This window comes from Stenotrophomonas sp. YJH_SMC_64 (assembly GCF_059371375.1).
On record NZ_JCAFUN010000012.1, the window covers coordinates 57,203 to 112,903 of the forward strand.

General features: G+C 66.3%; 53 protein-coding genes and 1 pseudogene (1 of these 54 running past the window's edge). 31 read left to right on the forward strand and 23 right to left on the reverse strand.

All coding sequences use genetic code 11. The features are described from left to right. Window positions 1-563: 563 nt before the first annotated feature. A complete protein-coding gene (locus AC5P9L_RS14115) occupies window positions 564-1,178 on the forward strand; it encodes a DUF938 domain-containing protein (RefSeq protein WP_005407532.1) in 615 nt (204 codons plus the stop codon). Here AC5P9L_RS14115 and AC5P9L_RS14120 read toward each other — a convergent pair whose 3' ends face one another. From AC5P9L_RS14120 to AC5P9L_RS14130, 3 genes are all read right to left on the reverse strand, one after another. Further along, window positions 1,179-2,501 (reverse strand): type II toxin-antitoxin system HipA family toxin, encoded by a 1,323-nt coding sequence (locus tag AC5P9L_RS14120; protein WP_114618723.1) that lies wholly within the window; start codon window positions 2,499-2,501, stop codon window positions 1,179-1,181. It lies immediately after the preceding gene. 3 nt (window positions 2,502-2,504) lie between these two features. Beyond that, window positions 2,505-2,762, reverse strand: a complete 258-nt coding sequence (locus AC5P9L_RS14125) for a helix-turn-helix domain-containing protein (RefSeq protein ID WP_005407534.1) — start codon at window positions 2,760-2,762, stop codon at window positions 2,505-2,507. A 161-nt stretch (window positions 2,763-2,923) separates the two neighbouring features. Continuing rightward, entirely contained in the window at window positions 2,924-6,610 is a 3,687-nt protein-coding gene (locus AC5P9L_RS14130; protein ID WP_262101637.1) for an indolepyruvate ferredoxin oxidoreductase family protein, read from the reverse strand. 171 nt (window positions 6,611-6,781) lie between these two features. On the opposite strand from AC5P9L_RS14130, the gene AC5P9L_RS14135 reads away from it, so the two are divergent. Then, window positions 6,782-7,417 carry a tetratricopeptide repeat protein gene (locus AC5P9L_RS14135; protein WP_005407536.1) on the forward strand — a complete coding sequence of 212 codons (636 nt, stop codon included), beginning with the start codon at window positions 6,782-6,784 and terminating at the stop codon, window positions 7,415-7,417. A gap of 120 nt (window positions 7,418-7,537) precedes the next feature. Here AC5P9L_RS14135 and AC5P9L_RS14140 read toward each other — a convergent pair whose 3' ends face one another. Beyond that, window positions 7,538-9,022, reverse strand: a complete 1,485-nt coding sequence (locus tag AC5P9L_RS14140) for an AAA family ATPase (protein ID WP_005411847.1) — start codon at window positions 9,020-9,022, stop codon at window positions 7,538-7,540. Between the two features lie 123 nt (window positions 9,023-9,145). Here AC5P9L_RS14140 and AC5P9L_RS14145 point away from each other — a divergent pair, with 123 nt between their 5' ends. The 9 genes from AC5P9L_RS14145 to AC5P9L_RS14185 all read left to right on the forward strand — a co-directional run bounded on the left by AC5P9L_RS14145 (window position 9,146) and on the right by AC5P9L_RS14185 (window position 18,115). Next, on the forward strand, window positions 9,146-9,775 hold the full coding sequence (locus tag AC5P9L_RS14145) for a nucleotide-binding protein (RefSeq protein ID WP_005407538.1): 630 nt from the start codon (window positions 9,146-9,148) through the stop codon (window positions 9,773-9,775). Between the two features lie 49 nt (window positions 9,776-9,824). Then, window positions 9,825-10,301 carry a SixA phosphatase family protein gene (locus tag AC5P9L_RS14150; RefSeq protein WP_005407539.1) on the forward strand — a complete coding sequence of 159 codons (477 nt, stop codon included), beginning with the start codon at window positions 9,825-9,827 and terminating at the stop codon, window positions 10,299-10,301. Between the two features lie 4 nt (window positions 10,302-10,305). Continuing rightward, a complete protein-coding gene (locus AC5P9L_RS14155) occupies window positions 10,306-10,923 on the forward strand; it encodes a YceI family protein (RefSeq protein ID WP_005407540.1) in 618 nt (205 codons plus the stop codon). After that, window positions 10,920-12,968, forward strand: coding sequence for a phospholipase D family protein (locus tag AC5P9L_RS14160; protein ID WP_262101638.1), 2,049 nt, complete (start codon window positions 10,920-10,922; stop codon window positions 12,966-12,968). The genes AC5P9L_RS14155 and AC5P9L_RS14160 overlap by 4 nt, the downstream gene beginning before the upstream one ends. 10 nt (window positions 12,969-12,978) lie before the next feature. Beyond that, window positions 12,979-13,413, forward strand: coding sequence for a hotdog fold thioesterase (locus AC5P9L_RS14165; protein WP_005407542.1), 435 nt, complete (start codon window positions 12,979-12,981; stop codon window positions 13,411-13,413). Window positions 13,414-13,533: 120 nt separating this feature from the next. Beyond that, complete coding sequence (locus AC5P9L_RS14170) at window positions 13,534-14,325, forward strand: lysophospholipid acyltransferase family protein (RefSeq protein ID WP_024956258.1); 792 nt, start codon at window positions 13,534-13,536, stop codon at window positions 14,323-14,325. Window positions 14,326-14,377: 52 nt separating this feature from the next. Beyond that, entirely contained in the window at window positions 14,378-15,367 is a 990-nt protein-coding gene (locus AC5P9L_RS14175) for a YheT family hydrolase (protein ID WP_172711854.1), read from the forward strand. Window positions 15,368-15,423: 56 nt separating this feature from the next. Beyond that, complete coding sequence (locus tag AC5P9L_RS14180; protein ID WP_049449730.1) at window positions 15,424-17,493, forward strand: tetratricopeptide repeat protein; 2,070 nt, start codon at window positions 15,424-15,426, stop codon at window positions 17,491-17,493. Between the two features lie 10 nt (window positions 17,494-17,503). Beyond that, entirely contained in the window at window positions 17,504-18,115 is a 612-nt protein-coding gene (locus AC5P9L_RS14185) for a YbhB/YbcL family Raf kinase inhibitor-like protein (RefSeq protein ID WP_005407546.1), read from the forward strand. Window positions 18,116-18,200: 85 nt separating this feature from the next. Here AC5P9L_RS14185 and AC5P9L_RS14190 read toward each other — a convergent pair whose 3' ends face one another. The 3 genes from AC5P9L_RS14190 to AC5P9L_RS14200 form a co-directional block, all read right to left on the reverse strand. Beyond that, entirely contained in the window at window positions 18,201-18,677 is a 477-nt protein-coding gene (locus AC5P9L_RS14190) for an META domain-containing protein (protein ID WP_043034985.1), read from the reverse strand. Window positions 18,678-18,819: 142 nt separating this feature from the next. Then, window positions 18,820-19,647: an META and DUF4377 domain-containing protein gene (locus tag AC5P9L_RS14195; RefSeq protein ID WP_099472830.1), complete on the reverse strand. Its 828-nt coding sequence runs from the start codon at window positions 19,645-19,647 to the stop codon at window positions 18,820-18,822. A 73-nt stretch (window positions 19,648-19,720) separates the two neighbouring features. Further along, window positions 19,721-20,515, reverse strand: a complete 795-nt coding sequence (locus tag AC5P9L_RS14200) for an undecaprenyl-diphosphate phosphatase (RefSeq protein WP_024956253.1) — start codon at window positions 20,513-20,515, stop codon at window positions 19,721-19,723. Between the two features lie 223 nt (window positions 20,516-20,738). On the opposite strand from AC5P9L_RS14200, the gene glnA reads away from it, so the two are divergent. The 12 genes from glnA to AC5P9L_RS14260 all read left to right on the forward strand — a co-directional run bounded on the left by glnA (window position 20,739) and on the right by AC5P9L_RS14260 (window position 33,640). Then, entirely contained in the window at window positions 20,739-22,148 is a 1,410-nt protein-coding gene (gene glnA / locus AC5P9L_RS14205) for a type I glutamate--ammonia ligase (protein ID WP_005407550.1), read from the forward strand. Window positions 22,149-22,471: 323 nt separating this feature from the next. Continuing rightward, the gene (locus tag AC5P9L_RS14210) at window positions 22,472-22,810 is read left to right on the forward strand and encodes a P-II family nitrogen regulator (RefSeq protein WP_004134334.1); all 339 of its coding nucleotides are present in this window, start codon (window positions 22,472-22,474) and stop codon (window positions 22,808-22,810) included. Window positions 22,811-22,831: 21 nt separating this feature from the next. Next, window positions 22,832-24,262 carry an ammonium transporter gene (locus tag AC5P9L_RS14215; RefSeq protein WP_059033130.1) on the forward strand — a complete coding sequence of 477 codons (1,431 nt, stop codon included), beginning with the start codon at window positions 22,832-22,834 and terminating at the stop codon, window positions 24,260-24,262. A gap of 221 nt (window positions 24,263-24,483) precedes the next feature. After that, on the forward strand, window positions 24,484-25,230 hold the full coding sequence (locus tag AC5P9L_RS14220) for an N-acetylmuramoyl-L-alanine amidase (RefSeq protein WP_171968679.1): 747 nt from the start codon (window positions 24,484-24,486) through the stop codon (window positions 25,228-25,230). 125 nt (window positions 25,231-25,355) lie between these two features. Beyond that, a complete protein-coding gene (locus tag AC5P9L_RS14225) occupies window positions 25,356-25,844 on the forward strand; it encodes a cytochrome b (RefSeq protein WP_005407553.1) in 489 nt (162 codons plus the stop codon). Between the two features lie 58 nt (window positions 25,845-25,902). After that, on the forward strand, window positions 25,903-27,069 hold the full coding sequence (gene mltA / locus AC5P9L_RS14230) for a murein transglycosylase A (RefSeq protein ID WP_227415397.1): 1,167 nt from the start codon (window positions 25,903-25,905) through the stop codon (window positions 27,067-27,069). Between the two features lie 109 nt (window positions 27,070-27,178). After that, window positions 27,179-27,493 carry a hypothetical protein gene (locus tag AC5P9L_RS14235; protein ID WP_033834612.1) on the forward strand — a complete coding sequence of 105 codons (315 nt, stop codon included), beginning with the start codon at window positions 27,179-27,181 and terminating at the stop codon, window positions 27,491-27,493. A 107-nt stretch (window positions 27,494-27,600) separates the two neighbouring features. Further along, on the forward strand, window positions 27,601-29,646 hold the full coding sequence (locus tag AC5P9L_RS14240; protein ID WP_227415398.1) for a TonB-dependent receptor: 2,046 nt from the start codon (window positions 27,601-27,603) through the stop codon (window positions 29,644-29,646). A gap of 170 nt (window positions 29,647-29,816) precedes the next feature. Further along, a complete protein-coding gene (locus AC5P9L_RS14245) occupies window positions 29,817-30,878 on the forward strand; it encodes a two-component system sensor histidine kinase NtrB (RefSeq protein ID WP_012478732.1) in 1,062 nt (353 codons plus the stop codon). Beyond that, a complete protein-coding gene (gene ntrC / locus AC5P9L_RS14250; protein WP_049449860.1) occupies window positions 30,871-32,319 on the forward strand; it encodes a nitrogen regulation protein NR(I) in 1,449 nt (482 codons plus the stop codon). The genes AC5P9L_RS14245 and ntrC overlap by 8 nt, the downstream gene beginning before the upstream one ends. A gap of 93 nt (window positions 32,320-32,412) precedes the next feature. Continuing rightward, on the forward strand, window positions 32,413-32,982 hold the full coding sequence (locus AC5P9L_RS14255) for a superoxide dismutase family protein (protein WP_005407586.1): 570 nt from the start codon (window positions 32,413-32,415) through the stop codon (window positions 32,980-32,982). Between the two features lie 31 nt (window positions 32,983-33,013). Continuing rightward, on the forward strand, window positions 33,014-33,640 hold the full coding sequence (locus AC5P9L_RS14260) for a superoxide dismutase family protein (RefSeq protein WP_111197128.1): 627 nt from the start codon (window positions 33,014-33,016) through the stop codon (window positions 33,638-33,640). 100 nt (window positions 33,641-33,740) lie between these two features. Here the strand turns inward: AC5P9L_RS14260 and AC5P9L_RS14265 are convergent, their stop codons facing one another. Further along, window positions 33,741-34,808 carry a TonB family protein gene (locus AC5P9L_RS14265; protein ID WP_099470504.1) on the reverse strand — a complete coding sequence of 356 codons (1,068 nt, stop codon included), beginning with the start codon at window positions 34,806-34,808 and terminating at the stop codon, window positions 33,741-33,743. A gap of 98 nt (window positions 34,809-34,906) precedes the next feature. Continuing rightward, window positions 34,907-35,794, reverse strand: coding sequence for a hypothetical protein (locus tag AC5P9L_RS14270; protein WP_005407588.1), 888 nt, complete (start codon window positions 35,792-35,794; stop codon window positions 34,907-34,909). 93 nt (window positions 35,795-35,887) lie between these two features. On the opposite strand from AC5P9L_RS14270, the gene AC5P9L_RS14275 reads away from it, so the two are divergent. Further along, the gene (locus AC5P9L_RS14275) at window positions 35,888-37,183 is read left to right on the forward strand and encodes an acetyl-CoA C-acetyltransferase (RefSeq protein WP_012478738.1); all 1,296 of its coding nucleotides are present in this window, start codon (window positions 35,888-35,890) and stop codon (window positions 37,181-37,183) included. A 110-nt stretch (window positions 37,184-37,293) separates the two neighbouring features. Here AC5P9L_RS14275 and AC5P9L_RS14280 read toward each other — a convergent pair whose 3' ends face one another. The 3 genes from AC5P9L_RS14280 to AC5P9L_RS14290 all read right to left on the reverse strand — a co-directional run bounded on the left by AC5P9L_RS14280 (window position 37,294) and on the right by AC5P9L_RS14290 (window position 40,487). Continuing rightward, complete coding sequence (locus tag AC5P9L_RS14280) at window positions 37,294-38,589, reverse strand: heme biosynthesis HemY N-terminal domain-containing protein (protein ID WP_076738906.1); 1,296 nt, start codon at window positions 38,587-38,589, stop codon at window positions 37,294-37,296. Window positions 38,590-38,595: 6 nt separating this feature from the next. Continuing rightward, on the reverse strand, window positions 38,596-39,573 hold the full coding sequence (locus tag AC5P9L_RS14285) for a uroporphyrinogen-III C-methyltransferase (protein ID WP_111189282.1): 978 nt from the start codon (window positions 39,571-39,573) through the stop codon (window positions 38,596-38,598). Between the two features lie 104 nt (window positions 39,574-39,677). Further along, window positions 39,678-40,487, reverse strand: coding sequence for a uroporphyrinogen-III synthase (locus AC5P9L_RS14290; RefSeq protein WP_133050869.1), 810 nt, complete (start codon window positions 40,485-40,487; stop codon window positions 39,678-39,680). A gap of 35 nt (window positions 40,488-40,522) precedes the next feature. Between AC5P9L_RS14290 and AC5P9L_RS14295 the strand changes: the two genes are divergently transcribed. From AC5P9L_RS14295 to AC5P9L_RS14315, 5 genes are all read left to right on the forward strand, one after another. After that, on the forward strand, window positions 40,523-40,990 hold the full coding sequence (locus AC5P9L_RS14295) for a YiiD C-terminal domain-containing protein (RefSeq protein WP_111189280.1): 468 nt from the start codon (window positions 40,523-40,525) through the stop codon (window positions 40,988-40,990). 32 nt (window positions 40,991-41,022) lie between these two features. Beyond that, on the forward strand, window positions 41,023-41,448 hold the full coding sequence (locus AC5P9L_RS14300) for a hypothetical protein (RefSeq protein ID WP_005407594.1): 426 nt from the start codon (window positions 41,023-41,025) through the stop codon (window positions 41,446-41,448). Window positions 41,449-41,505: 57 nt separating this feature from the next. Beyond that, window positions 41,506-41,943: a rhodanese-like domain-containing protein gene (locus AC5P9L_RS14305; protein WP_004153552.1), complete on the forward strand. Its 438-nt coding sequence runs from the start codon at window positions 41,506-41,508 to the stop codon at window positions 41,941-41,943. A 99-nt stretch (window positions 41,944-42,042) separates the two neighbouring features. After that, on the forward strand, window positions 42,043-42,561 hold the full coding sequence (secB, locus tag AC5P9L_RS14310) for a protein-export chaperone SecB (RefSeq protein WP_005407596.1): 519 nt from the start codon (window positions 42,043-42,045) through the stop codon (window positions 42,559-42,561). Between the two features lie 20 nt (window positions 42,562-42,581). Then, window positions 42,582-43,607: an NAD(P)H-dependent glycerol-3-phosphate dehydrogenase gene (locus AC5P9L_RS14315; RefSeq protein ID WP_227415401.1), complete on the forward strand. Its 1,026-nt coding sequence runs from the start codon at window positions 42,582-42,584 to the stop codon at window positions 43,605-43,607. Window positions 43,608-43,756: 149 nt separating this feature from the next. On the opposite strand, the gene AC5P9L_RS14320 is transcribed toward AC5P9L_RS14315, so the two are convergent. After that, a complete protein-coding gene (locus tag AC5P9L_RS14320; protein ID WP_495230642.1) occupies window positions 43,757-44,212 on the reverse strand; it encodes a YybH family protein in 456 nt (151 codons plus the stop codon). A 136-nt stretch (window positions 44,213-44,348) separates the two neighbouring features. Here AC5P9L_RS14320 and AC5P9L_RS14325 point away from each other — a divergent pair, with 136 nt between their 5' ends. After that, a complete protein-coding gene (locus tag AC5P9L_RS14325; protein ID WP_100438981.1) occupies window positions 44,349-45,023 on the forward strand; it encodes an Ivy family c-type lysozyme inhibitor in 675 nt (224 codons plus the stop codon). Between the two features lie 60 nt (window positions 45,024-45,083). On the opposite strand, the gene AC5P9L_RS14330 is transcribed toward AC5P9L_RS14325, so the two are convergent. From AC5P9L_RS14330 to AC5P9L_RS14350, 5 genes and pseudogenes are all read right to left on the reverse strand, one after another. Then, window positions 45,084-45,458: a hypothetical protein gene (locus AC5P9L_RS14330; RefSeq protein ID WP_053497779.1), complete on the reverse strand. Its 375-nt coding sequence runs from the start codon at window positions 45,456-45,458 to the stop codon at window positions 45,084-45,086. Window positions 45,459-45,938: 480 nt separating this feature from the next. Continuing rightward, window positions 45,939-46,970 carry an ACR3 family arsenite efflux transporter gene (gene arsB, locus AC5P9L_RS14335; RefSeq protein ID WP_227415402.1) on the reverse strand — a complete coding sequence of 344 codons (1,032 nt, stop codon included), beginning with the start codon at window positions 46,968-46,970 and terminating at the stop codon, window positions 45,939-45,941. 13 nt (window positions 46,971-46,983) lie between these two features. Then, entirely contained in the window at window positions 46,984-47,487 is a 504-nt protein-coding gene (locus AC5P9L_RS14340) for an arsenate reductase ArsC (RefSeq protein WP_043034987.1), read from the reverse strand. Between the two features lie 36 nt (window positions 47,488-47,523). Then, window positions 47,524-47,943, reverse strand: a pseudogene (gene arsN2 / locus AC5P9L_RS14345) (arsenic resistance N-acetyltransferase ArsN2); the annotation flags it as partial. Window position 47,944: 1 nt separating this feature from the next. Then, a complete protein-coding gene (locus AC5P9L_RS14350; protein WP_495230646.1) occupies window positions 47,945-48,274 on the reverse strand; it encodes an ArsR/SmtB family transcription factor in 330 nt (109 codons plus the stop codon). A gap of 17 nt (window positions 48,275-48,291) precedes the next feature. Here AC5P9L_RS14350 and arsH point away from each other — a divergent pair, with 17 nt between their 5' ends. Then, window positions 48,292-49,020 carry an arsenical resistance protein ArsH gene (gene arsH, locus AC5P9L_RS14355; RefSeq protein ID WP_043034948.1) on the forward strand — a complete coding sequence of 243 codons (729 nt, stop codon included), beginning with the start codon at window positions 48,292-48,294 and terminating at the stop codon, window positions 49,018-49,020. 23 nt (window positions 49,021-49,043) lie between these two features. On the opposite strand, the gene AC5P9L_RS14360 is transcribed toward arsH, so the two are convergent. The 5 genes from AC5P9L_RS14360 to AC5P9L_RS14380 all read right to left on the reverse strand — a co-directional run. Next, window positions 49,044-49,730, reverse strand: a complete 687-nt coding sequence (locus AC5P9L_RS14360; RefSeq protein WP_043034949.1) for a L,D-transpeptidase family protein — start codon at window positions 49,728-49,730, stop codon at window positions 49,044-49,046. A gap of 157 nt (window positions 49,731-49,887) precedes the next feature. Next, window positions 49,888-50,160: a hypothetical protein gene (locus tag AC5P9L_RS14365; protein WP_010487149.1), complete on the reverse strand. Its 273-nt coding sequence runs from the start codon at window positions 50,158-50,160 to the stop codon at window positions 49,888-49,890. Window positions 50,161-50,550: 390 nt separating this feature from the next. After that, window positions 50,551-51,825 carry an McrC family protein gene (locus AC5P9L_RS14370; RefSeq protein WP_043034950.1) on the reverse strand — a complete coding sequence of 425 codons (1,275 nt, stop codon included), beginning with the start codon at window positions 51,823-51,825 and terminating at the stop codon, window positions 50,551-50,553. Beyond that, a complete protein-coding gene (locus AC5P9L_RS14375) occupies window positions 51,822-54,368 on the reverse strand; it encodes a DUF8426 domain-containing protein (RefSeq protein ID WP_111189275.1) in 2,547 nt (848 codons plus the stop codon). The genes AC5P9L_RS14370 and AC5P9L_RS14375 overlap by 4 nt, the downstream gene beginning before the upstream one ends. Before the next feature lie 34 nt (window positions 54,369-54,402). Further along, window positions 54,403-55,701, reverse strand: the 3' portion of a protein-coding gene (locus tag AC5P9L_RS14380) for a restriction endonuclease subunit S (RefSeq protein WP_052504362.1). The gene runs 18 nt beyond the window's last position; 1,299 of the gene's 1,317 nt are visible here — the last part of the coding sequence; the start codon falls outside the window, past its right edge; it ends in the stop codon at window positions 54,403-54,405.

Below are 55,701 nucleotides of genomic sequence, written 5' to 3' on the forward strand. Positions count from 1 at the left end.
TGCGCCCTGCACCTGCTCAGAGCAACGGCAACGGCCAAAGCCAGAGCCAGAGCGGCATTCCGTGGGATGGCGGGGCGGTGTGGGTGGGCAGGACACGCCGTAAACCCGTCCCTGGGGGCTCGATGGCGCCATCCATGGCGCCAACGGTCCTGCCCACCCACACCGCCCCACCTCTGACAGCTGGCCGGTGGCTGTTGGTGGGTGCCGACCGTTGGTCGGCACATCTGTCAGATATCGAATGAAATTCGGGGTCAGATCCGTTTTCCTGCGGAAAACGGATCTGACCCCAAGAGTGTTTCCGACAGATCGCGGCCAACTGTCGAAGGCGGGTGGGTCCGGTTGAGGGGGCGTGAGCCGCATGGATGCGGCGACCGAGCTTACATGGACGTACTTGCAGCGTCCCCCTCAATCGGACCCACCCCGCCATCCCACGGAAAGCCCGCTTTTGAATTTGACGTGGCTGTTGCCGTTGCTGTGGCTTGAAGCAGGTGCAGGGCTGCAAGCCCTGCCGAGCAACACCCCCTCGTGCACAATGGGGCCGACCCCGCCCGGACCCCGTCCTGATGTCGAGCAAGCCGTATTCAGAAGCCTGCGAACGCAACCGCGAACCGATCGCGGCCGCGCTCGACCCGTGGATGGGCGACCGCCATCGGGTGCTGGAGATCGGCAGTGGCACCGGCCAGCATGCGGCCTTCTTCGCCGAGCGCTGGCCGTGGCTGCGTTGGCAGCCCAGCGATCACCCGGACCATCTGCCCGGCATCGAGGCCTGGCGCGCCGAGGCGGCGCTGCTGAACCTGCTGCCGCCGGCGGCGCTGCAGGTGGAACTGCCACCGGCGCCCGGGCTCAGCCTGCCACAGGGCAGCACGTTCGATGCGGCGTTCACTGCCAATACCCTGCACATCATGGGCTGGGAGCACGTGCAGGCGTTGTTTGCCGCGCTGCCGCCGCTGCTGCGCCACGGTGCGCTGCTGGCGGTCTACGGCCCGTTCAACTACGGCGGCCGCTACACCAGCGACAGCAACGCGCAGTTCGATGCGTGGCTGAAGGCACGTGACCCGCGCAGCGGCATCCGCGATGTGGAAGCCGTGCAGGCGCTGGCCGAGGACAACGGCTTCACCCGCCTGCGCGACGTGGCGATGCCGGCCAACAACCGCCTCCTGCTGTGGCGGTTGGGGTGATCAAGCCTCGGGGGCCATGCTGGAAAGGCGTGCTGCCGCAGCACGAAGTCCGTTGAAAATCGGTTCGGACACGTTTGAGGGGAAGTCATCCGGGAGCTGACGGGTGACCTGCTGGATGGCGGGCTCGACGGCCGCGATCAATGTCTTGATCCATGGTTCTGCACCATCGGCAACGCCGCAGGCGCGCGCGGTTTCATTCCAGTGCCGCCGTCGCACAAGGTGCAGTTTCCGGTGGCGGTTCTTGCCATGTACGGCCATGGCGAGCTGTGCGTTTCGTGGATCGAGTTGATTGGGTCCCCTGCCGAGGATGGGATATACCGACAGCACGTCGTAGACGGGCGTCAGGCGGAAGCGTCCACCGGCTTCCAGGTGAACACTGAAATTCTTGGCATGGCCGTCGGTTGCGGCCAGCATCCAGAAAAGAATCTGCGTCTTGAAGAAGATCGCGCGATCCTCGGGGTGTTCGGACTGTCGAAGCAGATCCATGATCGGAACGATACCGGGGCCGCCATCGGATTCATACTTTCTGGCAGCCGGCAGACCAAAGACCTGACACATGTCTTCCTGTGGCAGTCGCAGCCACCACCGGCGGTCGGCAGACAGGCGACGGTCAAACCGCTCGACAATGAGAGCACGTTGGTCGTTGAAGCGGCCCATCTGCGTCTCGGCCACGGGGATATCAAAGGCGGAAAGCAGATGCATGCACAGCCATTCATTCTCCACGGACTGATGCATGTCTGCCCGCATGTTGCCAACAATGCCAAGCGGCAGCTTGAAGATGTGAGTGGATGGTGTGTTGCCGGTAGGAATGCACCATTTGCCAGCATGCAGCAGAAGACCGGTCTTTTCCTGCGCACCGGCGATGGAAATGCGGAATGCATCATCACGGCTGGGTGCGCCAGGCAGGTTCCCTGTCGTCACCTGACGCAGGATCGTAGCGACACCTGCTTCGTCCAACACCTCGCACGTGATCTGCTGGATGTCTTCGGGTGGACGCGCTGGCGGCAACAGCTGCACTGCGCCGACACAATCCCGTCCAATGGCTTCAAGAAGATCGAACGTATCGCTGCCGCGCGTGGCGAACCGGTCGCGGATCCGGTTGCGTATGGCGACGTTATCGGGAAGAAGGTTATCGAAGTAGTCGTTGACGACGCTGCCCCGATGGCTCTCGCCATCTGGGAGCAGGGGTAGAGAGAGCGACAACGGTCGGGACTGGGGCGAGCTGATCCACTGGCTGACATACGACAACCGGGATGACCCGTTCCGGACATCATCCCAAAGTGCGACTTCCACACCATTCATCCAGACCTGCAGCGTACCCATGGCTCACCACTCCAATGACGACGTGTTCTCCTGGGGACTTCGTTGCTGGAGGCTGACCTCCAGACCCAGCACCGCCCAGATCCGCATCAGGCGTTCAAAACTTGCCGATGCAGGGTCGCGTTCCAGCGCGCCCACTGCCTGGCGGCTGATCCCGAGTCGCTCCGCCAGCTGAGCCTGGCTCAGGCCCGCCTGGCGCCGGAAAGCACGCATCAGGGGCGCAAGTTGTTGGGCTGTCCTCACTGTGTGCAGCGGCCTGTCCATACCGGCAGTCCTCAAGGAAAGATGACCGTATGCCAACGCGTACGCAAAGGATAGGTTGCTTTACGACAAGCAACCTATCGCTTTCTCGCTGAGGAGGCAACCTATCGATTGCTATATCGCTATGCAACCTATAGGTTGCCTTTCCATGACGCAGCGCCGCGTCAAACCACCTGCACGATGTGCAGTGCCTTCGGGTTCCGCCACTGCGCCAGCAGCGTGGCTTCCCGCGCCTTGGCCTGCGCGAAGTGGGCTTCCTTGACGTGGCCGAAGCCGCGGATGTGCTCGGGGATGCTGGCAATCTCCACCGCCAGCGCCAGGCGGTCGTCATCCAGGCCATCCAGCAGCACCTGCACGGTCGCCTCGTAGTCACCGATCAGCTTGCGCTCCATGCGGCGTTCCTCGGTGCGGCCGAACACGTCGAGTCGGCCGCCACGCAGGAACTTCAGCTTGGCCAGCAGGCCGAAGGCCTTGAACATCCACGGGCCGTATTCCTTCTTCAGCAACCGGCCCTGCTCGTCCTTCTTCGCGAACAGCGGCGGCGCCAGGTGGAAGCGCAGCTGGTAATCGCCCTCGAACTGCTGCTGCAGGCGGCGCTGGAAGTCGCCGCTGGTGTACAGGCGGGCCACTTCGTACTCGTCCTTGTAGGCCATCAGCTTGAACAGGTAGCGGGCTACCGTCTCGGTCAACGCGGTGGAACCGCCGATGCGCTCGGCCTCGGTGGCGCGCACGCGTGCCACCAGATCACGGTAGCGCTTGGCATAGGCAGCGTCCTGGTAATCGACCAGGAAGGCGGCACGGCGCTCGATCATTTCATCCAGCGAGCGCGACAGGCGTGCGTCGTCCAGCGGCAGGAACGCCACGTCGCCGCCGTGCGAGGGCAGGCCACGCAGTTCGCGTTCGTCGCCGGTGTTGCGCGGTGCGGCGGTGGCACCCCATTCGTTGCCCTCCCACTCGCCCGGCGGCAGCGGATGCAGCGGGCCCGGGGTGGATTCGGTATCAGTGTGGCGGTTGCGCACCAGGCCGGCGGCCTGCTGCACGGCCTGCGGGTCGACCACCGCCAGGCGGCCCCAGGCGAAGGCCTGCTGGTTCATCGCCACGGCGGCGCCATTGAGTTCGATGGCGCGCATCAGCGACTCGAACGACAGCGGCACCAGGCCCTGCTGCCAGGCGTAGCCGAGGATGAACAGGTTGGCGGCGATGGCATCGCCCAGCAGCGCGGTGGCCAGCTGGGTGGCATCGAGCAGCAGCGGCTCCTGGCCGCCCAGGGCTACGCGCACACCGGCGATGATGTCGGCGGCGGGGAACTGCATGTCCGGACGGGTGGTGAACGTGCCCGGCATCGCTTCGTAGGTGTTCAGCACCACCTGCGAACGGCCGGCGCGCACCTTCGAAAGCGCCCAGTAGTCGTTGACCACCACCATGTCGCAGCCCAGCACCAGGTCGGCTTCACCGGCGGCGATGCGCACGGCGTGGATGTCATCCGGGCGGCGTGCGATGCGGATATGCGTGGTCACCGCGCCACCCTTCTGCGCCAGGCCGGTCTGGTCGAGCACGGTCGCGCCCTTGCCTTCCAGGTGGCCGGCCATGCCCAGCAGTGCACCGATGGTCACCACGCCGGTACCGCCGACGCCGGTGATCAGGATGTTCCAGGGTTGTTCCAGCGTGCCGCGGATGGTTGGTGCCGGCAGATTGTCCAGCAGCGTGGAGGCATCGCGCTTGCTGCCCTTGCGCGGCTGGCCACCGTGTACGGTGACGAAGCTCGGGCAGAAGCCGTTCACGCACGAATAGTCCTTGTTGCAGTTGGACTGGTCGATCTCGCGCTTGCGCCCGAACTCGGTTTCCTTCGGCAGCACCGACACGCAGAAGCTCTTCTTGCCGCAGTCGCCGCAACCTTCGCAGACCAGCGAATTGATCAGCACCCGCTTCTGCGGATCTTCCAGCTTGCCGCGCTTGCGGCGGCGACGCTTCTCGGTGGCGCAGGTCTGTTCGTAGATCAGGATCGAAACACCCTTCACTTCGCGCAGGCGCTTCTGCACCTCCTCCAGTTCGCTGCGGTCGTGGAACTCCACGTCGCTGGGGAAGTGCTCGCGCTGGCCGGTCCACTTGCCGATGTCGTCCGACAGCACCACGATGGTGTGGATGCCTTCGGCGCGCATCTGCCGTGCGATGTCGGGCACGCTCAGCGGGCCGTCCACCGGCTGGCCGCCGGTCATCGCCACCGCGTCGTTGTAGAGGATCTTGTAGGTGATGTTGACGCCGGCCGCGACCGCCTGGCGGATCGCCAGCGAGCCGCTGTGGAAATAGGTGCCGTCGCCCAGGTTCTGGAACACGTGCGGGGTATCGGTGAACGGCGCCTGCCCGGCCCAGGTCACGCCTTCGCCGCCCATGTGGGTGAAGGTGTCGGTGCTGCGGTCCATCCAGGTCACCATGTAATGGCAACCGATGCCGGCCAGTGCCCGCGAGCCTTCCGGCACCTGGGTGGAGGTGTTGTGCGGGCAACCGGAGCAGTAGTGCGGCACGCGCGGGAAGCTGGCGCGCGGCAACGCAAGCTCGGCTTCCTTCTGCTGCATCCACTGCAGGCGTTGTTCAATGGATTCGTTGTTGAAGAACTTCTGGATGCGGCGGCCGATCACGCCGGCGATGGTGGCCGGGGTCAGTTCGCCGGTGGACGGCAGGATCCATTCGCCACTCTCGTCGTACTTGCCGACGATGGACGGGCGCTGGCCCCAGCTGGCCGGCCAGTTGAAGAACTGTTCCTTCATCTGGCGCTCGATGAAGGCACGCTTCTCCTCCACCACGATGATGTCTTCCAGCCCCTGCGCGAAGCGCGCGATGCCCTGCGGTTCCAGCGGCCAGGTCATGCCGACCTTGTACACGCGGATGCCGATGTCGGCGCACGCGGCTTCGTCCAGGCCCAGGTACTCCAGCGCCTGCAGCACGTCCAGGTAGCTCTTGCCGGTGGTGACGATGCCCAGCCGCGCGCGCGGCGCATCCATCACCACCTTGTCGATGCCGTTGGCGCGGGCAAAGGCCTGCGCGGCCTTCACCGCATAGCGGTGCAGGCGCATTTCCTGGTCCAGCGGCGGGTCCGGCCAGCGGATGTTGAGGCCACCCGACGGCATCTCGAAGTCTTCCGGCAGCACGATGCGGCGCGCCATCGGATCGACCTGCACCGAGGCCGACGATTCCACCGTCTCGGCGATCGTCTTGAAGCCGACCCAGCGGCCGGTATAGCGGCTCATCGCCCAGCCCAGCAGGCCCATGTCGAGGATGTCCTGCACGCCGGCCGGGTTCAGCACCGGCATCATCGCGCTGACGAACTCGTCCTCGCTGCCATGCGGCAGGGTCGAACTGCGGCAGGCATGGTCATCGGCGGCCAGTGCCAGCACGCCACCATAGCGCGAGGTGCCGGCCGCATTGGCATGCTTGAACACGTCGCCGCAGCGGTCCACGCCCGGTCCCTTGCCGTACCACATGCCGAACACGCCCTGCACGTTGGCGCCGGGGAACAGGTTGGTCTGCTGGGTGCCCCATACCATGGTGGCGCCCAGGTCCTCGTTCAGGCCGGGGGTGAACTTCACCTTGGCCGCTTCCAGATGCTTGCGCGCGCGCCACAGTTCCAGGTCGAAGCCACCCAGCGGGCTGCCACGGTAGCCACTGACGAAGCCGGCGCTGTCGATGCCTTCGGCGGCGTCGCGCAGGCGCTGCATCAGCGGCAGCCGCACCAGCGCCTGCACGCCACTCAGGTAGATCCGCCCCTCGTTGCGGGTGTACTTGTGGTCGAGCGTGTAATCACGGTCGAGCAGGTCGGCGGAGGAGGGCGAAGTGAGTTGCGCGGTACTGGTCATGGCTGGCCCGGTAGGATCGGCTGGCACCGGCCGCGTGCAGGCACGCGGCGGGAAAGGCGCGAATTGTAGCAGCGGGGCCGTGGTGGGCCCGGCACTCGCGCCCGCGCCGCCGCTGGGGTTAGGATCGGGGCGAGAGAGGGAGGCTGCGGTTGTGCAGCCTGGGGAGAAGGGATGTCAGTTCCAGGAAAGATCCTGGCCAGCGTGCTGCTGGCCTCGGGAGCGGCCACGGCGTGGGCCGCGCCGGCCATGCCGGCACCACAGGAGTTCTACTTCGACAGCGACCTGGCGGCGGCACCGATGGTGGCGATGCAGGGCGAAGGCGATGAGCTGGTCACCCAGCTGGTGAGGCTGCGCGAGCGCGGCCGGCGCGCGGTGGAAGCCACCGTGCAGCTGGCTTCGGTGGCCAGCACCCAGGGCCGTGCCGAGCTGGCCGACCAGCTGTATGGCGAGGCCCTGAAGGAGGCGCCGGCACAGAGCAGCGCGGGCCGCAGCGTGCGTTGGAACTATGGCTGGGACCTGCTGCGCCAGGGCAAGCCGGAGGCGGCGCTGGAGCAATGGTTGTCGTCGGCCGGCAATGCGCGCAGCAAGCCCAGCTGGGTGCCACCCACGTACGCGCTGGCCCTATGGCGGATGGGGCAGAAGCAGGAGGCCGTGCAGTGGTATGCCGCAGCAGTGCGTACCGAGCCGTCGCAATGGAGCACCAGTGCCAATTACGCGCAGCTGCTGCCGCAGTGGCGCGAGGATGAGCGCGCGTCGTTGGCCGAGGTGCAGCAGGCCTGGGCGGCGGCCCCGCCTGCGTGGCCCTGAGGGAGGGGTTCGGCCGGGTTCACGGCGTCCCCCGCGAATCCACCCCGCCCGGCCAAGCGTGGCTTTTGATGTTCACAGCCAACCAGCCGCCACGAGGGGCTGCGCCGTTCGCTGGAAACCTCAATCGTCCGCGGAAACCGTCCGTCCCGACGCCCATGCCCGCAGTGCCTCGACCTGCTCGGCCATCAGTACCGACAGCGGTCGCGTCGCACGGATCTCGTTCATCAGCAGCTCGGTATCCAGTGGCCGCCCTTCGGCGTGCGCCGCATACAGCCCGGCCACGATCGCCTGCTCGATCTCCGCACCTGAGAAACCATTCGCCGCGGCCGCCAGCGCTGGCAGCGCGAAGTCGTCGGCATTGAGCTGGCGCCGACCCAGATGCAGTCGCAGCAGTTCCACGCGCACCTCCGGCGAAGGCAGGTCAACGAAGAAGATCTCGTCGAAGCGGCCCTTGCGCAGCAGCTCGGCAGGCAGCTCGTGCACCTGGTTGGCAGTGGCCACGATGAACACCGGTGCCTTGCGCTCGGCCATCCAGGTCAGCAGATGGCCCAGCACGCGGCGTGACACGCCACCGTCCTCGCCACCGCTGGCCAGGCCCTTCTCGATTTCATCCATCCACAGCACGCAGGGCGCCAGCTGCTCGGCCGAGGCCAAGGCCTGGCGCAGGTTGGCCTCGGTCTCGCCGTGGTATTTGTTGTACAGCGCGCCCACGTCCAGGCGCAGCAGCGGTACGCCGAAACCGGCGGCGGTGGCCTTGGCCAGCATCGACTTGCCGCAACCCTGCACGCCCAGCAGCAGCATGCCGCGCGGTGGGTCCAGCCCGGCCGGTGCGGAGCCAGCGATGAACGCCACACGCCGCTGGTTGATCCAGCGCTTGAGCCGGTTGGCGCCGGCCACGTCGCCGAACCGCGCGCTGTCATGCTCGAAGAACAGGTGGCCGCTGCGGTTGAGCAGCTCGAACTTCAGCCGTGCCAGCTGCGGCAGGTCGTCGTCGCGCAGCGCGCCGTCGGCGTAGATCAGCTGCCGGGCGATGCGCCGGGCATCGACCAGGCTCAGGCCCTGCAGGTTCTTCAGGATCTTCTTCACCGCCTCGCTGTCGACTTCGACGCGGCGGCCGCCGTGTTCGCGGGCGTAGGCATCGGCCTCCTCGCGCAGCATCTTCAGCAGGGCGTTGGCATCGGGCAGGCGCGGGTTGAAGCGGACCGCCAGCGCTTCCAGCTCGGCCGGCAGTTCGACCTTGGCGCCGATCAGCACCAGCACGTGCGGTTCGCTGTGACGGCGCTGGATCAGGTCGCGCAGGGCGCGCTGGTGGCTGGCATAGCCCAGGTAGGGGTGGAAATCGAGCAGCAGGTAGACCCCGCGCTGCCCGGCCTGGCGGATCATCTGCAGGGCCGCGCTGGCGTCGGGTGGCCCGGCCGGCGGATCTTCGCTGTCCAGGTCGATGCGGCGCAGGCCCTCGGTGATCGACCACCGGTGCAGCGCCCGCCAGACGTGCATCAGCGTCTGCCGGAACAGGTCGACGATGCGACCCTCGTCCTGGGTCTCAATGACGATCAGTGGCGTATTGGCGCGGATCAACGCGCTCAGATCCTGCAGCTCGCTCATGCCGGTTCGATCCTTCGGGGGCGCCACGATAGCAAAGGCGATGGCCGCAGGTTCAGCGCGGTGCTACCTCCCGTCACCACCGCCGGTGTACGCTCGGGGCACGTACCCGGAAGCGAGGCTGGCATGAAGACGATCCTGGTGGCCGGTTCCAAGGGCGGGGTGGGCAAGACCACCGTCGCCACCCACCTGGCCGCGTACGCGGCATTGCAGGGCAGGGCCACGGTGATCGCCGACGCCGACCCTCAGGGCTCCAGCACCCGCTGGGCGCAACGGCGGGCCGGGCTGGAAAGCGCGGTGCTCCCCATTGATGTGTATCGGAAGAAGCAGTGGGCGCAGAAGCTGCCCGATGGCACCGAAACCGTCATCATCGACGCACCGGCGGGCGCATTGGCCGACGATATCCCCCATTTCCTTGACGCTGCCGACGCGGTGGTGGTGCCGGTGCTGCCCTCGGCGCTCGACATCGAAGCCATCGTCGGCTTCCTCAACAGCCTGGCCCAGAACCCGCGGGTGCACAGCCGCAAGCTGCCGGTGGGGCTGGTCCTCAACCGCACCAAGCCCTGGACCCAGACCTCGCAGCAGGCGTTGCAGATGCTGGCCGAATGGCCGTACCCGGTGGTCGCGCAGCTGCGTGACAGCCAGAGCTACGTGGTCATGACCGGCCTCGGCCGCAGCCTGTTCGACTACCGCTCGGCCCAGGTGCGGGAGCATCAGGCCGACTGGGAGCCGCTGCTGTCCTGGCTCAAGCTTTGATGCCTGCGTCACTCTTCCTGCTGCATCCTCTTCTTCATGGAAACCCGCGATGCGTGAACTGATCCTGCTGCGCCATGCCCATGCCGAACCGGCTACCCCCGGCCAGGCCGACCTCGACCGGCCGTTGTCGCCGGTGGGGCTCGCCGAAGCCGAAGCCGCCGGCAAGTGGCTGAAGGAGAACAACCTGCTGCCGGACTGCGTGCTGTGCTCACCGGCGCGGCGTACCCGCGAAACGCTGGAAGCCGTGCTCGGCACCATCGGTTACGTGGAAAAGCGCCTGGAAGACCGCATCTACGAAGCCACCCCCGGCACCCTGGCGGCATTGGTGGACGACCGGCGTGATCTCGACCGGGTGCTGATCGTCGGCCACAACCCGGGCCTGGAGCGGCTGGTGGCGTTGATGACCGAGGGCACCAGCAGCGACTACCGCGGCATGCCGCCGGCCGGCATCGCCGTGCTCGGCTTCCCGCGCGAGGCCTCGATCGAGCCAGGCGTGGCCAGCCTGAACGCATTCTGGTGGCCGTGATCCGATGAGCCTGGCGCGGCGCAGCCGCTATCTGCTGCCCGCGCTGCTGGCACTCGGCCCGGCCTGGGCGGCCGTGCCCACGCCGACCACCCTGCCACCGGTGGTCGCCGAAGCGCACCGGGTAATGCGCCTGGATACCCAGCGTTCGCAGATCGGCTTCGAGGTGCGCACCCGTTTCGGGCAGCGTATCGAAGGCCTGTTCCCACACTTCGAAGGGCGCATCGAGATCCTCTCCGACGGCCGCCACCAGGTGCACCTGAAGATGTTCACGCGCTCGGTCGAGATCCCCGGCAAGGCGCGCTATACCGGGTGGATGCGCGGCGAGGAGTTCTTCGATGCCGGCCGCCATCCGGTGGTCGAGTTCGACTCGCTGCCGTACTGGCCGGAAACCGTGGAGAGCGGTGGCGACATCAACGGCCGGCTGACCCTGCGCGGGATCAGCCACCCCGAGACACTGAAGGTCGAGAAGGCGGAGTGCGCCCGACCCGGCTATGATTGCGACGTCGTCAGCCGCGGTACCGTGCAGCGAGGCCGGTATGGCATGGACAGCTGGCAGCTTGCCTTGAGTGACCGAGTGACTTTCGTATTGCGTGCGCGCCTGAGCGAGGCGCCGAAACCGTGAACCTCCTGCTGCGTGTACTGGCGCTGGCAACCGTGTTGTTGGGCAGCGGTTGTGCATCGCTGTCGAATGCCGAGCGCGACCGCGCCGAGGCAATCGCCGTGCAGGCACGTTCGACCGTGGTCGACTGCCAGCGTGCAGACCGCTGTGCACAGGATTCGCCGCTGCGGGCGCTGGCCGGCCGGGCGTTCACCGAATCCACCCCGGAACGACCGCGCCACTACGCCACCCTGCTCGATGAGGGCGAGGGCGCCCTGGTCGCACGCCTGAACCTGCTGCGCAGCGCCACCCGCAGCATCGACCTGCAGACCTACATCTTCGACAAGGACGACAGCGCCCGTCTGGTCATCGACGAACTGCTGGCCGCATCGCGGCGCGGGGTGAAGGTGCGGCTGCTGATCGACCAGCTCTCGGCAATCTCCGACCTGCAGATCCTCGGCGCCCTGTCCGGCGCCCACCAGAACTTCCAGCTGCGGGTCTACAACCCGACCTTCGGCAAGGCCCGGCTGAACTACTTCGACTATGCCGGCAGCGTGCTGTGCTGCTTCCGCCGGTTCAACCAGCGCATGCACAACAAGCTGCTGGTGATCGACGATGCGATCGGCGTGGTCGGTGGCCGCAACTACCAGGACGACTATTACGACTGGGACCGCGAGTACAACTTCCGCGACCGCGATGTACTGATCGCCGGCCCGGAAGCACGTGCGATGGCGGCCAACTTCGACGCGTTCTGGCGCGCACACCGCAGCGTGCCGGCCGAGCGCCTCAACGACGTGGGCCGCACGTTGCTGCGCGAGGGCGTGCCAACGCTGCCGCCGGCCAGCTTCCGCCGCCCGGAACGGGTACAGCGGGTCAGTGCCGAAGCCAACGACACCGAGTTCGTCACCCGTTCCTTCGTCGATGCCGCGCTACCGGTGGCTTCGGTGCGCTACGTGGCCGATCTGCCACGCAAGCATCGCCGCGAGAAGGCCGATGCACCGCTGGCCGGCCAGCATGTGACCGAGCCCCAGCTGGATGCGCTGATCGCCAGTGCGCAGAAGGAAGTGATCCTGCAGACGCCGTACCTGGTGCTGTCCAAGCCGGCGCAGAAGCTGTTCCGTGAACTGCGCAAGCGCCCGCAGCCACCGCGCGTGGTGGTGTCCAGCAACAGCCTGGCGGCGACCGACAACCCGATCGTGTATGCGTTGTCGTACAAGTACAAGCGGCGCAACATGCGCGAACTGGGCTTCAACATCTTCGAATACAAGCCGTTCCCGCTGGACGCGCCGGTTGACTACCGCAACCTGCTGCCCGACCCGATCGCTGCGCCCGGGGGGAAAGACGAAGGCGGTCGCAATCCGCTGATCGGTGGCAGTGCTGCCGGCAGCAACGCACGCGGTGGCAGCAGCAGTGGTTCGGATGCCGGCAGCAGGCAGGGCCCGTTGAATCGCCACAGCGATGGTGCCTACGACAACGCACGCGCACGCCGTCGCGCCGCCGGCAGCGAGGTGGAAACGCGCCTGCTGCGCACCGAGACGCGGCCGTCGTTCCTGGGCAGCAAGGCGGTCAACAAGCCGTTGCCGGTCACCCGCAAGGGCGCGCGCATGGGCCTGCACGCCAAGTCGCTGGTGGTCGACCGCCGCATCGGCGTGGTCGGCACCCACAACTTCGATCCGCGCAGCGAGAACTACAACACCGAAGGCGCGGTGATCATCGACGACCCGGTTTTTGCCGAGGAACTGGCGCAGAGCATCCTGCGTGACACCCACCCACAGAACTCCTGGACGGTGGCGCCACGGGCCAAGCCACCGGTGCTGTCGGGGCTGAACTACAGCGTCGGCAAGGCCTCCGAAGCGCTGCCCATCCTTGATTTCTGGCCCTGGCGCTACGCCACCGACTATGAGTTCAAGCCCGGCCCGGAGTGCCCGCAGCCGCTGCCGCGGCAGGATCCTGATTTCCATCGCTGCTACGTCGCCGTCGGCGACTTCCCCGAAGTCAACGTCGGCCCGAAGTGGCTGCTGGTGCGCATGCTGACTGCATTCGGCGCCGGTCTCGTTCCCATCCTCTGAAGGTACCCGCATGGCCCAGGTGTTCCGCGAAGCCGTTTCCATCGAGCAGCTCAACGCGCTCAGCCGCAACACGGCGATTGAATCCCTGGGCATCGTCTTCAGTGCCGCCGGCGAGGACTGGCTGCAGGCCACCATGCCGGTGGATGAGCGCACCCGCCAGCCCTACGGCATCCTGCACGGCGGTGCCTCGGTGGTGCTGGCCGAGACCCTGGGCAGCAGCGCCGGCAACCTGTGCGTGGATACCGGCAAGCAGGTCTGCGTGGGCCTGGAAATCAATGCCAACCACGTGCGTGCCGTGCGCTCTGGCACGGTCACCGGCACCGCCCGCGCGCTGCACGTCGGCCGCAGCACCCAGCTGTGGGAGATCCGCATCGAGGACGAGCAGGGCCGCCTGGTATGCATCTCGCGGCTGACCCTGGCGGTGGTGGCTGCCGGTCACGGCTGAGCCCCCCTGGGGCTCGTTGACGGCAGCGGAACCCAGCGTTCCCCGCCGATTGCCCCGGTCGATGGCGGTTATGGCCTAAATCGGCTGGCAGCGATGACGGCCCTCCGGTATCGTGCGCGGATGACTTCCCCCACTCCGGCCCCCCGTGGCGGCGTGGCGCGTGTGTGCCGTTACCTGTACCGCGTACCGCTGCTGTTGGTCCACATCATCGTGTTCCTGCCGCTCATCCTGATCGGCATGCTTCCGCCGTGGGGCGAACTGCGCGTGGGCGAGGCGACCTTCGGCGCCAAGGTGGTCAACTGGTGGCAGGGCGGGCTGATGTGGATCTTCGGCTTCCGCCTGGTGCAGGTCGGCGCGCCGCTGCCCGGTGCCGTGCTGTTCGTGGCCAACCATGTCAGCTGGGTGGATATCTGCATCCTGCACAGCCAGCGCATGATGGGCTTCGTCGCCAAGCGCGAGATCGCCAGCTGGCCGCTGGTGGGTTGGCTGGCCGCGCGCGGCCAGACCATCTTCCACCAGCGTGGCAACACCGAATCGCTCGGTGGCGTGATGCAGGTGATGGCCGACCGCCTGCGCGAGGGCAAGGCCGTGGGCGTGTTCCCGGAAGGGCGGACCCGCGGCGGTCACGAAGTGGGCCCGTTCCACGCCCGCATCTTCCAGGCCGCGGTCGAGACCGGCGTGCCGGTGCAGCCGGTGGCCCTGGTGTACGGGGCGAAGGGCGACGCGCAGACCATCGTCGCGTTCGGTCCGAACGAGAGCTTCTTTGCCAATTTCCTGCGCCTGCTCGGCGAGCCGGCGCGACGTGCGGAAGTGCACTTCCTGGCGCCGATCGGTGCACAGGACCTGGAAGGCCGTCGGCGCATCGCGGAAACCTCGCGCGCGCGCATCGTGGCGGCCATGAGCGCCGGGTGAGGCTGCGGTGGCCCTGATCCCGCCACCTGTCCTGGACGCCGGTACGCCGACGCTGCATGCGGCTGACTATCAGCCGCCGCGCTGGCTGCGCAATCCGCACCTGCAGTCGATGCTCAGCTCCAGCCGCATGCGCCTGCAGCGCGGCCTGCTGCTGCTGGCGGCCACCGGTGCGGTCAGCGAAGAGCTGATCCTCGATGGTGGTGATGGCGTGCGCCTGCAGGGCTGGCACAGCCATGTCGAAGGCCGCGAGCCCAAGGGCATCGCGCTGCTGCTGCATGGCTGGGAAGGCAGTGCCGAATCCAGCTACATGCGCATGGCCGCCGCGCGCATGATCGAGCAGGGCTTCGACGTGGTGCGGCTGAACTTCCGCGACCACGGCAACACCCATCACCTGAACCCCGGCATCTTCCACTCCAATCTCATCGATGAAGTGGTGCACGCCGCGGGCGATATCGCCCAGCGCTGGCCGCAGCTGCCGCTGGTGGCCGCCGGTTATTCGCTGGGTGGCAACTTCGTGCTGCGCCTGGCCCTGCGCGCGCCGGTGGCCGGCGTGCCGCTGCTGCGCGTCGCCTCGGTGTGCCCGGTGCTGGACCCGGCGCTGACGATGGAGAGCATCGAGAACGGCCCGGCGATGTACGACTGGTACTTCCGCCGCAAGTGGGCCGGCTCGCTGCGCCGCAAGCGCGATCTGTTCCCCGAGCTGAGCGACTGCGACGACCGCGTGCTGAAGCTGGACATCCGCGCGCTGACCGCCTGGCTGGTCGAGCGCCACACCAGCTTCGGTTCGCTGCAGGCCTATTTCGACGGCTACTCGATCGCCGGCGACCGCCTGTCGTCCCTGCAGGTACCGGCCGACATCCTGATGGCGCAGGATGACCCGGTGATTCCGTACGCGACCTTCAGCAACTGGCAGCTGCCGGGCCAGGCGCGCCTGGAAACCGCCTGCTGGGGCGGCCACTGCGGGTTCATCGAAAACTGGCGCGGCGACGGCTTCTCCGAGCGCTGGGTCGCCCAGCGCCTGCAGCGGGTCCTGCAGGCCTGAACCGGCGACAGCGCGCAGCCCGCTACAATGCGGCTTTGCACTTGAACCGGACTGCCATGCAAGACCAGATCATCCAAGCATTGCGCCAGAACCAGGCCGACCAGGCCGTGCAGCTGGCCCAGGCGTGGACCCGTGACGAACCCGGCCAGGCCAACGCCCACCGCTGGCTGGCGCTTGCGCTGCAGCAGCAGGGCAACGCCGAGGAGGCGATGGAGGCCCTGCAGCAGGCGCTGCGGCTGGCCCCGGACGACGCCCAGCTGCACCTGCAGCATGCCGGCCTGCTGCTGGCACTGCGCCAGTTCGAGGGTGCCGACGAAGCACTGGTGCGCACCACCGGCCTCGATCCGAACTCGTTCTCCGCCTATCTGATGCAGGCGCACCTGGCGATCGGCCGCAATGACTTCGACGAAGCGCAGCGCATCTCCACCCTGGCCGCGCGCGTGGAGCCGGACCATCCGGAACTGCTGACCATCGACGGCATGGTTGCACTGCGCCGCGGTGACGCCGACCGCGCACTGGCGCTGCTGTCGGCTGCCAGCAAGGCACTGCCGGACGATACCCGCGTGCTGTACGCGCTGGGCTTTGCCTACCTGGGCAAGGACATGCTGGCGTTTGCAGAGCAGTCGTTCCGCCGCGTGCTGGAACTCAATCCGTCGCTGTCCTCGCTGCATGGGCTGGTGGTGCAGCTGGCACTGCGCCAGGGCAACGTACCGGCCGCCGCCGAAGCGATGCAGGTGGCCCTGCAGCAGCCGGAGATGGACGTACCGTCGATGCGCCGCCTGGCGGGTGAACTGTCGCTGCGCAATGGCCAGCCGCTGCAGGCCCTGGACTACCTGCTGCCGCTGCTGGAGACGCAGCCGGAAGACCGCCAGGTGCTGCAGCTGCTGCTGATGTCATGGCAGCGCCTGGGGCGCGAGGATGAAGCACGTGCGCGCCTGGATGCGGTACTGGATACCGATGACCAGCTGCACGATGTGTGGCTGGCACGCCTGGCCATCGAGCAGGTGGGCAGTGAAAGCGCCGTGACCGCGGTCGAGCGCTGGATGGCGGCGATGCCCGCGCATCTGCCGGCCCTGGAGGCGCGCCTGCGCCTGCATGACATGGTCGGCGAACATGCTCAGGCCGAAGCGATCGCCGAACGCATCGTCAGCCTGGAACCGGGCCGCGTCAGCGGCGAGACCCGGCTGGTCGAAGGCCTGCTGCAGCGCGATCCCGCCGCCGCCGTGGCCCGCGTGCAGGCGCTGATCGAGCTGGCGCCGGAAGAGCATCGCGCCGACCTGCGGACGTGGATGGGCGAGATCCAGGACCGCGCCGGGCAGCCGCAGGACGCCCTGCGCACCTGGCTGTCGCTGCAGGCTGACCAGGCGCCGCAGCGCTTGCCACTGCCGCCACAGGCCAAGTCCCCGCCGAGCTGGCCGGACAAGGGCAGCATTGACGGCGATGCCAGCTCCGCGCCGATCTTCCTCTGGGGCCCGCCGGGTTCGGGCGTTGAGCGGGTAGCGACCGGCCTGGCTGCTGCCAGCCCGGTGCTGCGCAGCGACCGCTACACCAACACGCCGCCCGATGATGCGTTCCAGAACTACAACACGCTGCAGGACCTGGCCTCAGGCGTGCTGACGCCGGAGCGGCTGGTGCAGCGCTGGCGTGAACAGCTGCCGGCACGTGGCCTGCAGAGCGACACCGTGATCGACTGGCTGCTGTGGTGGGACAACGCCCTGCTGTGGGCGCTGCGCCCGCAGCTGCCGCAGGGCCGCCTGGTGCTGGTGCTGCGCGACCCGCGCGACATGCTGCTGGACTGGGTGGCCTACGGTGCCGCCGCGCCGCTGGCGATGACGTCGCTGGCCGAAGCCAGTGAATGGCTGACCCGCGCGCTGACCCAGATCGCCACGCTGCATGAGGACGACCTGTACCCGCACGTGCTGCTGCGCATCGACCAGATCGGCAACGATCCGCAGGCGATGGCCGAACTGCTGGGCCGCCTGTTCGAGCGGCCGATGCCGCCGGCGGCACAGCTGGGAGCCCCGCGCCTGCCGGCCGGCCACTGGCGCAACTACCGCGACGTGATGAGCGCCGCCTTCGCCCAGCTCACCCCGGTTGCGGTGCGCCTGGGTTACCCCGAAGAGTGAGGAGAGTCCGATGCAGTTGACCAGCCACAGCCTGACCAACGGCGCACCGATCGATCGTGAGTTCGCCGCGGGCGACGCCAACGGTTTCGCCCCGGACCGCAACCCGCACCTGGCCTGGAGCGGGGCGCCGGCCGGCACCCGTTCGTTCCTGCTGGTATGCGTGGACCCGGACGTACCGACCGTGCCGGAGACGGTTGGCCGCAGCGACATGAGCGTGCCGCGCGACCAACCGCGCTGCGATTTCGTGCACTGGGTGATGGCCGATATCCCGGCCACGGTGCAGGAGATCGCCGCTGGCAGCTGCAGCGACGGCTTCGTGGTGAAGGGCAAGCCCGCACCCGCCGGCCCGGCCGGCAGCCGCCAGGGCCTGAACGACTTCACCGGCTGGTTCGCGGGCAACCCGGACATGGCCGGTGATTACCTGGGCTATGACGGCCCGTATCCGCCGTTCAACGACGAGCGCATGCACCGCTATTTCTTCCGGGTATTCGCGCTGGACGTGGCGTCGCTGGACCTGCCGCAGCGCTTCACCGCCGCCGACGCGTACCGCGCCATGCACGGCCACGTGCTGGCCGAAGCCGCACTGCACGGCACCTACACGTTGAACCCGGCGCTGGGCTGAGCAGCACACAGGGTAGAGCCGGCCGCGGGCCGGCTGCTGCACGCAACGGCGGCAACACAGGGAAGATGCCGGCCAGCGGCCGGCCCTACCTTCCATCCGCTTGCAGCGCCGCCGGTTCGAACACTGCGGTGTCGCCCCTCGCGTTGCGCAGCACCAGCGCGCCGCGGTCGTCAAGCGCAAGCGTCGGTGCCGAGCCTTCGCCGTGCATCAGCTTTCCGGCGAGCTTCTGCTGCGTGGGCAGTCTCTGATCGACGCATAGCGCTGTGGTCTGCACGCTGTTGCGCAGGATCAGCAGGTTGCCCTGCAGCCGGTACTCGTTGCTGACGTGGTTGCACAGGTTCAACTCGCTCATGAAACCGGACTGGAAGCGCAGTGTGTAGGGCGCGCGACCGCGGACGAACAACGCGTCGATGCGCTTTCCTTGCGCGTTGGTGGCACGCACCAGTTGCCACAGGTGCGCTTCAAGCTGATCGGTGCTGGGCGTGCTGGGCGTGCTGGCAGCGGCCACATTCGCGGACATGGCCAGCAGCGCAGCAATGATGAGGACGGGGACGTGCTTCATGCCGATCTCCCGATGCATCCGGGTAGTGCCGGCCGCTGGCCGGCAGCATCCGTGTGTTGGCAGTGCCGCGCAGGGCAGCCGGCCAGCGGCCGGCCCTACCGACCATGAAGAAGGGCGGCCTCTCGGCCGCCCTTCCATCGTTTTATTTCTTCTCGATGGCCGACTCGACCACCATGTCCAGCACGTACGCCTGCGACGGCGCATCGGCCGGCGGGTTCTTCACCTCGTAGCGCTTCACGCGCACCACGTTGCGCACGCCGTCTTCGTGGGTGTAACCCTCGATGTTGCCGTAGAAGTTCTCGAACTTGCCCGGCTCGCCCTGCTTCAGGCCCTTGTCGTCGAACTTCACTTCGCGTACCTGCAGGCACTGGTAGTCCGGGATCAGCGGGTGCGAGCACTTCTCGGTCTTCGCAGCCACTTCCAGGAACACGGTTTCGCCTGCGCCGCCGTAGCGGGTTTCAGCGGTCGGTTCCGGGTTGAACACCAGCACCTCGCCCTTGGCGGTGGTCAGGGTCAGCTTGCCATCGGCATCCTGCTCGGCCTTCAGCTCGCCCTGCAGGCGGCTCGACACAGCCTCGTCCAGCGCCATCAGCGCCTTGTCGTTGCAGGCCATCATGGTCGAGGCCATCGCACTGACCGTCAGCTTGCCGTCGGCCAAGGTGTAGCCGCCACCCATGTGGTTGCAGGCGTTGCTGACCGACAGGCGGCCATCAGCGAAGTCCAGGGTGACCGGCTTGTCCTCGCGGGCGAACAGCGCGTCGATGCGCTTGCCGTCGGCGTCGGTGGCCTGCTGCAGCAGCCAGTGCTGGCTCTGCAGGCGCTGCGCATCCAGGTGCGCCAGCGTCTGCTGGTCTGCTGCCTTGGCCGCGGCCGGGGCCACGTCGTCGCCGCCGGTGCCGGCCGGTGCCGGGGTCTGGCTGCAGGCGGCCATCAGGGCCAGCGGGAGGAGCAGGGTGAGCTTGCGGTTCATGGTGATTCTCCTTGGGGAACCGTGGGGGAAACGGGGTAGGGCCGGCAACGGGGTTGCCATGCCCCGGTGCTGTTCAGCTGCCGGACGGCAGCCACAGCAGCAGCGCCGCGCCCAGCGCGATGCGGTAGATGGCGAAGGCGGTGAACCTGTGCGACTTGATGTAGCCCATCAGCCACTTCACTACGACGAAGCCGGTGACGGCCGCGGCAAGGAAGGCCACGCCCACGTCGGTCCAGTTCTCGCTGCCCAGCTGCCCAGCCTTGGCCATTTCCAGGAAGGTGTAGGCGCTGGCGGCGAACATGGTGGGAATGCCGACCAGGAACACGAACTCGGCGGCGGCCGCGCGGCGGCTCAGGCCCAGCAGCATGGCCAGGAAGATGGCCGAGGCCGAGCGCGAGGTGCCGGGGAACACGCCGGCCACGACCTGCGCCAGGCCGACGCCGATCGCCACCGTCCAGGTCACCTGGTCGCGGTCGGGCAGGCGCGCGGTGTAGGCCTCCACCAGCAGCATCCAGACGCCACCGATGATCAGCGCCCAGGCCACCGGGCTGACCGTTTCCGGCAGCGACCAGCCGGCCTTGCGTACCACCAGGCCGACCACCGCGGTGACCAGGAACGCCGCGCCCAGCTTGAACACGTACTCGCGGTTCCCGCGCTGGTTGAAGCCGGTGGCCAGCTGCAGCAGGCGCTGGCGGAACACCAGTACCACGGCCACGATGGCGCCGGCCTGGATGACGATGTTGAAGAAGTCCGAACGGGCACCCAGCCAGTGCTGGGCGATGAGCAGGTGGCCGGTGCTGGAGATCGGCAGGAACTCGGTCAAGCCTTCGAGGATGCCCAGCAGCAGGGCGGAGAGCAGGTCGGACATGGACGGTGCGTGCACGCGCGGCGGAAGGAAGAAGGGCGAGAGGATAGACGATCCGCGCTGCACCAAACGGGTGCGTCTGGTGGTTGGTGCACTCGTTTGGTGCGCCGCGTTCTGCACCCGCACGGGGCGGCCTTCATGAAATCAATGACTTGCGGCATCTGAAAAGTTGGCACGGTCGTTGCTCTACCTCAGCAGGCATTCATCCCCATCCGAGGTCGTACCGATGTCCGTGGAAAACGTTGAGAAGCTGATCAAGGACAACCAGATCGAATTCGTCGATCTGCGCTTTGTCGACATGCGTGGTGTCGAGCAGCACGTGACCTTCCCGGTCAGCATCGTCGAACCGTCGCTGTTCGAAGAAGGCAAGATGTTCGATGGCAGCTCGATCGCCGGCTGGAAGGGCATCAACGAGTCGGACATGGTGCTGCTGCCGGATACCGCCAGCGCCTACGTCGACCCGTTCTACGCCGATCCGACCATCGTGATCAGCTGCGACATCCTCGACCCGGCCACCATGCAGCCGTATGGCCGTTGCCCGCGCGGCATCGCCAAGCGCGCCGAGGCCTACCTGAAGTCCTCCGGCATCGCCGAAACCGCGTTCTTCGGCCCGGAGCCGGAATTCTTCATCTTCGACTCGGTCCGTTTCGCCAATGAAATGGGCAACACTTTCTTCAAGGTCGATTCCGAAGAAGCCGCCTGGAACAGCGGCGCCAAGTACGACGGCGCCAACAGCGGTTACCGTCCGGGCGTGAAGGGCGGCTATTTCCCGGTTCCGCCGACCGACACCCTGCACGACCTGCGCGCCGAGATGTGCAAGACCCTGGAACAGGTCGGCATCGAAGTGGAAGTGCAGCACCACGAAGTGGCCACCGCCGGCCAGTGCGAGATCGGCACCAAGTTCAGCACCCTGGTGCAGAAGGCCGACGAACTGCTGCGCATGAAGTACGTGATCAAGAACGTCGCGCACCGCAACGGCAAGACCGTCACCTTCATGCCCAAGCCGATCGTCGGCGACAACGGCAGCGGCATGCACGTGCACCAGTCGCTGTCCAAGGGCGGCACCAACCTGTTTTCCGGTGACGGCTACGGCGGCCTGAGCCAGCTGGCGCTGTGGTACATCGGCGGCATCTTCAAGCACGCCAAGGCCATCAATGCCTTCGCCAACTCGGGCACCAACAGCTACAAGCGCCTGGTGCCGGGCTTCGAAGCGCCGGTGATGCTGGCCTACTCGGCCCGCAACCGTTCGGCCTCGTGCCGCATTCCGTGGGTGTCCAACCCGAAGGCGCGCCGCATTGAAATGCGCTTCCCGGATCCGATCCAGTCGGGCTACCTGACCTTCACCGCGCTGATGATGGCCGGCCTGGACGGCATCAAGAACCAGATCGACCCGGGAGCACCGAGCGACAAGGACCTGTATGACCTGCCGCCGGAAGAAGAGAAGCTGATCCCGCAGGTCTGCTCCTCGCTGGACCAGGCGCTGGAAGCGCTGGACAAGGACCGCGAGTTCCTGAAGGCCGGTGGCGTGATGAGCGATGACTTCATCGACGGCTACATCGCGCTGAAGATGCAGGAAGTGACCAAGTTCCGCGCGGCCACCCACCCGCTGGAATACCAGCTGTACTACGCCAGCTGACCGGATGCGATGGCGGTGGGCTTCCCCCTCCCACCCGCCGCCATCGCTTCCGTTTTCGCGGCTGGGGAGCCGCGGTCAGATCGGGGTCGGATCCCGTTCGTTTGCGAATGGGCTCTGACCCCTGATCCAGGGGCAAGAGAGAGACCGGATACGCGACCAGGGCCGCCCTCCCTCCCGCGTCGGTCGTGCAAGGAGAGAGGCACGGCCGTCCCGGCCCTGTACGTGTCCGGTGCAACAGCCACGGTCATCATCCTGATGACCCGTGGTTGCCTGATGCCAACGCGCGCTGGCGTGCTGGCCCCATCCACCATCGGGACATGCGCATGAAACTGATCTCCGCCATCATCCGGCCGTTCAAGCTCGACGAGGTCCGCGAGGCCTTGTCCGACGCAGGCGTGTCGGGCATTACCGTGACCGAAGTGAAAGGCTTCGGCCGCCAGAAGGGCCACACCGAGCTGTATCGCGGCGCCGAGTACGTCGTCGATTTCCTGCCCAAGATCAAGATCGAAACCGTAGTCACCGACGAGCGTGCCGATGCGGTGATCGAAGCGATCCAATCGTCGGCAGGCACCGGCAAGATCGGTGACGGCAAGATCTTCGTCACCGCCGTCGAACAGGTCATCCGCATCCGCACCGGCGAAATCGGTGCCGACGCGCTGTAACCCCCTTCCGGAGACTCCCCCATGAAGATGCGCCTTCTCACCGGGTGGCAAGCCCGGTTCCATATCGTGTGCCTGTTGATGCTGCTGAGTGCGCTGGCTGCGGGTGCCTGGCCGGGCAATGCCCACGCCCAGGCGCAGGTGTCGCCACTGCCGAGCGAAAGCGTGGCCGTTGAACCGCTGCAGGACCCTGCAGCGGCAGCCGCGGCGCCGGCCGTGGCCGAAGCGGCCGCCGCCTATGATCATGGCGACGTGGCCTGGATGCTCACCTCCACCCTGCTGGTGCTGCTGATGGTCGTGCCGGGCCTGGCCCTGTTCTACGGCGGCCTGGTGCGTTCGAAGAACGTGCTGTCGGTACTCAGCCAGATTCTGGTGGTGTTCTCGCTGGTGCTGCTGCTGTGGGTGGCCTATGGCTACAGCGCGGTGTTCAGCGCCGGCAATCCGTTCTTCGGCTCGTTCACCGAATTCGCCTTCCTCAAGGGCTTCACCCCGGAGTCGGTGGGCAACACGCCGATCAAGGGCCTGCCGGACTACCTGTTCGTCGCCTTCCAGTCGACCTTCGCCGGCATCACCACCGCACTGATCGTCGGCGCGTTCGCCGAGCGCATCAAGTTCCGCGCGGTGCTGCTGTTCTCGGCGCTGTGGTTCACCCTCAGCTACATCCCGATGGCACATATCGTCTGGGGCGGCGGCTACCTGGGTGAACTGGGTGCGATCGACTTCGCCGGCGGCACCGTGGTCCACATCAATGCGGGCGTGGCCGGCCTGGTCGGCGCGTGGTTCGTCGGCAAGCGCCTGGGCTACGGCCAGACCGCGCTGAAGCCGCACAACGTACCGTTTACCTACATCGGCGCGATGCTGCTGTGGGTGGGCTGGTTCGGCTTCAATGCCGGTTCCGCTGCCGCCGCCGATACCGTGGCCTCGCTGGCCTTCCTCAACACCGTGCTGGCCACCGCCGCCGCCGTGCTCGGCTGGACGCTGGTGGAAGCAATCAGCAAGGGCAAGCCATCGGCACTGGGCGCTGCTTCGGGTGCGGTGGCCGGCCTGGTCGGCATCACCCCGGCCTGCGGTACCGTCGGTCCGCTCGGCGCGATCGTGATCGGTTTCGTGGCCGGCGTGGTCTGCGTCTGGGGCGTCACGGGCCTCAAGCGCCTGCTGAAAGTGGACGACACCGCCGACGTGTTCGGTGTGCATGGTGTCGGCGGCATCGTCGGCGCAATCCTTACCGGCGTGTTCAGTGCACAGTCGCTGGGTGGTACCAAAGCGGATCTGGATATCGCGCACCAGGTCTGGGTGCAGGTGGTCAGCGTCGGCCTCACCGTGGTGTGGTCGGCGGTGGTGACCACGCTGATCCTGCTGGTGGTGCGCAGTGTGGTCGGCCTGCGCGTGACCGAGGAAGCAGAGCGCACCGGCCTGGATGTGACTTCGCACGGCGAATCCGCCTACGACGCCTGAAGTAGCGGTGCATGGACGGGGTGGGTGCCGACCGTTGGTCGGCACTTCCACTGTCCTCGTTCTGGTAGGTGCCAAGCTTGCTTGGCACGGGGTCTGGGTCTGCTCTGGTGGGTGCCGACCGTTGGTCGGCACAGCCGGAGTGGCGCATCCACGCCTGGCGTGGACCAACCGAATCTTCCTTGTGACATGCATCATCGCGCCTGATCGCGCACAATCAGGCCATGCACCCGATCCGCACTGTCCTGATGCTCTCGGCCTGCCTGCTGCTGGCTGCCTGTGCCTCCGCGCCGCAGGAAACCCGCAACCCGCTCGCCACCTGGGTGCCATCACCCAACCAGAACGCGCGCACGCCGGTCATCATCGTCATCCACCACACCGAGCAGAAGTCGGCGCAGCAGAGCCTGCATACGCTGCGCACTGCCAACAGCGGTGGACCGGTCAGTGCACATTACCTGGTCGGTGCCGATGGCCATCGTTACCAGCTGGTCGCCGATGAGCGCCGCGCCTGGCACGCCGGCGCCGGGCGCTGGGGCACCATCACCGATCTCAACTCGGCTTCCATCGGTATCGAGCTCGACAACGATGGCCGCAGCCCGTTCAGTGCGGCGCAGATCGAATCGCTGATCGTGCTGCTGCGCGATCTCACCACCCGCCTGAACATCCCGCCGCGTCAGGTGATCGCCCATGCCGACCTGGCGCCGACGCGCAAGCAGGATCCGAGCCGCTTCTTCCCTTGGCAGCAGCTGGCCGAGGCCGGCTTCGGGGTGTGGCCGCGCGCCGCCGACGGCGCGGCACCGGAAGGCTTCGACGCGTGGAATGCGCTGGCCCGCTTCGGCTATCCACTGGACAACCGCGAAGCCACCGTCGCCGCCTTCCACCGCCGCTTCCGTGGCCGCGACGACCTGCCGATGACGCTGGACGCAGAGGACGCCCGCATCCTGCATTCGCTTCTGCTGCAGACGCCGTGATCGCCGGCAGGGCGTGACCTGCGTTGGGAATTGCAGCGGTGCGGCCTGCATTTGCAAGGTGTCTGATTCAGTACGCGTCGGCAAACGTCTAAGGTCGCTGCGCTTGATTGCCGGAGCGACACGCCATGCCTTATTCCAGAACACAGGTGCTGCTGCACTGGTTTTCTGCCGCCATCATCCTGTGGGCTACGTTCAGTGGCTTCTACGTGGCATTCGCCGATGCCCCGGCCGGCCTCAAGCAGGGCATCGGCTTCATCAATGTCTCGCTCACCACGGTGCTGATTCCGTTCTTCGTGCTGCGCCTGTGCCTGGCGATCGCCGGCAGCCGTCGCCACAATCCTGGCGAGGCGGTGGCACGAATCGCGCACTGGGCCCTCTACGCGGTAACCACCGTCGTGTTGGTAACCGGTGTGCTGATGATGGAACGGGACATCGACGTGTTCCATCTTGTCGTGATCCCCGCGCCGCTCTCCGAACCCGTGGCCACCGCTGCATTCAACGCCACCCACAAATACGCCTGCATGGTGCTGGCGGGCCTGGTTGCACTGCACGTGGCGGCCGTCGCCCGGCATCACCTGGCGGGCAATCCGGTGCTGGGCCGGATGCGTTGGTGATGAACGCGGACTCCTGGCATGGCTTGCTCGCCAGCGGCCGGCCCGCCACCATGGCGGCATGATCGATTCCGCTACCTTCTTTAAGCGCAAGCACTGGACCCTGTTGGCAGCGGCGGTGCTCGCCGGTTGCGCCACCACCGCTCCCCGCACGGGTTCCGAAGCGCCCACGCCGACCTCACCGCCGGCGGCCACCTACGCCAGGGTCGACTGGAAAGCCCTGCCAGCGGTCTCAAACAGCGATCTGCAGGCCGGCTTCGTTGCCTGGCGCAGCAGCTGCACCCGCCTGAAGAACGATGCGGTCTGGGCAAAACCCTGCACCACCGCCGCCGCGGTATCAGACAAGGACCCGGCCGCGATCCGCCAGTTCCTGCAGCGCGACCTTGATGTCTATGCGCTGCGTGCCGGTGGCCACCAGGCCGACGGACTGATTACCGGCTACTACGAGCCGATCTATGCCGGCAGCCTGACCCGCACCGCCACGGCGACCGTACCGGTCTACGGCACGCCGGATGATCTGGTGGTGGTGCAGCTGGAGAGCCTCTACCCGGAACTGAAGGGCAAGCGCCTGCGCGGTCGCGTCGAAGGCAAGGTGCTCAAGCCCTATGACGACGCCGGCACCATCGCGTCCAAGGGCGCCAACGCCCCGGTGCTGGCGTGGCTGACCGACCCGATGGACCTGCAGCTGCTGCAGATCCAGGGGTCCGGCCGCGTGCGCCTGGCCGATGGCAAGCAGGTGCGGCTGGCCTATGCGGAACAGAATGGCCACCCCTACCGCGCCATCGGGCGCTGGCTGGTGGACCAGGGCCAGCTGAAGAAGGAAGACGTCACCATGGACGCCATCCGCGCCTGGGCACGGGCCAATCCCGCGCGCGTGCCGGAACTGCTGCGCAGCAACCCCAGCTACGTGTTCTTCGTGCGCAACCCGGACAGCCCGGAAGGCCCGCGTGGTTCGCTGAACGTGCCGCTTACCGCCGGCTACAGCGTGGCGGTGGACCGCAGCGTGGTGCCGCTGGGCAGCCTGCTGTGGCTCTCCACCACGCGCCCGGACGGCACCCCGGTGGTGCGCCCGGTGGCCGCGCAGGACACCGGCGGCGCCATCGCCGGTGAGGTGCGCGCCGACCTGTACTGGGGCAGCGGGGATGCCGCCGGCAAGCTGGCCGGCGACATGAAGCAGAAGGGCAATATCTGGATGCTGTGGCCGAAGGGCGTGCCCCTGCCGAATTGAAGCAGCAGGGGTCGGATCCCTTTCCAAAGGAAAGGGCTCTGACCCCCGGATGCCTGATAATGGCGCTATTCCGAACTTTCCGGCCGCGCCTGCGGCCAGGACCCCTGCAATGACCTACGCAAAGCACAACGCAAAACCCGGCGCGAAATCCGCCGCAAAGAAGTACTACAAGCACTGGGCCGAATCGGGCCTGGGCAAGGGCAACGTGCTGATGGAAGCCCGTGGCGAGAAGATCGTGCGCCAGGTGGAAATCTACGGCACCAGGATGGTCTGGGCCGACGAGCAGGCCCACAGCGACGACCGCTTCCTGCTGGCCGACCAGCCAGTGTCGTTCCTGGATTTCGACGAGGACGACGAAATCTCCGCGCGTGAATTCGAAGCCGCCTGGAAGAAGGCACGGGAAGCCACCGGCTACCCGGTGTAATCCAAGCCCCCGGCACCCGCCCTTGTAGCGCCGAGCCTTGCTCGACGCTGCAAAAGCGGGCATGTGAAATGTTATATGATTACGTTTCACCGCAGCCGCCCCTTCCCATGAAGACTCCCACCCTTGTGGCCGCCCTGGCGGCCGCGCCGCTCGCCCCTGAAGCTTTCGCACAGTCCGCCGATGCCGCGCTCACCCTCGGCAAGGTGCAGGTGCACCAGCATGGCGAAGGCCAGCTCAGCGCGCACCAGGTGCTGACTTCGGTGGACGTGCTCGGCGCGGACCAGATCGAAGACCGCAACGTCTCGCACAGCTGGGAGCTGCTGGGGCAGATGCCCGGCATCCAGCTCACCGAAACGCGGCAGGGTGCCGAATCGGGCAAGGTCAGCTTCCGCGCCTTCAACGGCGAGGGCTACCTCAATGCCATCAAGACGCTGATCGATGGCATCCCCAGCAACGTCAACAGCGGCAACCAGCGCTTCATCGACATGCTGTTTCCGCTGGACATCAGCTACATCGAAGTAGTGCGCGGTACCAACGATCCGCGCTATGGCCTGCACAACATCGGCGGCAACGTGAACTTCGGTACGCGCCAGGGTGGCAGCTACACCGATGCGCGCCTGGCCTACGGCAGCTACAACACCCGTGATGCACAGCTGGCGGTTGGCCGCGAAGCCAATGGCTTCGCGCAGAACTATTTCGTCGGCACCCAGGCCAGCGATGGTTATCGCGACCACGACACCTCCAGGAAGTACTCGCTGGGTGGCAAGTGGTTCTTCGGCACGCTGGACGAAGGGCTGCGCGTGGGCCTGACCGCGCGCGCCTACCACCATGAGGCCGACGAACCGGGCTTCATGACCGCCGAGGAACTGCGCACGCACCGCCGTGGCAGCGAGCTGCGCAACGGCAACGACGGTGATGACCGCGACATGCGCCAGCTTGCCGCGCACCTGGATATGAAGCTGTCCGACGCACTCACCTTCGGCACGCGGCTGTACTACAACCGCTACGAAGACGACCGCCGCGTGACCTTCAGCAACCTGCCCACCGGCAACCTGCCGCGCCAGCGCCGCGTGTGGGACGAGCGGCAGCATGGCCTGCTCAGCACGCTGACCTGGCAGGCCAGCCCCGCGCTTACTGTCGAGGGCGGCCTGAACTACGAGCAGCAGGACAACGGCTACATCCGCGAGCGCTACGCCTACGCCGAACCCACCGATTTCAGCCAGCCGCCGGCGCGGGTGCAGAACAACGATCGCCACAGCTTCGACAACTGGGGTGCCTACGTGCAGGCCGTCTACCAGCCGGTCGAGGCCTGGAAGATCGTGCCGGCCTACCGCGTGGACCGTTTCAGTGGCCGCACGCACCTGATGAACGGCATCACCGCTCGGCTGCAGGATTACGGCAGCATCGGTCAGCCCAAGCTGAGCATCATCCACAGCCTGGGCCAGACCACCCACGTCTACGCGAACTGGGGCCGCACCTTCCAGGTACTGACCGGGTCCACCGCGCCGGCCTACCTCACCCCCGGGCAGGCACCGATGCAGCCGTCCACCAACACCGGCATGGAGCTGGGCCTGAAGTTCCAGCCGTTCCAGGGCGCCCAGGCGCGCCTGGCGGTGTGGCAGCAGGACGCGGAAAACGAGGTATCCAACATGCCGGCCACTGGCACCACGGTCACCCTGGGCAAGACCCGCCGACGAGGCGTGGATGCGCAGTTGAGCCTGCAACTGGGCGACGACTGGACGGTATGGGCTTCGCACGCCTACCAGGAAGCGAAGATCACCCGCGACGACCGCGATGCCGGCATTTCCCTGCAGGGCCGCGAAGTGGCTGCCACCCCGCGCCATATCAGCAATCTGGGTGTGGATTACCGCGCCACGGATGCGCTGCGGCTGGGCCTGCAGGCGCGTGCACAGGGCGATTACTACCTGGAAGAACGCAACGTGGCCGGCAAGTTCGGTGGCTTCGCCGTGCTCGACCTCAGTGCGGCCTATCAGCTCACCCCGCGTTTCAGCGTGGACCTGCAGCTGAAGAACGTCACCGGCCGCCAGTACGCCTACGCCTGGTACGACAGCTTCTTCTGGGACAGCGCCCGCCCGATGTTCTCGCCGGCCCCGGGCCGCAGCGTGTTCGTCGGCCTGAACATGAAGCTGTAACCGGCCACGCATCTGGTAGTGGTCGAGCTTGCTCGACCTGCGGCAGGGGTCAGAGCCCTTTCCTCACGGAAAGGGATCCGACCCCGGACCCCGCAGCGCAAGGGGTCAGATCCCTTTCCCCGAGGAAAGGGCTCTGACCCCGAACCCCCGTTTTGCACTACATTGGTGCAATGTCCGACCCCGCACCCCCGCCGTCCCTCGATGCCCTGGGCACGCCGCTGGCCTGGGCCGGGGCCGATGGCTGCATTGCCGGCTGCAATCCGGCCTTCGCCCGCTGGCTGGGCGTCAGCGTCCGGCGCCTGCTGGGTCGGCCATTGGTCGCCTTGGAAGTGCAGGGCGAGGCGTTGGCCCATTTCCTGGCCCGCGACGAGCGCGACAGCCTGCGCCTGAACCGGCTGGCGCTGGCGGTGCCCGGCGAGGCGCCGCGCTTCGCCGAGGGCTGGATGAGCCGCCGCGACGATGGCGGCTGGCTGCTGGAGGCGCATCCGGTCGATGAGTTCCCAGGACTCGATCCCACCCAGGCGCTGCCCAGCGCGCTCAGCGCGGCGCTGAAGGGGCTGGCCCACGAACTGCGTAATCCGCTGGCCGGGTTGAAGGGCGCGGCGCAGCTGCTGGCGCGGCGTGCCGCTCAGCGCGACGCCGGCGAACGTGAGCTGATCGAACTGATCGGTTCGGAGATCGAGCGCCTCAACGGCCTGCTCGACCAGCTGCTGTCGCCGGCCCCGGCGGCGCCCCACGCCGAACTGAACATCCATGCCGCGCTGGAGCGCGTGCTGCGCCTGGCCGAGAGCGAAGCCGGCTGGGCGGTGCGCCTGCAGCGCGACTACGACCCCAGCATTCCCGAATTCCATGGTGACGCCGACCGCCTCACCCAGGCGGTCTGGAACCTGGTGCGCAACGCGATCCAGGCCGGCGCCGGCAACATCACCCTGCGTACCCGCGTGGAGCATGGCGTGCGCATTGCCGAGCAGCTGCACACGCTGGCGTTGCGCCTGGAAATCGCCGACGACGGCCGTGGCGTTCCCGAGGAACTGGCTGAACACCTGTTCCTGCCCTTGGTCAGTGGCCGTGCCGAAGGCACTGGCCTGGGCCTGGCGCTGGCCCAGCAGGTGGCGCGCGAGCATCGCGGCACGCTGACCTACCGCTCGCGCCCGGGCCATACCGTGTTCACTCTGCTGCTGCCGATCGTCAGCGGCGCTGCCCCGGCCGAGGAGGCCCCGCGCGATGTCTGAGTCCTCTTCGTCCCCGCAGTGCATCTGGGTGGTCGATGACGATCGGGCCGTGCGCTTCGTGCTGTGCACCGCGCTACGCGAGGCGGGCTACCAGGTCCTCGATTTCGACAGCGCCGCACCCGCCCTGCAGGCGTTGAGCGAAGGCCCGCCACCGGCGCTGCTGTTCACCGATGTGCGCATGCCCGGCGACGATGGCCTGGTGCTGCTGGACAAGCTCAAGGCCGCGCTGCCGCAGCTGCCGGTGGTGGTGATGTCGGCCTATACCGATGTAGCCAGCACGGCCGGCGCGTTCCGCGGTGGCGCGCATGAATTCCTGTCCAAGCCGTTCGATCTGGACGATGCGGTGGCACTGGCGCAACGGGTGCTGCCGGCCGTCGCACCGGCATTGGCAGCGGCCACACCTGCGGCCGAAGCGCATAGCGACCAACCGCCGCAACTGGTGGGCGATACCCCGCCGATGCGCGCGCTGTTCCGCGCCATCGGTCGCTTGGCGCAGGCACCGCTGGCGGTGCTGATCACCGGCGAGACCGGCACCGGCAAGGAGCTGGTGGCCAATGCGCTGCATCGCGAATCACCGCGCGCGCAGGGGCCCTTCGTCGCGCTCAATACCGCTGCAATCCCGTCCGAGCTGCTGGAAAGCGAGTTGTTCGGTCACGAAGCCGGCGCCTTCACCGGCGCGCAGCGCCGCCATATCGGCCGCTTCGAGCAGGCCGATGGCGGCACACTGTTCCTGGATGAGATCGGCGACATGCCGCTGCCGTTGCAGACCCGGCTGCTGCGCGTGCTGGCGCAGGGCGAGTTCTTCCGCGTCGGTGGCCGTGAACTGATCCGCGTCGACGTGCGCGTGGTCGCCGCCACCCACCAGGACCTGGAAGGGCTGGTTGCACAAGGAAAGTTCCGCGCCGACCTGCTGCACCGCCTCGACGTGGTGCGCCTGCAGCTGCCACCGCTGCGCGAGCGCCGCGAGGACATCGCACAGCTGGCCAGTACGTTCCTGGCCGCCGCCGCGCGCAAGCTGGATACGCCGCCGAAGCGCCTGACCGCGGCCGCACTGCAGGCGTTGCGCGAACACGACTGGCCGGGCAACGTGCGCGAACTGGAAAACGTGTGCTGGCGGATGGCGGCGTTGGCGGCCGCCGACACCATCGGCGTGGCCGACGTCGATACCGCGCTCAACCGTACGCGCGGTCGTCGCAGCAGCACCACCATCGCCGATCCGGGGCAGTGGGAAGCGCTGCTGGCCGAATGGGCACGCCGTCAGCTGGCCGAAGGCGTAGAAGGGCTGCACGCGCAGGTGCGCGAGCGGGTCGACCATGCCCTGCTGGAGGCCGCGCTGCAGATCACCCACGGCCGCCGTGCCGAAGCCGCGGCCCGCCTGGGCCTTGGCCGCAATACCCTTACCCGCAAGCTGGGCGCCGGACGCCGCCGCGGGGGCCATTGAACGGCCCCTGCACGCGATCCTCGCGCCCGCTTGCCGAACTGTTGATCGTTCATGGACGATGCAACGCTTAGTGTCATCTGCAAGGAGTCCTTGATGCGTCTGTCCTTTGCCATCCTGCCGTTGTCCGCCGCCGTGCTGCTGTCTGCCTGCGGCAGCGCGCCGAAAAAGACCGAACCTACTCCGCCGCCGCCGACCGTGGTCAGCGCAGCGAAGCAGGGCGAGGCCAATCTTGCGCCGGCCTCGGCCAGCATTGTCAGTGGCCGCATCGCACTGATGGTGGAGCCCGGCGGTATCCACATCACCGGCCTGATCGGTGGCCTGCAGCCGATGCAGCAGGCCGGCTTCCACATCCACGAGCGCGGCGACTGCAGTGCGGTGGATGCCAGCAGTGCCGGCAATCACTTCAATCCCGGTGGCGCTGCGCATGGCCGCGCCGGCACCGGCAAGCACCACCTGGGCGACATGGACAATCTGCGTGCCGACGCCCAGGGCCGCGCCAACGTCGATATCCACCTCAAGGGCGTTACCCTTGGCGGAGGCGCCGCCACCGATATCGCCGGACGTGCACTGGTCGTGCATGCCAACGCCGACGACTATCGCAGCCAGCCCGCCGGCAATGCCGGCGTCCGCATCGCCTGTGGCGTGATCCGGGTTGTCCGCTGATCACTGCAGGCATCATCCAGGGAGAGATTCCATGCGTTTGATCCACACGTCGCTGTTCGCAGCCATTGCTGCACTGGGCCTGGCGGCCTGCAGCCAGCAGCCGGCCGCGCCGCAGGCTGAAACCCCGCCGGCCGCACCGGCCGACGGCGCCACCACCGAACCGGCCGCAACGCCGGCGCCGGCCGCTGCAGCGGCCACCGATGCCACCGCCACCGCCGAACTGGCACCGACCCAGGGTAACGAGACCAAGGGCAGCGTCACCTTCAAGGTGGTTGACGGCAAGGTCCACGTGACCGGCCAGATCAGCGGCCTGAAGCCGGGCAGCGAGCACGGCTTCCACATCCACGAGAAGGGCGACTGCAGCGCCCCGGACGGCATGAGCGCCGGTGGCCACTTCAACCCGGGCAAGCAGGATCACGGCAATGTCGCCACCGATCCGCACCACGGCGGCGACATGCCCAACATCAAGGCCGACGACAAGGGCGTGGCCACCATCGACGGCCCGGTGTCGAGCAACGTCAACATCGGCAAGGGTGATGACTTCGACATCATCGGCCGTGGCCTGATCGTCCACGCCGATGCGGATGACTACAAGACCCAGCCGACCGGCAATGCCGGCGCGCGCCTGGCGTGTGCGGTGATCCAGAAGGCGCAGTAAGCGCGCTCCTGCTGGAAATGGAAAACGCCGGCGCAAGCCGGCGCTTTTCTTGCATCCCTTCCTGTAGAGCCGAGCCGATGCTCGGCTCCCTTTGCTGCGGTCAGGGGGATCGCAGCAATGTGTCGCGTCGCCGCCGCAGTTCAGCGCATTCGGCAGGGCCGCTTTCACACAGGATCGAGATATCGGTCTGCATGTGGGCCTTGCCCGTCTTGGCATCGATCACTTCGCGCTTGAAGGTGCGCACCACGGCCGGTGCCGTGCGGTGGGGCGGCACCATCACCAGCCAGTGGGTCATGGTCACCGGCTTCAACCGTCCCTCGGTCATCTCGATTTCCCGCATGATCGCGCCAAGACTGGTGTTGTAGAGCGTCATCCCCGGCTGACTCGACTGATCCGGCGCAAGATCTACACCCTTCATCTTCGGCAGCGCTTCGACGAAGCCGGCGACGGTGCCGAATTCCAGCAGGGCATCATTTGCAATCACCACATCATCTGGCTCCGGCTCTGATGCCTCCGTGGCCGCTGGCTGGCGCCGCGGTTCGAAGTTGAATGACTGGGTGAAGCTGATCCAGGGGTGCTTCACGGGCGCGTCCGGCGGGCAGGTCAGCCGCCAGTTCCGTGCGGCGTTGAGCAGCGTGTCATCAATGCGTGCATCCCCGCTGCTCCGGCCGATCTTCACCTCCGTTTTTGCCGGATCGCCGGCCACCGGGCGCAACCAGACTTCCGCCGAGCCGCGCAAACCGCTGGACCGCACTGCGCTGGAGAACCTGGGTTCGTTGTCCGCCCAGCTCAGGCGGTCCAGCCGGCAAGCCGGTTCCGGAACAGGCACGACCGGTTGCGCGATGCCGCCCGGGCCCGTGCACTGATACTTCCAGCTGAGGGCCGCCTGCCGGGCTGCATCATCCAGCACCCGGTTGCGGGAGCCGTTCAGCACGCGCGCATCGTGGGCGCGGCCCTGCGCATCGACGTTGACCTGCACCTTGACCGTGTTGCTGAAGCTGATATGGCTGTCATAGACCTCGGGCTCCGCCACGGCAGCAGCGAAGGCCGGCGCAACTGTGCAGGTGGGTGTCGCGGCAACCGGTACCGCTGCCTGGGCCATGATCGGAAGGCCACAGACGGCTGCGGCAAGCAGGGTCAGCCCTGCGCATTGAAGTCTACACAGCATGCAGTTCGTCCTTGATCGCGCATGAGTATCCATGCACTAGCCCGCAATGGTGGCACATCGCGCCGCCGAACCGGTTGGCGGCGCGTGGTGCGGCTTGATCAGCGCGCCAGCAGTTCGCGCGCGTCCTGGCCGGCCTCGCAGTGCACGAACAGTACCGGCACGCCATGTGCTTCCAGCACCGCGGCCATCTGCCGCTGGCGCATCAGGAACTGCTCGTAGATGCCCTTCAGGCGGTCGCAATCGTTCTTGCCGTGATCGTAGTGCGCGCACCAGCCGGCCGGATCGAACAGCGCCATGCGTGCTTCGCCATGCGTGTAACGCAGCAGCGGCTCGGGCGCGGCGTTGAGCCATTCGTCTTCACCGGGGGCCATGATCGCGGTCTCGATCAGCGGCCACAGTGCGGCCAGGCCCTGGTTGTCGTACTGCATCGACATCATCGCGGCCAGATCATTCACGGTGAAATAGCGCGCGTGCTCGATGCGGGCACCGAAGGTGTTCTGCGCCATCAACGCGGTGTCGGCATGGGCCATGCCGTTGGCCAGCAGCGTGTCTTCCAGCGCCTCGGCCACCGCATTGGTCGTCGCCACGTCGCTGCCGGTCAGCAGGAACGGCACCACGCGCAGGCCGCCGCCCACCAGGCTGGCGTCGGCCTGGAACGGCAGCGGCACGTCGCCCTGGGCGTCGGTACCAAAGGCCAGCAGGCGCGGGCCCTGGTTGCGGCCCGGGGCACGCATCTGCAGTTCTTCCAGGCGGCGGTGGATCGGCCAGCCCGGGCGCAGCACTTCGGCCGGGTCGAAATGGGCGGCGGCGAACACCAGGTCCAGCTCGGCCACCTGCGGCACCAGCTTGGACAGGTCGCGGCCGACGCGATCGGCCAGTTCACCGGCCTGTTCGGCGCTGAGTACCGCCTGGCGGGGGATTTCACCGCCGGCCAGTTCCAGGGCCAGCACGCCAAGGGCATTCATCGCGGGGTCGGGTTTGCTCATGGTTCCACGGTTGGCCCATCACAGGGCGGCAGCTACACTTGGCTCCATTATGCCTGCTCCGCCGTGCAGGCCATGTTGCAGACACCCTCATCCATGCCAGGTATCTCCATGCCCAACGCTCGTCCCGTCGCCATCCTCGGTGGCGTCCGCATTCCGTTCTGCCGCCAGAACACCGCGTATTCGGATGTCGGCAACCTCGGCATGTCGGTCCGTACGCTGGGCGCGCTGGTCGAACGGTTCGGCCTGCACGGCCAGCAGCTGGGTGAAGTGGCGATGGGTGCGGTGATCAAGCACTCCAGCGACTGGAACCTGGGCCGTGAAGCCACGCTGTCGTCCGGCCTGTCGCCGCTGACCCCGGGCATCACACTGCAGCGCGCCTGTGGCACCTCGCTGGACAGCATCATCACCGTCGCCAACAAGATCGCGCTGGGCCAGATCGAATCGGGCATCGGCGGCGGTTCGGACACCACCTCCGACGTGCCGATCGTCTACGGCAAGAAGCTGCGCGCGCGCCTGCTGGCCGCCAACCGTGCCAAGAGCACTGGCGACAAGATCCGCGCGCTCACTTCCGGCTTCAAGTTCTCCGAGCTCAAGCCCGAGTTCCCGGGCGTGGCCGAGCCGCGCACCGGCAAGAGCATGGGCGACCACTGCGAGGACATGGCCAAGGAATGGAACATCTCGCGCGACTCGCAGGACGAGTGGGCGGTGTCCTCGCACAAGAAGCTGGCCGCTGCCTATGAGCGCGGTTTCTTCAACGATCTGATCGCACCGTTCCGTGGCGTCGAGCGCGACAACATCCTGCGTCCGGATACCTCGCTGGAAAAGCTGGCCACGCTGAAGCCGGCCTTCGACAAGGTCTCCGGCCGTGGCACCCTGACCGCCGCCAACTCCACGCCGTTGACCGATGGCGCCGCCGCGGTGCTGCTGGCCAGTGAAGAGTGGGCGCGTGCGCACGGCCATGAGCCGCAGGCGTACCTGCGCGATGCGCACGTCTCTGCGGTGGACTTCGTGCATGGCGAAGGCCTGCTGATGGCACCGACCGTGGCCGTGCCGGAGATGCTCAAGCGCAATGGCCTGACCCTGCAGGACTTCGACATCTACGAGATCCACGAGGCCTTCGCTGCACAGGTGCTGTGCACCCTGCGTGCGTGGGAGAGCGAGGATTACTGCCGCAACCGCCTGGGCCTGGATGCACCGATGGGCCGTATCGACCCGGACAAGATCAACCTGCTGGGCTCGTCGCTGGCCACCGGCCATCCGTTCGCCGCCACCGGTGCACGTGTGATTGCTACCGCAGCCAAGCAGCTGGCCGAACGCGGCGGTGGCCGCGCGCTGGTGTCGATCTGCACCGCCGGCGGCATGGGCGTGGTGGCGATCGTCGAACGCTGAGCATCACGGTAGTGCCGGCCGCTGGCCGGCAGCGCTGGTACGAAAACGCCGCCCAATGGGCGGCGTTTTTTTTGTTGCTCCGGTGGGTGCCGACCGTTGGTCGGCACGCCTCACGGCAACCGCGGGTTGCCGAACTCGTCGCGCTCTTCGTTGGCGTCATACACCGGCGGCTGCACCGTGATCGGCTGCTCTTCCACCGTGGCACGTAGCGGCGCCTCGCTGCCGCGCACAAGCGCCACGCTGTCCTCGCCGCGCTGCAGTCGCAGCGCATTGGCCAGGCACTGCGCGGCCAGCGCGTGCTCGCCACGCTGCGCGAACAGTTCACCCAGCGCTTCCCACGCCGGGGCACCGGCGCCGGCGGCGATGGCCTCGTGCAGGAACGTATCGGCGGCATCCCACTGCTGCTGGGCCAGGGCCACGCGGCCCTGCGCCAGATGCAGTGCGGCCGAGCCATCATGCACATTGCGCCAGCGCGCCAGGTTGGCCTGGCGGGTGGCCAGGCGCTCGGCCGGCAGGCGGCCGTACAGCGCCACCAGTTCGTCGTCCCAGCGCTGGTCCAGCGCCTGTTCCAGCGCCAGCAGCGCCGGCTCATCCCAGTTCAGGGCCACCGCACGGCTGGCATAGGCGCCCACCACGTCCGGGGTCGGCCGCAGCGCCTTCGGCGTGGCTTCCCACTGTGCGGCCAATGCGTTGACGTCGGTCGCTTCCAGCAGCGCCTGTGCGGCCAGGCGGGCTTCCAGTTCGCTGTTCGATTCGGCCGGCAGCACCTTGCTCTGGCGCAGCGCACCCAGCTGGCCATAGGCCTCGTGTGCGCGGCCGGCACGCGCCAGCGCTTCGGTACGCAGCCACAGGCCGCGCGGCGGCAGCGGCTGGATCGCCGCCACGTCCAATGCGTTGATCGCATCGACCGGCAGATCGCGCGCCAGCAGCTGTTCGGCGCGCAGCAGCGCCTGCAGGGTGGCATCGCTCTCGCCAAGACGCTGCAACAGCGCTTCACCGGCGGGGCCGTCAGCACGTGCCTGTGCGCTGCGCACGGCATTGGCCAGCGCCACCGCGCTCACTTCCGGGTCCTTGGCAGCGCCATCCAGCAGCTTCTCGGCACGCTGCCACTGGCCGTGCTCGTAGGCCTGCAGGCCGTCGATCAGGCGCACCCGGCCCTGCTTGCGGCGGTAGCGGCCCCAGGCGCGGAACGGTGCGGCAATCAGGCTCCACAGCAGCCACAGCACCAGCACTGCGATCACCGACAGCAGCGCCACCTTCGGCAGGTTGCTGTGGTAGTCGTAACCGCCGTAGCGCAGGGTCACTTCACCGAAACGGTTGAGGTCATCGGCGCCGAGCCATTGCGCGGCCACCACGCCGATGGCCACCGCCAGCAACAGCACAACCAGGGATTGCAGGGGTTTCATGCGGGACTACCTCCGGTCGGTCTGGGTGCGCAGTTGCTGCAGGGTGCTGCCAAGCACGGTGTTGCTGGCCTGCAGCGGAAGCTCGCGCAAGGCCTTCAGTTCAGCACGTTGCGCGCGCAGGGCCGGTGAATCCGGCCAGCGCCGCTGTGCCCAGTGCTCCACGCGTTCCAGTGCGGTATCTCGGCCCGTGCGGTCGCCGCGTTCGATCGCGGCGCGCGCCAGGGTCAGTTCCAGCTGCAGGGCGTCGTCGGCATTGCGACGTTCGGCGGCGGTCAGCGGGCCATTCTGGCGGCTCGGGGTGATGTCCACGAACGGGGCCAGCGTCGATTGCCACCACGGTTTTGCGGTGTCGGTCGCAGCGTTGCCAGTCACTTGCGACGGCAGCCCCTGCAGTGCCCTGGCCAAGGCATCCAGCCGCTGCAGCGACTGCACGCGCGGGCCGGCGCCCAGCGCATCGAGTGCATCGCGCTCCTGCACCAATGCCTGGCGCAGGTTCAGGCCATCGCTGTCGGGCAGATCGGCCAGCGCGGTGGCGGCCTGTGCATACAGGCGGCGCGCGCCTTCCACATCGTCGGCATAATTCAGCCGCTGCGCCGCCTGGGTCAGCAGCAGTTCGGCCTCATCGCGCTGTACCGCCTGGCGGCCCTGGTTGGCGCTGTCGGCCAGCTTGGCCAGGTTCTCTTCCAGCAGCGCACTGCGCTGCGAAAGGCCCAGCATCTCGTCGCGCAGCACGCGGTTGGTGGTCGCCGCATCCTGCAGCCGCTGGCTGGTCGCGCGCTGGTCGCGGCGCAGTGCATCCAGCGTCGCCTCCAGGCCCTGCAGCTGCACGGCCATGGTCTGTGCCTTCGCTTCCTGTTCGTGCTGTTGCTGCTGCCAGACGTACCAGCCGGCATAGCCGCCCACGCCAAGCACGACCACCCCGGCCAGCGGCAGCAGCCAGCGCACGGGTCGACGGGGCGGGGAAACGGGCGGAGTCTCGTTCATGGGGCTTCCTTGTCGGCAACGTCGCCGGTCAGGATCCGGCAGGCCGCGTTGTGCACAGCATCACTGTTGCCGACCACAGCGGCAAGCGTGACCCACGTCCCTGTTCAGGTCGCTGCCGGGACGGTGAGCGTGGCGTGTGCAGCGGCCACCAGCTGCGCCGTGGTGGGCCCGGCCGCGCGCACCACGCGCTGCAGCCCCAGTGCATGCGCCTGATCGCCCAGCCGTTCGCTGGCCACGACGACGGTGGCCTGGGCCTGCAGGCGTTGCTGCAATGCCGGCGGAAGCTGCTGCCAGAAATGCAGCAACGCCTCACCACTGCTCACCGCCAGCACCCACGGCTGCGCTGAATGCGCCAATCGAGCCAGCGTGCGGGGCGACAGGCGCAGCAGGCGGCGCTGATAGACATCGGCACGTTCGATCGTGGCGCCTGCGGCCTGCAGGTGTGCAGTAATCAGCCCGCGTCCGCCGGGCGCGGTGACCAGGCCGATGCGCAGGCCCCGCGCCTCGGCCAGCACCGGCAGCGCCAGCAGGCCCTCGCTGTCCATCCGCTGCGGTGCATGCACCTCGCCGACGCCCTGCGCCCGCAGCGCGCGCGCGGTGCCTTCGCCCACGGTCAGCCACGGGCTGCGTTGCACCTCGGCCAGTGGCAGCAGGGTGGCGGCCGCGGTCACGGCGGCCGGGCTGGTGAACACCACCCGATCGCAGTTCAGCGCGCGTTGCAGCTGGCGCACCACTGGCGTGCCCTGCAGGCGTTGCAAGCGCCAGGGCGGCAGGGCCACGACATGCCCGCCCAGCCCAGCGACGGCGCGGCGCAGCGCCGCATTCTGGCCTCGTGGGCGCAGCGAAATGAAGGTCCAGCCCGCCTCGGAACCGGCAGCGCCAGTGGGTATCGTATGGTCGGCCATTGCCTGCATTATGCGGGCCCTTCGTTGTCGTGGTCGCTGCTCCGATGTCCGTTGATGCCCTGACTTCCTCGTTGGCCGCCCTGCAGGATGTGCTGGACTGCATGCCGGCGGTCCGCGCCATGCAGATCCAGCTCGACGGCTATGCCGACGGCGTGCTGCGCATCACCGCGCCGCTGGCCGCCAACGTCAACGACAAGGGCAACGCCTTCGGTGGCAGCCTGGCCTCGGTGCTGACCCTGTCGGGCTGGGCACTGGTCAGCCTGCGCCTGCGCCTGGCCGGCCACGATGCCGAGGTCTACGTGGCCGACAGTAACCTGCGCTACCTGGCCCCGGTCTACGAAGACCTGCATGCCCATGCCGAAGCGGCCGAAGCCAGCGGCTGGGATGCCTTCCTGAATACCTTCCGCCAGCGCCGCAAGGCCCGCATCAGCATCATCGCCACCCAGCCCGGCACCGATGGCAAGCCGGCCGCCGAGTTCAGCGGTCGCTTTGTTGCCTTCGCCAAAGGGTAGGATGGCAGGCTGACGTTCTGGGGAAACCACCGATGCGCCGCCTCATCCAGTTCCTGATGTGTTCCCTGCTGCTGGTCAGCGCCGTGGCTTCGGCCGACGACCTGAGCCGCAAGCAGCGCAAGCTGCTGGAAGAGACCCAGATCGCCTACGGCGCCACCATCCGCTGGGGCAGCATGGACGATGCCATCGGCTATCTGGACCCCAAGCTGCGCAAGGAGAAGCCGCCCACCGAGTTCGAGCTCAACCGCTACGCGCAGCTGCGCGTGTCGTCCTACCGCGAGCGCAGCAGCGCGGCGCTGGAAGGCGGCCTGGTCGAGCGCCGGGTCGAAATCGGGGTGATCAACCAGAACACGCAGGCCGAACGCACCGTGATGGTGGTCGAGCGCTGGCGCTGGGATCCGGAGGCCAAGCGCTGGTGGCAGACCGCCGGCCTGCCGGACCTGTGGAAGGGGCAGTGACGGGCCGCGTCCGGCTTGTGCGACAATCGGCGCCCGCTTAATCGACCCGTGACCTGAGTGAATTACGAAGAGTTGCTGGCCTTTGCAGGCCGAAACCCGATGCTGTCCGCGGCCCTGGTCGGCCTGACCGTGGCCATCATCGTCACCGAGATCCGCCGCCTGTTCCGGGGCTTCAAGGGCATCAAGCCCGCCGAACTGACCCAGCTGATGAACGCGGGCGGCACGGTGGTGGTCGACCTGTCGGCCAGCGGTGACTTCGAGAAGGGCCACATTGCCGGCAGCCGCAACGCCCAGGCCAGTGCCTTCGGCCCGGACAACAAGCTGGTGGCCAACGCCAAGCAGTCGCCGGTGGTGCTGGTGTGCCGCAGCGGCAACGCCTCGGAAACCGCCGCCAAGGCGCTGAAGAAGGCCGGCTTCGAGAAGGTCTACGTGCTCGACGGCGGCATTCCCGCCTGGCAGCAGGCCGAGCTGCCGCTGGTCAAGGGCCGCAACTGATTGCCGCAGGTGGCGGATCCGGCCTTGTATGGGCCTGATCCCGCCCCCATCGCAGTAATTCGACCATCGTTTTCATTGCATTCATTGGAGTTACTGGAAATGTCCGAAGAGATCACCAACGGCGCTGCTGCGCCGGTCGATGCCGCCACCGGCCCCGCTTTCACCGTCGAGAAGATCTACGTCAAGGACGTCTCCTTCGAGTCGCCGAACGCCCCGACCATCTTCAATGACCAGGTGCAGCCGGAGCTGCAGCTGAACCTGAACCAGCAGGTGCAGCGCCTGGGTGAGAACGCCTTCGAAGTCGTGCTGGCCGTGACCCTGACCTGCCAGGCCGGTGAGCGCACCGCCTACGTGGCCGAAGTGAAGCAGGCCGGCGTGTTCGGCCTGGTCGGCCTGGACCCGCAGTCGATCGACGTGCTGCTCGGCACCCAGTGCCCGAACATCCTGTTCCCGTACGTGCGCCAGCTGATCAGCGACCTGATCCAGGCCGGCGGCTTCCCGCCGTTCTTCCTGCAGCCGATCAACTTCGAAGGCCTGTACGCAGAAACCCTGCGCCAGCGCCAGGAGCAGGGCGACGCACCGTCGCTGGCTGACTCCGAGCCGGCTGGCAACGCCTGATTCCTGCCGCGACGTCACGGATGAGCACTACCGCTGACAAGATCGCCGTGCTTGGCGCCGGTTCCTGGGGAACCGCGCTGGCCAGCCTGCTCGCACGGCACGGTCATCCGACCGTGCTGTGGGGGCGCGATGCTGCCGTGGTCGAAGCCATCGACCAGCGCCACGAGAACCCGCGTTACCTGCCGGGCATCCCGCTGCCGGACAGCCTGCGTGCCACCACCGATCTGGCGTCGGCGGTGGAGGGCGCGGCCTGGGTCCTGGTGGTGACCCCCTCGCATGCCTTCGGCGAAACCGTGCGTGCGCTGGCGCCGCTGCGTCCTGCCGGTGCCGGCGTGGCCTGGGCCACCAAGGGCTTCGAACCCGGTTCGGGCCGCTTCCTGCATGAAGTGGCGCGCGAAGTGCTGGGTGAGGACGTGCCGCTGGCCGTTGTCACCGGGCCGTCGTTCGCCAAGGAAGTGACCCAGGGCCTGCCGACCGCGATCACCGTGCACGGCGACGTGCCCGAGTTCGCGCAGACGGTGGCCGAGGCGATGCATGGCCCGGCGTTCCGCGCCTACACCGGCGACGACATGGTCGGTGCCGAGCTGGGCGGTGCGATGAAGAACGTGCTGGCCGTGGCCACCGGCGTGGCCGATGGCATGCAGCTGGGCCTCAACGCCCGTGCCGGCCTGATCACCCGTGGCCTCAACGAGATGCTGCGCCTGGCCGCTGCCATCGGTGCCAAGCCGGAAACGCTGATGGGCCTGGCGGGCCTGGGCGATCTGGTGCTGACCTGTACCGGCGACCTGTCGCGCAACCGCCGCCTGGGCCTGGCCCTGGGCCGTGGCCAGACGCTGCAGGATGCCGTGCGCGAAATCGGCCAGGTGGTCGAATCGGTGCAGACCGCCGACGAAGTGATGCGACAGGCGCGCCGCCATGGCATCGACCTGCCGATCTCCGACCGCGTGCGTGCCGTGCTGCATGGCGAGCAGACGCCGGAAGAAGGCCTGCGCGCATTGCTGGCGCGGGAACAGAAACCGGAATACCCGGACACGCTGTTCAAGTGAATCGAAAAACCCCGGCTACGTGCCGGGGTTTTTTCATCAGGGAGTACACGCGGGTGCCGGACGGGAGACAGGCTTTGGTGGGTGCCAAGCTTGCTTGGCATCACGCGCGCTGCATATCCACGCATGGCGTGGATCTACTGCAACGCCGATCACCGCGCCCGCGGCGGCGCGCTGGTGTTGTCCATGTCCGAAAAGATCAGCCACGGCCCATCCCCCACGCGCTTCAACGTGAGCGTGAACTTGCCGGTATCGCCCACGTTGTTGCCGTAGCTGTACGCACCAATGATGTAGCCCGTATTCCCCTCCACCGCATACGCCAAGGCACGCAGCCGCAACGGACTGCTGCCCTGGCCGGCATACGCGGCCTCGATCGCACTGCGGCCGCGCACCGGCGGCTGGTTGCTCTGCAGCACAAAGCCATCCTCGGCGAACAGCGCACCCAATGCCTTGGCATCACCCGTGCGCCACGCCTGCTCGTAGTCGCGCAGTACACGGTCCAGCGGTGCGGGCAGCGCGATATCGGGAAGCGGCTGTGCGGGCTTCGCGCCTTCGGCATCGTGGGCAATTGCCGACGATGCCATCAGCAGGGCACTGCAGAAGATCATGGCGAGTCGTGTGCGGCGCATGCGTCCAGGCCCTGGCGATGATGGGAAGGCTTCAGACGCATCCTAGCGCGCCGCTGGTTAGAATCACGCGGCCGCCGATTTGGTGGATGCAGCGCAGATCAGACAAGGACACGGAATGAAGATGCGAATCACAGGGATGGCGATGATGGCCGCGCTGCTGGCAGCCTGCGGACAGGCACCGGAAAAGACTGGCGAGACTGCACCTGCTGTGGCGCCAGCGCCGACCACCGAAGCACCGGCCGCCGTAGCGACGGTGGTCGAGAAGGAACCGTCCGCCGAAGACGGTGTGGACCCCTCGGTGTGGGACAACGAAGGCGAACCGGAAGACCCGAGCGCCGGCGGGGAACTCACCTGCGCGGACAACCCGCTGGCGACGCATTTCTTCACCCTGGTGGGCGGCAATACCGTGGACGACTGCGGCCGCAAGGATCCGAAGGTGCTGGCCGCGTTCAACGCCCTGATGAAGAACACGGCCGCAGCCGAATCCGCTGACAAGGAGATTCCATCGCTGCGCGAACGCCTGTTGAGCGGGCCCAGCGGTCCTGGCGAACTGGTAGTCCTGCAGGGTGAGCCGTGGTGGTTCTACACCGCCTGCCAGGCCCACGACTGCCCCGGCACGGCGTTGGCGATGCTGTATTCGCCCGATCAGTCGAAGATGGTTGGCCGTCTTACCGCGCGCTGCCGTGTATGGTGGCTGGGCGAGCCGACGGCGGAACAACGTGCGCAGATCGAACAGCGCCAGCCACTGCAGGATGCCGCGTTGAAGGAAGACAGCGCACTCTGCGAGTGATGTGGCGCGCGCCGCAGCGCCGGGCCGTGCCCGGCGTTGCAGTGAGCGTTGTTCCCCGTATCACCCTTCCGGCCGCATGCGTGCGCTGACCTGTGCTGTCAGCGACAGACTGGCCATCATCAGGCCCTCCATCACGCGGTCGCCCACGTACTCCTCGTCGGGACCGTTCTGGCGCACGCGCTCGGCAGCCAGCAGCATTTCCAGCGCCACGCGCAGGCCGGTCAATGCGCAATCCGCGTCGGCCAGCGCCATGCGGCGGCCCGGCATCTGATGACGTTCGGGCCAGGGTTGGCCGTCGGCGGCGGCGCCCTTGCCGATGCGGTCGAGGGTGGCGATGAAACCGAGAGGATCCTGCTGGTGCGGTGCTTCCGAAGGCGCGTCCGCGTTGGCGGGCACGTATTGCGTGCGTAGTCGGGAGGATTCGGGTGTGCTCATGGCAATGCTCCGTGCAGGACAGACGGCAGCCGCCACGCAAAGGTGGCGGGCGGAGACGTGGCTCGAAAACCGGGCGCTTGTTGAAACCGGCAGGCACAGGGCCTCCACGCTCCGCCCGCCATAGCCGGCAGACGGATTGCCCGCCGGCGCCACGAGGGGTGACGCCGACGGGCAAGCGTTGTTAAACAAGCGCACGGGTTTTCGAAGCCCGGCCATCCTTTTTCGATGGCACGTCATCTGTACGCGTGCTGCTGCGCGGTGCCAATCAGAACAGTTGCATTCAACGCTTGATCAAAGACGCTTTTGGCATTTTTGCACGCTGTTAAGCTGTCGCAGACGCAGGCGCCGCAACGGCCGTAGCGGCATGGGGAATATGCGACATGGGTCGAAGTTGATGACGTGGCGTACGGGCACCCCACCAAGTCGATGACGACAGTGCGGGGCGAAGAACGCAATTCGACTCCCACACACTTTGATCTGTCAGTGCTCTTCGCGTCTCTCGTACCAGGCTTGTGTACGGTTCACGATCCGCACCACGGACAGCATGACCGGTACCTCGATCAGCACACCCACCACGGTGGCCAGCGCCGCTCCCGAGTGCACGCCGAACAGTCCCACCGCTGTGGCCACAGCCAGTTCGAAGAAGTTGCTCGCACCAATCAGCGCTGACGGGCCGGCCACGCAATGCGCCACGCCCAGACGGCGGTTCAGAAGGTAGGCCAGGCCCGAAGTGAAATAGACCTGGATCAGGATCGGCACCGCAATCATCGCGATCACCAGCGGTTGCTTCACGATCTGCTGGCCCTGGAACCCGAACAGCAGCACCAGCGTCAGCAGCAGCGCGGACAGGGACAGCGGGCCCAGCCGTCGAAGCGCGCGCTGCAGGCCCGCCTCGCCGCTGCGCGAAAGCATCCAGCGCCGCAGCAACGCGGCCACCAGCACGGGCACCACGATGTAGAGGCCAACCGACAACAGCAGCGTGTCCCAGGGCACAGTGATCGCCGACAGGCCGAGCAGCAGCGCAACCACCGGCGCATACGCGACCACCATGATCGCGTCGTTCAAGGCCACCTGGCTCAGGGTGAAGTTGGCATCACCGCGGCACAGGTTGCTCCACACGAACACCATGGCGGTGCAGGGCGCGGCCGCCAGCAGGATCAAACCGGCGATGTAGCTGTCGATCTGTGCTGCGGGCAGCCAGTCCGCGAAGGCATGGCGCAGGAACAGCCAGCCCAGCAGCGCCATCGAGAACGGCTTCACGGCCCAGTTGATGAACAGTGTCACGCCGATGCCCTTCCAGTGCTGCTGCAACTGGCGCATCGCAGTGAAGTCGACCTTCAGCAGCATCGGGATGATCATCAGCCAGATCAGCACCGCAACCGGCAGGTTGACTTTGGCCACTTCGGCGGAGGCCAGCACCGCGAAGGCATCGGGCAGGACGTGGCCCAGCAGCGTGCCCATCGCAATGCACAGCACAACCCACAGCGTCAGGTGTCGCTCGAACAGGCTCATGGCAGTGGCACCGTCATTGTGCGCCGTCGGTCGGCAGCAGCTGGCCGATCCGGTCCAGCGCGTGCTGCAGCGCTTCGCGTTCGGACCACACCGATTCGGGCAGTGCGAGCAGCGCACGCAGGCGCGTTTTCACGATGGCATGGGCCAGTGCGAAGGCCGCGGCCTTGTCGGCATCGCTGCCTGCCACGGCGGCCGGATCAGGCAGGCCCCAGTGGCTGCGGATGAAGTCACCGAACACCACAGGGCAGGCTTCGGCAGCGGCCGCGTCACACACGGTGATCACCAGATCCATCGGGGCTGCATCCACGAACTCATCCCACGACTTGCTGCGCAGCCCTTCAACGGGCATTCCTTCGGCCTGCAACTGGGCGAGCGCGAAGGGATTGATCTGGCCAGTGGGCTGGCTGCCCGCACTGAATGCGCTGAAGTGATCGCCGCCCCAGGCGCGCAGGGTGGCTTCAGCCAGCACGCTGCGCGCGCTGTTGCCGGTGCAGAGGAACAAGACATTGCGGGTCATGTGGCTTCCGTGGTCAGTGAGTGGCTTGGACATGCACAGCGCGCTGGCCGGGCAGAGACTAGTGAACTCGGCAGAGCTGCGGATCGCCTCCGCTATCTGCGCGCGATCGCATCCGGCATAGCCGTGCCGCGCGAACCATGGGCCTGCCGACGTCGTCAGCAGCACCAGTTCCCAGACCTGCATGCGGCGGGCCATGTCCTCGGCCGCTGACAGCAACGCGCGCCCAAGGCCGGTATTGCGTTGGTCGTCGGACACCACCAGCGAGCGAAGCAGGGCCGACGCGCCGAAGATCTGCAATCCAACGGCACCCACGGGAACGCCGTCGAGGTCTGCGACGAGAAACGCCACCTCGCTGCTTTCCAGATCGGCCACGGGCAACTGCGCCTGCTGCAGAAGGTCACGGATGGAGCACAGGTCGTCGCGCGTGCCTGCACGAATCACCGGGTCGGGTTTCATCTCAGCACCTGCATGCCGGTTCGCTCACCGCGCACCGCTCATCCGGGGAGCCCGCGCAGCAGTTGTGCGTCAGGTACTGGATCAAGCCGTTCATCGCATCGAAGTTGGCGCGGTAGCAGACGTGGCGGCCTTGGCTTTCGCTCTCCACCAGCCCGGCCTGCACCAGCTCCTTCAGGTGGAAGCTGAGCGTGGCTGGGGGTACCTGCAGGGCCGTGGCGATGTCGCCCGCCATGAGCCCTGCCCGGCCCGCCTCCACCAGCAGTCGGAAGGCAGCCAGGCGGGTGGCATGGCCGAGGGCGGTCAGGGCGGTGATTGCATTAGATGTTTCCATATTTCTAGAATAGTCGAATGAATGAGCCAATCACAAGCCTGGACCTGCCCAACCTGCTGGAATCGTCATTGCCCCAGCCCAATCATCACCAGCTCGCCGCGGCAGATCTGGGGCCGCCACGCATTCTCCTGCTCTACGGCTCGCTGCGGCCCCAGTCGTTCAGCCGCAAGCTTGCGCTGGAAGCCGAGCGGCTGCTGCGCCACCTGGGGTGCGAAACCCGGGTGTTCGATCCGCATGCGCTGCCGATGCTGGACAGCGTGGACAGGAATCACCCCGAAGTGCAGCGACTGCGCGAATGGTCACAGTGGTCGGAAGGGCAGGTCTGGGTCAGCCCCGAGCGGCATGGCACGGTCACCGGCGTGTTCAAGAACCAGATCGACTGGTTGCCGCTGGAAGATGGCAGCGTGCGGCCCACGCAGGGCAGGACGCTGGCGGTGATGCAGGTGAGTGGCGGCTCGCAGTCGTTCAACACCGTCAACACGTTGCGCGTGCTCGGCCGCTGGATGCGCATGCTGACCATCCCCAACCAGTCATCGGTGGCCAAGGCCTGGCAGGAATTCGATGACGATGGGCGCATGAAGCCCTCGCCGTACTACGACCGCGTGGTGGATGTGATGGAGGAGCTTGTGAAGTTCACGCTGCTGACGCGAGGGCGGTCGGACTACCTGGTGGACCGCTACAGCGAGCGGAAGGGCGACGCGCATGCCGCGGTAATGGCGCGGGCCGCAGGGGCTGCGGCTTCCTGAATTCCAATCTGCCGACGAGCGTATTACTTGCTTGCGCGCCGCGCGCCCTTCTCGTCTTCGTCCTTCGCATCCCCGCGGCTCTGCGCGAACTCCGGGAAGGTCTTCGCGATCGAATCCTTGTCCGGCAGGATGTAGAACACGCCGCCCTTCTCGAACATGGGCTGCACGATCTGCCCGTAGAACGCGGGCGAGACATTGATGCAACCGTGGGTGACGCGGTTGTCGTCCGGCGTGGGCGATGCCAGTCGTTCGGCACGCTTTTCCTTCGGGCTGCCCGGCGGCAGCGGGTGCATTGAAACCGCGGAATCGTAATCCACCCACAGCACGCGCCCGGCATCGTCGGAGGGGCCGTAGCCACCGATGAAGCGGCCGGCCGGCGTGGTGCGGTCGTGGCCGGGAATCGCGCTCAGTGCCAGCTTGGCGACGCCGGGTGCGGAATGATCGCCGATAGCCGAACCGAACAGCGCCGGTGCCGCGCCACGCAGCTTGCCGTCACCGCTGAAGATCAGAACCTGCGCCGCCGCCTTGTCCATGACTGCGAACGGATAGCCCTGGTTGTCCTTGCTGGCGACGACCCAGCCGGCCAGCTCGATCACCGTTTCGGACACGCTCTGGTCAGCCGGAAGTTCATCAACGGCGGCTACCGGTGATGCAGGTGCGTCCTTGTCCCTGGCGTTGGCTACGCCGCTGCACGCAACGACCAGTGCCATGGCCAGTGCGGCATGGAGGGCGCGGCGTGCAGGGGAGGAGTAGGTACGAATGAGACGGCTCCTTGCAATGCAGTCTTGGGTGGAAGGACGCCAGTGGCCGGCGAAGGCCACTGGTTCCCGATACAGAGATGGATCAATTCAAGCAGTGAGGGAGCGATTACCCGCGCGGCTTGCGGCCGGCCGGTGCCCTTTCAAGCTGCTGCACGCGGCCTTCGATCTGGTCCAGACGCTGGTTGGCCTGCTGTGCGGACTGGTTGGCGGATTCCGCACTCTGCGCAGCACCCTGCACCTTGACGTCGAGCTGATCGAGACGCGAGTTGATGGTTGCAAACTCGTTCTTGTAAGAGGCGCAGGCGCCAAGGCTGACGGTGGCGATGAGCGCTACAGCAAGTGCGCGGGCCGTCTTCATGTGTTGCGGGTTCAGGTTCATTGCACTCCCTCCTTCGTCTGGGGAAGCTGGAATATAGCGGCGTTTGTTCCCGTCGCTACCAAGCGCTTTCAGCTGGAATTTGAATACGTGGATGGGCTGTGAAATCTCTCCATCAATAAACCTTAACAAGCGGGATAAGGCGGGCTGATCTGCGGCGGCGAAGTGCCTTGCGCCTGCTCAAGATCGCCAATTCATCAGTATGAAGTGGGCGTCACAATGCGTAGCTTTGGCACGCCTGCAAGCCGGGAATGGATATTTGCGCAAGGTGAGGCGCTGGATGGAGCTTGGACCTCATCCGTCCATTCTCGGCCAAAACGAAGGTGAGGTAGTCCCCTGTGGCCCCAGTAATTTGAGAGGCAACCCACTGTTGGGACGCGTCAAAGTACCGAGCTAGTTCAGCGACAACCTGCAAACCGGAACTGGCTGCTCACGCTCCAGATCAAACGGCACGACGAGAAGTTGCAGTTGTTCGTTGAAGTGGAACGGTGGTAGCGACACATTGAATCGCGAAGTCTTGGGATAAAAAAGGTACATGATGCCCGTGCCATCCAGGTACTTCTGGCCATAGGCATACAGCTGGTAGAAATCCGCTTGGGACAGGCCGTACTTCTGTTCGCCGTTGTCCAGAGCAGCATCGAGCAACTTCCATTTGGCGTCTGCGACCACGCGCCGGCCATCGTGCTCAATCAAGAAGTCGGGACGCAGCTGGAACCAGTGTTGATCGCGGTGTTTGGCTAAGTAGTGGCGTGCTGCCTGCGGTGTGAATTTGGTCCCTGTCGGTAGCCATTGGCGCAGTCCCTGTCCGACGAACTGCTCATACACCTTTTCCATCGGGAACAGCAGACTTTGGCCGTTGCTGGTGCCGACCACCGTCAAGGGCATCTGCCCGTGCAGGATCAGCGAGCACCAACCCCGCACAGGTGCGTAGTGCGCCATCAGGCGATCATCTCGCCATTGCTGGAAGTCAGCAGCCGCGTTGTTGCTGACGGGGATCTCATGCAGATGGTGGGCAAGCTCGTTTGCCAAGCGCCAATTGCCTGGTTCACGGGTGTGCTTGCGAACCACCTCCAGTGCCGAGCGGATGAGTCGGTTCTCGGCGCGATCAGCGTCGAACACGTCATGCTCCACTTGGAAGACGTGGGCTCGCCCCGCAGGCTGGCGAACTTGCCGGGCCATCAACAGCCGACCACTCAGATAGCGCAGCTCTTCCTGCACCGGGTGGTAGTCAAAGCGTAGGCCGCGCTTGACCAGATAGTCCACGCGCTGTAAGAACTCCCGCGCCACCCATTCGGTCAGCGGGGCATCAAAGGTACGTAGTGCCGTAGGGCTGGACTGGCGCGGCGTCAGGTTCAGGCAGCGCGCCAGCATCTTCTGCAGCAGATTACGCCCGGCTTCGATGTTCTCACTCTGCTCCATGGCTTTGGGCAGGATCTCGATGCGAGTGCCACAGGGTGATTCCAGCACACCGACATAGCTGTCCAAGCGCAGTTCGCGCCGGTCTTCCAGCTCAACCAGCCGGGCGACGCTGCCAGAGCCCCGCAAGCGTGAGCTCTCGGCCAGTAACCAGTCAAACGCAGTCTGTGAAATCTGCGCCAGCATCTCCGACGCGGGCACATTGGCCGTGGTCAGGCGCGCATGCTCTCGGACGGTGATCAGCACGCTCACTGGTTTGCTTCGGTCAGCTTATAGATGCTCAGGTAGCTTTCGGGGTCTTCGAAAGCCCCAGCATTGATCTGCCAATGACCGCCATTGGCGAATCCAGCTTTGCCAAACAAGGCGAGCTCATCGTAGGTGGGCTGGCTGAGGAACTGGTGCGCTTTGGCCTTGCGCGGATCATTCAGTACCAGTGCGATCCTTTCCCAATCGTCGAAGAAGTACTCCTGCAACAGTGGCAGAATTTGCCTCCGGAATACGCCCTTCAGCTCTTCCAACGACTGGATGCCAATGAAATAGGCGTGGCCCAGCAGATGGTCACGACCCAGCAGCACCTCGATACGATTGTTCATGACGATAAGCAGTTGCTGCAGGTCGATACCGGCCACATTGCCTAGCAAGTCGGGCCTGGGCGGCATCTCTTCGAACACAAAGCGGCGGCGCAGGGCCACATCCAACCCGGCCAACGAGCGGTCGGCGGTATTCATGGTGCCGATCAGGTACACATTGTCCGGCACGCTGAACTTGTCCTGCGAGTAGGGCAAGGTTGCTTCGAGTGCTTCCGGTTTACCGGCTCGCTTGGATTCCTCGATCAAGGTGATGAGCTCGCCGAAGATCCGGGAAATGTTTCCGCGGTTGATCTCGTCGATGACCAATACCCGCGGCGCCTTGTCCTGCGTCTCCTCAGCGGGTGCAAGCAGTTTGGCTAGCTTGTCCATATTTATCGAACCGGGGCGCAACTCGTAAATGGTCATCTGACTGAAGCGGTTCTCCATCAACTCGGCGTATGGCAGGCCGGTGTCATACACGCGCAACCAGTTGACCTTGCGGCCCTGCGAGTAGCTGTCGTTTTCACGCGGGACGTGCAGGTACTCGCTGGTGACCTCGCCAATAGCGCGGAAACGCAGGTTTCCCTGGGTGACCACAAACAGGTCGCCGGCTTTGACCTGGCGGATGAAGATATTGAGCGCCGTGACTGGGTAATCGGAAGCGTCCCGCTCTGGGGTGGCCTTCTGGTACCTGTGGGCGATGTCGTTGCGCGTCTTGACGCCGCTGTAGTCTGCATCGGTGCCGAAGCCAATCAGGGCCAAACCTTGCTTGATGCAGTCCTCGTAGACACCCTCCTCGATGCCGGCCTCGCCCAGGGAGATCTTCCAGATCCGGCGGCCCTTCAGGTCGATTGGCTTGCCGGTCGATTGAACCACCCGGCGGCGGGCTGCATTGCACAGCTGCTTGAACACGCCATCCTCGGTCGCATACTCGATCTGGTGGGTGGCTTCGTTGGTACCTGCGCGAATTCCTTCCACAAAGTCTTCGTAGCTGAAGCTTTGATGGAAGGTAACGAACTTGATCTGCTCGGCCGCAACGTATGCATCAAACTTCTGCTTCATCTCCTCACGGCTGCCAGTGAAGCTGGGCTCAATGATTGCCAACGCTTTGTCGACGGTAGCAAAGGTCTTGCCGGTGCCCGGCGGTCCAAAGAGGATCTGGTTCAGAGGCTGAGTAGTCACGTTGGGCCCTGAAGTCGGCAAAGCGGAGATTAGGGGAGGGAGCTGCTTGGACTCGTACCAGTTGCAGAGTTCGACGAGCTCATCCATTGAGGACACCCGCACCGTGTAGGCCTGCTGGCCGGCAGCCAGACGCGGCGCATGGCTGCTCAGATGGTGATTTCGGCTCTTCTCCGCCGGGTAATCGCCTATCCGCTCTTCCTGGATCTGCGCAGGTCGCGCATCGACGAAGATCTGCAGGGCGACTTTCTTGGCAGGATTAGCGCCGGGATCAAAAGCCAATTGCCGGTCTGCCTGCGTCCTAAAGGCAGCAATGTGCGAAGTGCCGCTGTAGCTGTCCGGATAGCGCTCGTCCAGGTAGTCCATAGCGACCTGCGCGTCGAATGGCGCACTTTGGCTATTCTCCCAAGCGCCGTGGGAGAGCTCCGCAAACGGTTGGCTTGAGTGCTTTCGCACAGCATCCAGCACCGCTAGGTAAGCCGGAAGCGTGCGTTCCGGGCGGGGAACACCGATGGTCAGCAGCCACGGACGAGTCTGCCTGTCGATAGGAAAGTACAAGTCTGGCGCTACGTAGAACAAGGTTTGCGTCAGCTTGGTGAAACCCGTGCTGGGAATCTTCAGTGCTCGCGCAAATGTGTCTGCGTCTAGGCCGGCCCTGGCCTCCTTGAACAGCGTCCATAGCGTGGGAATCATCCAATCTTCCCGCTTGCGCTGATACGGGAACAACCAGACTTTCATAGCATTGGCACTGGGCACGCCATCGAAATCGGTCGGTGCTGCTACGTTCAGCCCCGCGACCTCAATCAATCGAGCAAACAATTGCTTACGCCTTTCGACCCCGTACTTCATGAACATGCAGAAGAAAGTGAACGGATCGATGGACTGCAGTGGTATCGTCTTTGCGTTCTCATCCCTGTCCTCAAGGCCGGCATCGATGCCGACCTCTTTGAGAACCTGGATCAACTCGGGCTGTCGGGTTTCAAAACCGCTCAGCCAGTCGGCCACTGCCCGGAAGACGGGAATCCATGTGAAATTGGCGGAACTCATCGGCTGCGTTCCTTCCCTACCGAAGGGTGGATGATCATTTGCGCCGCTGCTTCATCGCCTTTTGCGCGCTAGCCTTGGCGGCCTGGAGGCGCTCAAGCAGCGCACTAGCAGGTTCATCTTGCGGATCCTGTGGCACCAGTTCGCCGCGGAAGGCCTTGGTCAGTAGCGCGGAAGTGAGCTTGCTCACCCGGGAGCGGGCGGCTTCGTACTGGACGTGCACCTTATCGGCTTGGGCTAACAGTGCTTCGGCGCGGCGGATGATCTCAGCTTGCTCATCAAGTGGAGGAATCAAGATTGGGAATTCTTTCACCTTTGTAAGATTGAGATTGGGTTGATTTCCGCCCTCTGCCAACTCACGCATTGCGTAGTAGTTCGCTTCTAGAACAAACCGAACATATCGTCGATCTGCTCTTCCTTCATCGACCTGTACTGCGGCACAGGCCTGATTGATGGTCGCTGGAATCGCAAGTTCGGTAACTTGGCCACGTGTCTTTCCTTCTCCATACATAGCAACTAGAAGCGTCCCGGCTGGATACACCTTCAAACGGTGTGCCTTAATGGCATCTGCAGTCACAAACTCTTCCGCGCTGATCACAAATCGTTCCGAAGTCGCGGCACTCGTGATCCAGGGTGTTCCTTGCTCAGCGTAAAATGACTTGTTGGCTCGCAGCGGCGTGGAGCCAGTGCCGACTTGCGCGACAAACTGAAGATCAGTCTCGCGCCACTCCGCTTTCTTCCCGTCACGCCACTCCTTCGTCAGTTCGCCGCTGGTGGCTGCGGTCAGCACTGATTGGCGAAACCGCTTGAGGAGCACAGGCACGCAATCAAGTCGTCCGCGCGCCGCATCTACGTGGGCCAGCAGGGCGTCGAGCTTGTCGGCGATACGGGTTTGTTCAGACAGTGGCGCTAGTACGAATGGTGCGGCCTTGCCGGTGTCGGTGCCGAGGCGTGGCATGTTCAACCCATGGCTCACCTCTGTGACGTAACTGAGGAAGCGCGGATGCTTGAGCCAATAGAAAACGTAGCGACTGTCCGTGACTTCAGTCGGTGTGATCGGAACGATCTCGGTGGTGCAGTACCCATCGGCATCGGCTACGACTACTTTGTTCAAGTACGGACGTAGCTTGCCGTAGAGAACGTCGCCGTTGTAAAAGCGATTCTTTGTGCTTTTCGATTTGCGCTCGCCGAAGCTTGCCCGACTGATGATCTTCGAAGTGTCTTTCTCGATGTCTTCCAACTCAAGAATCCACGCGTCGTCCGCGATGGCGTCAGGCTCCACCTTTTCGGCCTTGCCGTAATCAATCACCGCGCCGAGAGTGGTCTCAGTCCAGCT

Coding starts and splice junctions, on each gene's coding strand:
- AC5P9L_RS14145 (WP_005407538.1), top strand. CDS start 9,146: ATGAAGACGATCCTGGTGGCCGGTTCCAAGGGCGGGGTGGGCAAGACC.
- AC5P9L_RS14265 (WP_099470504.1), bottom strand. CDS start 34,808: ATGCTGTGTAGACTTCAATGCGCAGGGCTGACCCTGCTTGCCGCAGCC.
- AC5P9L_RS14285 (WP_111189282.1), bottom strand. CDS start 39,573: ATGAACGAGACTCCGCCCGTTTCCCCGCCCCGTCGACCCGTGCGCTGG.
- AC5P9L_RS14330 (WP_053497779.1), bottom strand. CDS start 45,458: ATGAGCACACCCGAATCCTCCCGACTACGCACGCAATACGTGCCCGCC.
- AC5P9L_RS14260 (WP_111197128.1), top strand. CDS start 33,014: ATGCGTTTGATCCACACGTCGCTGTTCGCAGCCATTGCTGCACTGGGC.
- AC5P9L_RS14290 (WP_133050869.1), bottom strand. CDS start 40,487: ATGCAGGCAATGGCCGACCATACGATACCCACTGGCGCTGCCGGTTCC.
- AC5P9L_RS14210 (WP_004134334.1), top strand. CDS start 22,472: ATGAAACTGATCTCCGCCATCATCCGGCCGTTCAAGCTCGACGAGGTC.
- AC5P9L_RS14275 (WP_012478738.1), top strand. CDS start 35,888: ATGCCAGGTATCTCCATGCCCAACGCTCGTCCCGTCGCCATCCTCGGT.
- AC5P9L_RS14150 (WP_005407539.1), top strand. CDS start 9,825: ATGCGTGAACTGATCCTGCTGCGCCATGCCCATGCCGAACCGGCTACC.
- secB (WP_005407596.1), top strand. CDS start 42,043: ATGTCCGAAGAGATCACCAACGGCGCTGCTGCGCCGGTCGATGCCGCC.
- AC5P9L_RS14200 (WP_024956253.1), bottom strand. CDS start 20,515: ATGTCCGACCTGCTCTCCGCCCTGCTGCTGGGCATCCTCGAAGGCTTG.
- AC5P9L_RS14155 (WP_005407540.1), top strand. CDS start 10,306: ATGAGCCTGGCGCGGCGCAGCCGCTATCTGCTGCCCGCGCTGCTGGCA.
- AC5P9L_RS14130 (WP_262101637.1), bottom strand. CDS start 6,610: ATGACCAGTACCGCGCAACTCACTTCGCCCTCCTCCGCCGACCTGCTC.
- AC5P9L_RS14350 (WP_495230646.1), bottom strand. CDS start 48,274: ATGGAAACATCTAATGCAATCACCGCCCTGACCGCCCTCGGCCATGCC.
- AC5P9L_RS14195 (WP_099472830.1), bottom strand. CDS start 19,647: ATGAACCGCAAGCTCACCCTGCTCCTCCCGCTGGCCCTGATGGCCGCC.
- AC5P9L_RS14255 (WP_005407586.1), top strand. CDS start 32,413: ATGCGTCTGTCCTTTGCCATCCTGCCGTTGTCCGCCGCCGTGCTGCTG.
- AC5P9L_RS14280 (WP_076738906.1), bottom strand. CDS start 38,589: ATGAAACCCCTGCAATCCCTGGTTGTGCTGTTGCTGGCGGTGGCCATC.
- AC5P9L_RS14270 (WP_005407588.1), bottom strand. CDS start 35,794: ATGAGCAAACCCGACCCCGCGATGAATGCCCTTGGCGTGCTGGCCCTG.
- mltA (WP_227415397.1), top strand. CDS start 25,903: ATGATCGATTCCGCTACCTTCTTTAAGCGCAAGCACTGGACCCTGTTG.
- AC5P9L_RS14365 (WP_010487149.1), bottom strand. CDS start 50,160: ATGAACCTGAACCCGCAACACATGAAGACGGCCCGCGCACTTGCTGTA.
- AC5P9L_RS14325 (WP_100438981.1), top strand. CDS start 44,349: ATGAAGATGCGAATCACAGGGATGGCGATGATGGCCGCGCTGCTGGCA.
- AC5P9L_RS14320 (WP_495230642.1), bottom strand. CDS start 44,212: ATGATCTTCTGCAGTGCCCTGCTGATGGCATCGTCGGCAATTGCCCAC.
- AC5P9L_RS14135 (WP_005407536.1), top strand. CDS start 6,782: ATGTCAGTTCCAGGAAAGATCCTGGCCAGCGTGCTGCTGGCCTCGGGA.
- AC5P9L_RS14240 (WP_227415398.1), top strand. CDS start 27,601: ATGAAGACTCCCACCCTTGTGGCCGCCCTGGCGGCCGCGCCGCTCGCC.
- AC5P9L_RS14235 (WP_033834612.1), top strand. CDS start 27,179: ATGACCTACGCAAAGCACAACGCAAAACCCGGCGCGAAATCCGCCGCA.
- AC5P9L_RS14295 (WP_111189280.1), top strand. CDS start 40,523: ATGTCCGTTGATGCCCTGACTTCCTCGTTGGCCGCCCTGCAGGATGTG.
- AC5P9L_RS14225 (WP_005407553.1), top strand. CDS start 25,356: ATGCCTTATTCCAGAACACAGGTGCTGCTGCACTGGTTTTCTGCCGCC.
- AC5P9L_RS14115 (WP_005407532.1), top strand. CDS start 564: ATGTCGAGCAAGCCGTATTCAGAAGCCTGCGAACGCAACCGCGAACCG.
- AC5P9L_RS14190 (WP_043034985.1), bottom strand. CDS start 18,677: ATGAAGCACGTCCCCGTCCTCATCATTGCTGCGCTGCTGGCCATGTCC.
- AC5P9L_RS14340 (WP_043034987.1), bottom strand. CDS start 47,487: ATGACCCGCAATGTCTTGTTCCTCTGCACCGGCAACAGCGCGCGCAGC.
- arsH (WP_043034948.1), top strand. CDS start 48,292: ATGAATGAGCCAATCACAAGCCTGGACCTGCCCAACCTGCTGGAATCG.
- AC5P9L_RS14375 (WP_111189275.1), bottom strand. CDS start 54,368: ATGAGTTCCGCCAATTTCACATGGATTCCCGTCTTCCGGGCAGTGGCC.
- AC5P9L_RS14170 (WP_024956258.1), top strand. CDS start 13,534: ATGACTTCCCCCACTCCGGCCCCCCGTGGCGGCGTGGCGCGTGTGTGC.
- AC5P9L_RS14180 (WP_049449730.1), top strand. CDS start 15,424: ATGCAAGACCAGATCATCCAAGCATTGCGCCAGAACCAGGCCGACCAG.
- AC5P9L_RS14360 (WP_043034949.1), bottom strand. CDS start 49,730: ATGGCACTGGTCGTTGCGTGCAGCGGCGTAGCCAACGCCAGGGACAAG.
- arsB (WP_227415402.1), bottom strand. CDS start 46,970: ATGAGCCTGTTCGAGCGACACCTGACGCTGTGGGTTGTGCTGTGCATT.
- AC5P9L_RS14300 (WP_005407594.1), top strand. CDS start 41,023: ATGCGCCGCCTCATCCAGTTCCTGATGTGTTCCCTGCTGCTGGTCAGC.
- ntrC (WP_049449860.1), top strand. CDS start 30,871: ATGTCTGAGTCCTCTTCGTCCCCGCAGTGCATCTGGGTGGTCGATGAC.
- glnA (WP_005407550.1), top strand. CDS start 20,739: ATGTCCGTGGAAAACGTTGAGAAGCTGATCAAGGACAACCAGATCGAA.
- AC5P9L_RS14165 (WP_005407542.1), top strand. CDS start 12,979: ATGGCCCAGGTGTTCCGCGAAGCCGTTTCCATCGAGCAGCTCAACGCG.
- AC5P9L_RS14185 (WP_005407546.1), top strand. CDS start 17,504: ATGCAGTTGACCAGCCACAGCCTGACCAACGGCGCACCGATCGATCGT.
- AC5P9L_RS14245 (WP_012478732.1), top strand. CDS start 29,817: ATGTCCGACCCCGCACCCCCGCCGTCCCTCGATGCCCTGGGCACGCCG.
- AC5P9L_RS14125 (WP_005407534.1), bottom strand. CDS start 2,762: ATGGACAGGCCGCTGCACACAGTGAGGACAGCCCAACAACTTGCGCCC.
- AC5P9L_RS14220 (WP_171968679.1), top strand. CDS start 24,484: ATGCACCCGATCCGCACTGTCCTGATGCTCTCGGCCTGCCTGCTGCTG.
- AC5P9L_RS14140 (WP_005411847.1), bottom strand. CDS start 9,022: ATGAGCGAGCTGCAGGATCTGAGCGCGTTGATCCGCGCCAATACGCCA.
- AC5P9L_RS14120 (WP_114618723.1), bottom strand. CDS start 2,501: ATGGGTACGCTGCAGGTCTGGATGAATGGTGTGGAAGTCGCACTTTGG.
- AC5P9L_RS14215 (WP_059033130.1), top strand. CDS start 22,832: ATGAAGATGCGCCTTCTCACCGGGTGGCAAGCCCGGTTCCATATCGTG.
- AC5P9L_RS14315 (WP_227415401.1), top strand. CDS start 42,582: ATGAGCACTACCGCTGACAAGATCGCCGTGCTTGGCGCCGGTTCCTGG.